Raw genomic sequence first — 57,671 nt, 5'->3', positions numbered from 1 at the left:
GCGGTGCGGTAGAGCCGGAAAGAGGCATCGCAGGCATCCCGAGCTTGCGGTGATCCCACGAACGAGTTCGATCGGGAACGAACCGTACCGCGACGCGCTTGTGGAGCATCGCGTCGACGGCCGGGCGGAGATCGTCGGTGTACGGGCCCGTGTACCGCTCCCAGACGCTGATTCCCACAGCGAAGAGGGCTTCCGGATCTTCGACGATGACCCCGGTACCCTCCATCGAGACTCCTCGGAGCGTGTCGTACGTCTGACCGTCTTCGATCAGGACGGACATTCGGGCGTCCCGGCGAAGATTGACGGCCTTCTGCGACTTGGCTTTGGTCTCGAACCAGATTTCGCCGTCGACTATCGCGAACCACATCGCGATCAGGTGAGGCATTCCGTCGGCGCTCAACGTCGCCATCGTTGCCGTACGGCTCTTTTCGACGAAGCTCGAGATTTCGGCCTCGGTCATCGTGATCTGACTACGCTGCTTTCCTGCCATGGTCGCGTCGTACTCCTACGTGCTCGAGGATCTGAAGGCCTTACTGTGTCACGAATTACAGACGCTTGTGGAGCGCTTCGGCAGCTGCGAGAAGGTCCGCCGCCCAGCGGGCTCCCGGTCGTCTACCCATCCGATCGATGGGGCCGGAGACCGAAATCGCGGCAATGACAGCGCCTGCCGAGTCTCGGACGGGAGCCGCGACGCTGGCGACACCGGGCTCACGTTCGGCCGCGCTCTGTGCCCAGCCGCGCCGGCGAACCTCGAGGAGCACTCGTTCGCCGAACGACGCATCGGCGAGGACGGTCCGTTGGGTTTGTGGATCTGCCCATGCGAGAAGGACCTTGGCGCCGGATCCGGCGTTCATCGGCAGTCGGGCTCCGACGAGCACCGTGTCACGCAGGCCGGTCGGTGGTTCCATCGACGCGACGCAGATGCGTTGTGTGCCTTCGCGACGGTACAGCTGGACGCTTTCGCCGGTGATTTCGCGAAGGCGGGGGAGGATGAGTCCGGCCGCAGCAATGAGTGGATCATTAGCGGTGGCAGCGAGTTCGGCGAGTCCGGGCCCTGGGCACCACTGACCGTCCGAGTCGCGAGTGAGGAGTCGATGGACTTCGAGGCCGACGGCGAGTCTATGGGCGGTCGCGCGCGGCAAACCGGTTCGTGCACAGAGTTCGGTGAGGCTGCACGGTTCCTCAGCTACTGCATGAAGCACGCCCATTGCTTTGTCCAGGACGCCGATGCCGCTATGCTGTCTCATAGGTCGATACCAGTTTCTCGCATAGTGGGATGCTACCGCATTTCCTGGAGGGATAGCGCATTTCCTCGGGACAGTCTGCATCTGCTGTGAAGGCTGGGGACCTACTTCACGCGCGGCGGGCCAGCCCGTAGTCCGCCGACGCGAGGCTACGTACAGAGGTGGAAGACATGGCACAGAAAGCACGCACTCTCGCCGAGAAGGTGTGGGACGACCACGTTGTCGTGAAAGGGGAGGGGCAGGATCCCGACCTCATCTACATCGATCTCCACCTCGTTCACGAAGTGACGAGCCCCCAGGCATTCGACGGACTTCGCCTGGCGGGACGCCAGTTGCGCCGTCCCGACCTGACGATCGCCACCGAGGACCACAACGTTCCGACGATCGACATCGACAAGCCGATCGCAGATCCTGTGTCCAAGACTCAGGTCGACACCTTGCGCCGAAATTGCGAGGAGTTCGGAGTTCGCTTGCACCGCATGGGCGATCTCGACCAAGGCATCGTGCATGTGGTCGGACCGCAGCTCGGCCTGACGCAGCCCGGAACCACCGTGGTGTGCGGCGACAGTCATACGTCGACGCACGGCGCATTCGGTGCGCTCGCAATGGGAATCGGCACCAGCGAGGTCGAGCATGTGATGGCAACGCAGACATTGTCGTTGCGCCCCTTCAAGACCATGGCGATCACGGTCGACGGCGAGCTGCCTCCCGGCGTCACGAGCAAGGACTTGATCCTCGCAGTCATCGCCAAGATCGGCACCGGCGGCGGCCAGGGCTACGTACTGGAGTACCGCGGCGAGGCCATTCGCAAACTGTCGATGGAAGCTCGTATGACCATCTGCAACATGTCGATCGAGGCCGGAGCCCGCGCGGGCATGATCGCACCGGACGAGACCACTTACGAGTTCATCAAGGGCCGTCCGCATGCACCGTCCGGCGCAGAGTGGGACGAAGCCGTCGCCGCGTGGGAGTTGCTCAAGACCGACGAGGGCGCGGAATTCGACAACGAGGTTCACATCGACGCAAGCGCATTGACGCCTTTCGTCACGTGGGGAACCAATCCGGGACAGGGTGCGCCGCTCGGCGACCGTGTGCCTGATCCCGAACTGATCGTCGACGAGAGCGAGCGTCAGGCAGCCGAGAAGGCGCTCACCTACATGGGTCTCGACGCCGGTATGCCGCTTCGGGATGTTTCTGTCGACACCGTGTTCGTCGGTTCGTGCACCAACGGACGCATCGAAGACCTGCGCGCAGTGGCGGAGGTGCTCGAGGGTCGCCATGTGGCAGAGGGCGTTCGGATGCTCATCGTTCCCGGCTCGATGCGGGTGCGGGCTCAAGCCGAGAGCGAAGGTCTCGGTGAAATCTTCACAGCGGCAGGGGCTGAATGGCGCCAGGCCGGTTGCTCGATGTGCTTGGGAATGAACCCTGACCAGCTTGCTCCCGGCGAGCGTTCGGCATCGACGTCCAACCGGAATTTCGAAGGCCGACAGGGTAAAGGCGGCCGGACCCATCTGGTTTCCCCGCTCGTCGCGGCTGCCACGGCGGTCCGCGGAACGCTCTCGGCACCGGCCGATCTGGTCTGACCCACTTACCATCTCGAGGAGAATTTCGATGGAATCCTTTACCACGCACAAGGGTATCGGCGTCCCGCTGCGACGCTCGAATGTCGATACCGACCAGATCATCCCTGCCGTGTACCTGAAACGGGTGACGCGCACCGGATTCGAGGACGGGCTGTTTGCAGGCTGGCGTACCGACCCCAACTTCATTCTCAATCTGGCTCCGTACGACAAGGGAAGTGTCCTCGTGGCCGGTCCCGATTTCGGCACGGGCTCTTCGCGTGAGCATGCCGTGTGGGCTCTCTCCGACTTCGGATTTCGGGTCGTCATTGCTTCCCGGTTCGCCGACATCTTCCGCGGAAACGCCGGAAAAGCCGGTCTCGTAGCGGCACAGGTCGAGCAGAGCGACGTCGAATTGCTCTGGAAGTTGCTCGAAGAGCAGCCCGGATTGGAATTGACAGTAGATCTCGAGAATCGGACCGTCAGCGCCGGAACTACGGTGGTGCCGTTCAATATTGACGACTACACACGGTGGCGTCTGCTGGAGGGTCTCGACGACATCGGACTGACATTGCGGCAGGTAGACGCGATTTCCGAGTTCGAAAAGTCAAGGCCTTCATGGAAACCGACTACCCTTCCAGCCCGAATTTCGCAGGGCTGAACCGAAATCCGCAACTCCGCGCGGGAAGAGAAATAGGTCACCATTTCGCAGTCACGTTGAATGAGAATTGGCGTGGCACATAGACTCTTGCCGTTATCAGGTTTACCGTGGTTCTCAGTCGGTCCGACGGTGGACCACAATTAGCGGAGGAATTTCAATGAACAAGGCAGAGCTCATCGATGTTCTGACTGAAAAGCTGGGTTCGGACAGGCGCACAGCGACCGACGCAGTGGAGCACGTCGTGGACACCATCGTCCGCGCCGTCCACCGTGGCGAGAGCGTGACCATCACCGGCTTCGGAGTCTTCGAGCAGCGTCGTCGTGCAGCACGTGTTGCACGCAACCCGCGTACGGGCGAGACCGTCAAGGTCAAGCCGACGTCGGTTCCGGCTTTCCGTCCGGGTGCGCAGTTCAAGGCTGTTATCGCTGGTGGACAGAAGCTTCCGGCCACCGGCCCGGCAGTCAAGCGTGGCGTAGCAGCACCGGCCACCAAGGCTGCAGCCAAGAAGGCTGCTGCCAAGAAGACCGCAGCCAAGAAGGCTCCGGCCAAGAAGGCTCCGGCCAAGACCGCAGCCAAGAAGACGGTTGCCGCGAAGGCTCCCGCCAAGAAGGCTCCGGCCAAGACCGCAGCCAAGAAGACGGTTGCCACCAAGGCTCCCGCCAAGAAGGCTCCGGCCAAGACCGCAGCCAAGAAGACGGTTGCCACCAAGGCTCCCGCCAAGAAGGCTCCGGCCAAGACCGCAGCCAAGGCTCCGGCCAAGAAGGCTCCGGCCAAGAAGGCCCCCGCCAAGACCGCAGCCAAGAAGGCTCCGGCCAAGAAGGCTCCGGCCAAGCGCGCAAAGTAGTCGCGTTCGGGTGAAAAACCCGATGCCGTAAGACAAAGAGGTGCAGCCGCGGATCAGATCCGCGGCTGCACCTCTTTTTTTGCTGTCTGGGAGAAGTGTGAATTCTCCTGTGTTTCAGTGCTTTGCAAAACTACCGAATCGAGCTGGGTGTCGGTTGGTCCAAATCCCTCAGGAGTTGGCGACTTTGGGGAGCGGGCTGTCGAGGTGATCCGCGGCTACCAGACGGCCGTCGAGGAACGAGAGCACCCAAGTGCTCGCCTTACGGTTGCGCGCCGAGGGCAGTGTTACACCGGCCGTATCAGCCCACCAGCGCATCAAATCGGGGATGACGCCTCCTTGGCTGCAGATTACGGGAGTGCCCTCCAGCGCGGCGATCTGCAGCGCACGCGCCCTGGCGGCGTCGGGATCGGCCTCGTAACCTTCTTCGGTCAGAAGAGGTTCCGTCGAAATCTCTACACCCAATGCCTCCGCCAATGGCATCACAGTGTCGATGCAGCGCGTACGGTCAGCCGCGAAAACCGAATCGGCTCCGAAGATTTTCAGCTGTTCGACCAAGGCGGCGGATTGCTCTTTGCCCTTGGCGTCGAGTGGACGCACATTGTCGTCGCCCTTGTATCGCTTACGGCTTCCAGCTTTTGCGTGGCGGACGAGTAATACCGTTTTCGTGTCAGGCCGAAGGGAAACGAAGCGGCGAAGAATCATTCGATCCATCGGGTAGGAAAGATGATCGGCTACCTCGGTGACCGGAAGCCAATAGAGAACATCCACTTCGCTATTCGGCCCGAAATCTCCGTCCACTGCTTCGGCCGACCAGTATTCGACCCGTTTGAGTTTGCGATGTCCCGGGATCGGGTACGTCACGCCACCGAGGTGCCTTCCGAAACGTCCAGTGATCGAGGTCTCTTCGCGGACCTCGCGAACTGCTGCGGTCAAGAAGGTCTCGCCGGGATCGAGCTTTCCTTTGGGGAATGACCAGTCGTCGTACTTCGGTCGATGTACGACGGCGATCTCGATGGCGGAAGGATCCTGAGGAGCCTTCCGCCACAGAACCGCGCCTGCGGCAAAGATGTTGGCTTTGACCGGCTTGTCGCTCATTGTGTGATCCGAGCCCGTCAAGACCCGCTGGCGGTGCGGCTGCGCATCAACGACTGTTGATGCTCACGTACGTCCTCACCGCGTTCGGGGGCAGCGACCCAACTCCCGTCCGGATGCAGTACCCAGCAGCGAGTTCGGGGATCGAGCGCGGAGTCGAAGATGTCACCGAGTTGCTTCGACAGTTTCGGGTCCTTGACCTGCACCATGACCTCGACGCGGCGATCGAGGTTGCGGTGCATCATGTCTGCGCTGCCGATCCAGAATTCGTCGGCCGAGCGGAAATGGAACATTCGCGAGTGTTCGAGGAAGCGTCCGAGAATGGAACGTACTTCGATGTTTTCGCTGAGGCCGGGAACGCCCGGCTTGAGCGCGCAGATTCCGCGAACCACGATCTCGACGGGGATACCGGCCTTGGACGCGCGGTACAACGCGTCGATGACCTGCTCGTCGACCAATGCGTTGGCCTTCAAGCGGATACCGGCATCGCGGCCTGCGAGCTTGTGCGCGATCTCGTTGTCGATCCGCTCGATGATCCCGCGGCGAACCCCGTACGGCGCTACGAGAAGGTTGCGGTAGCTCGTCTTTCGGGAGTATCCGGTCAGCGAGTTGAAGAGGTCGGTGAGGTCTGCACCGATCTCCGGTGCTGCGGTGAGCAATCCGACGTCCTCGTACATGCGCGCGGTCTTCGGATTGTAGTTGCCCGTGCCGATGTGGCAGTAACGACGAATGGTCGAGCCCTCTCGCCTGACGACGAGGCACGTCTTGCAGTGAGTCTTGAGACCGACGAGACCGTAGACGACGTGAACGCCGGCCTGCTCGAGTTTGCGTGCCCACTTGATGTTGGCCTGCTCGTCGAAGCGGGCCTTGATCTCCACCAGCGCGACAACCTGCTTGCCCGCTTCGGCGGCGTCGATCAGTGCATTGACGATGGGGGAGTCGCCGGAAGTGCGGTACAGGGTCTGCTTGATCGCGAGCACCTGCGGGTCGGCGGCGGCCTGTTCGATGAAGCGTTGAACGCTTGTGGAAAACGAGTCGTATGGGTGGTGGACGAGCACGTCGCCTTCGCGCAGGGTCGAGAACACGCTCTTCGGAGTCTCGCGTTCACCGAACGCAGGATGCGTCGCCGGGACGAACGGAGCGTCTTTGAGAGCGGGGCGGTCGACGGCGTAAACCTGCCAGAGGCAGGACAAGTCGAGGAGACCGGAAACCTCGATCACGTCGGCCGGATCGACGTCGAGTTCACGCAGAAGCAGTTCGAGCATGTGCTCGGTCATGTCGTCGGCAACTTCGAGGCGAACGGGTGAACCGAAACGACGACGCGCCAATTCACGTTCGAGTGCCTGCAGCAGATCCTCGTCCCGATCTTCTTCGACCTCGAAATCGGCGTTGCGTGTGATTCGGAAAGCGTGATGTTCGACGATTTCCATTCCAGGGAACAGCACGTCCAGATGAGCCGAAATCAGTTCTTCCATCGGGAGGAAAGAATCGATGGTGGACGAAGATGTCGTGCTCTTGACTCGCACGAACCGGCCGACGTTGTCGGGAACCTTGACGCGAGCGAAGTGTTCGCCGCGGGTGACGGAGTCCTTCACCGTCACGGCGAGGTTGAGGCTCAGTCCGCTGATGTAGGGAAACGGGTGAGCGTGATCGACTGCCAACGGCGTCAGTACCGGGAAGACCTGCTCGTGGAAATGCGCCGAGAGTCGGCCGTGATCGTCGGCGCTGAGGTCGGCCCATCGAACGATTGAAATGCCTTCTGCCGCCAGGGCAGGGCGGACCGAGTCGAGAAACACGTGCGCGTGCTTGTCGGCGAGTTCCTGGGTGCGACGCGCGATGAGCGCCAATTGTTCGCGTGGGGAGAGGCCGTCGGCGGACCTGACCGACAGTCCCGTCTCGTCGCGGCGCTTGAGTCCGGCGACCCGGACCATGAAAAATTCGTCGAGATTGGAAGCGAAGATGGCGAGGAACTTTGCGCGTTCGAGCAACGGCAGTGACTCGTCGGCGGCCAATGCGAGAACACGGGCATTGAAATCGAGCCAGCTGAGTTCGCGGTTGAGGTAACGATCCTCGGGAAGTCCGACGAGCAATTCGGGTAGCTCTGCCTTGGTAGCTGCAGGGGGAGCGCCCGGGATGTTGGTGGCGACCGCGACGGCCTGAGATCGCGGCGAGGTGGCCGCGCCGTTCTCGTGGCGGCCGGAGCTGTGGTCTCCGTCCGACTGGTCTTCGGAAATACGGTTTTCGAGTGCTTCGCCATTGCTCACTCGTCGATCATCCCCCACAATCGCGCGGTCCGACAATCGATGAAAGAAAATTCATCGACTGTTCGACGGCGTGGCCTTGAGTCTGGTCAACGAAGCCGATGTCGCGGGGCCTACTCCCAGTGCTCTCACAGTGCCGAGATCGGCATGGGTGTCGACGTCGGTGCGCAGTCCCGGCCATTGGCCATTGAGTGGACGAGCACCTGAATTGGCATGTCCAAGTGCGGATTCCGGCCCGAACCGAGGGTCGAGTGCGCTTTCGCCGCACGCAAACAATGCGGAAGTGCCGGTGCCGTGGTGATCGACGACGACTGAACGTCCGCCGCTTCGGGCCGCGGCCACGGCCTCCGTCAGTTCGCTCGGTTGCATGGCGGGCAAGTCGGCTTGCAGCACAACGAGGTCGACCACTCCGCGCTTGGCTCGGATATCGGCGGCCGCTGCACTCAACGCCGCGTTGAGGGTTTCCTCCGTGCGCGGTGTTGCGCCGTTGGTTCGGGCGCCGTCGGGAGCTGGATCGGCGTAGACCGTCACGCCGACGGAATATGCAAGGGCGGCAACGGTGGGGTCTGGGGTGACCACTGTGACGCTGTCGATGGCCGAGACGGCTGCAACTGTGGCGAGGGTGTCGTGAAGCATGGCCAACACGAGGTCTGCACGCGCGTCCGAGTCGAGTTCGCCCGCGAGGCGGGACTTGGCCGATCTCAAGGACTTGACGGCCACTATCGCATGCATGGGGCGTTCGATCTCCGTGCGCGCATGCGGTGTCTCCACGGCGTGTGGGTACGGGGGTTCCGCGCTGTCCATCCCTCGATCTTGCCAGTCATCACGCTCGGTGTCCGCGGCTGCCCACCGCAGTGCACCACAGGCGATACTCTGTGCAGACGATTTTTCTGGCGGCGACCCGCTTCGCCGGGTAGACGGGGTGAGCGTGTGAGTAAGGCAGCTGTATTGGGCGCAGGTTCGTGGGGAACGGCGTTGGCGAAGGTGATGGCCGAGGCCGGAACCGACGTGACGATGTGGGCCAGGCGTGAAGAGGTCGCGAAGCGCATCGACACCACGCACGAGAACAGCGACTATCTGCCAGGCATTGCTTTGCCTTCGTCGATTCGCGCGACCCACCACCACGAGGAGGCGATGGCAGGTGCTGACTTCATCGTGCTGGCGGTTCCCTCGCAGTCGCTACGAGCAAACCTGGAGCAGTGGAAAGGCTCGATCGGACCCGATGCGACTCTGCTGAGTCTGGCCAAGGGAATCGAGACCGGGACGCTCATGCGCATGAGCCAGGTCATCGTGTCGGTGACCGGCGTGGAACCGGGGCGCGTCGCGGTGCTCTCGGGCCCGAACCTTGCACACGAGATCGCCGGCGGGCAGCCCGCGGCGACGGTGATCGCCTGTTCGGATTCCTCGCGTGCCCTCGCTCTCCAGGATGCTTGTGCTACCGGCTATTTCAGGCCGTACACCAACTCCGACGTCATCGGATGCGAGATCGGTGGTGCGTGTAAGAACGTGATCGCGCTGGCCTGCGGCATGGCCGCCGGCAGTGGATTCGGCGACAACACGGTCGCCAGCATCATCACCCGTGGGCTCGCCGAGACGATTCGTCTCGGCGTTGCGCTCGGCGCCAAGGCGTCGACTCTTGCAGGCTTGGCGGGTGTCGGTGACCTGGTAGCGACATGCACGTCCGAGTTGTCGCGAAACCGGACGTTCGGAGAGCGGCTCGGACGAGGCGGGTCGATGGAGTCGGCACAGAAGGCAACCAACGGTCAGGTCGCCGAGGGCGTGAAGTCGTGCACGTCGGTACGCGCACTCGCTGCCGGATACGACGTGGAGATGCCGTTGACCGACGCGGTCCACCGGGTGTGCCACGAAGGCATGGCCGTCAGCGATGCGATCGGTCAGTTGCTCGGACGCCGGACGAAGCCGGAATGAGTGAAATCGGTGTGGGTCGCTTCGAGGATTACGGGGATTCGACGCGCAGCGTGAGCGCCGTCGCGCGCGAACACGCCGCGGGTCAGCCCATGCAACTGGGCCCGATATTCGCTGCGCCGTACCAACTTTCGGCGGACGAAGGTTCCGAGTCCGATACCTATGCACGTGCGTCGAACCCGGGTTGGCGCGGACTCGAATCCGCGCTCGCGGCGCTCGAGAGAGCGGACCACGCCCTCGTCATGGGATCGGGGATGTCCGCGATCACCGCTACCTTGCGCAGCGTCCTCGTCGCGGGGGATACCGTCGTCGTGCCCTCGGACGGGTACTACCAAGTGCGGTTGTACGCGAACGAGCGCCTCGCGCCGTTGGGAATCACCGTTCGCGAGGTTTCGACTCTGCAGATGGGCGACGCGAGCTTCGTAGATCTGCTCGACGCGTCACCGGGCCGCGTGGTCGTCGTCGCCGAGACGCCGTCCAACCCGGTGCTGGACGTGGTCGACCTTCGCGTGCTCGCCGACGTGTGCCACCGTTCGGGTGCGCTGCTGATCGTCGACAACACGACCGCGACACCGCTGGGTCAGCGCCCGCTCGAATTGGGTGCCGACGTCGTGGTGGCCAGCGGTACCAAGGCTCTCAGCGGGCACAGTGACCTCCTGATGGGTTACGTCGCCACCTCCGATGCGGCAGTGAGTCGGCGAATCGAGCGTGAGCGACTTCTCTCGGGAACGGTGCTCGGCCCCTTCGAGACGTGGCTTGCGCACCGGAGCCTCGGCACGGCAGGCCTGCGATTCGGGCGTCAGTGCGACAACGCGCTGGCGCTTGCCGAGATGTTGGTAAATCACAAAGCAGTCCGGTCCGTTCGTTACCCCGGCCTTCGCGGTGACCCGTCCTATGCAACGGCATCCGGTCAGATGAATCGATTCGGCGGATTGGTGAGCGTCGAGTTGGATTCGGCTCAGGCCTTCCACTCGTTCGTCGAAGCGAGCGCTCTCGTCACGGCTGCTACCAGCTTCGGCGGGATCCACACGACGGCGGATCGCCGTGCGCGCTGGGGCGATCCGGTCAGTGCGGGGTTTGTCCGAATCGCTTGTGGCATCGAGGACACCGCCGATCTCCTGGCCGACATCGAGCGCGCACTCGACGCGTAAACGGGCCGGGTCGACGAAATCGGTCCGGCCCGATCGCGTGCCGCAGTCGATTCGGCGGTACGGTTTGACGCGTGAACAGCAGTCGTACCCGCGTGGCCGTGATCTTCGGTGGCCGGAGCAATGAGCATTCAGTGTCCTGTGTTTCCGCCGGAAGCGTCCTGAGCAACCTCGACCCCGATCGGTACGACGTCGTACCGATCGGCATCACCGTCGACGGTTCCTGGGTGCTCGGTTCGAGCGACCCCAGTTCCCTCGCGATCAGCGGGCGCGCGCTGCCGTCGGTCGACAAAGACGGAACGTCGGTGGTCCTCAGCGCGGACCCCACCCGCGAGGGCGAGGTCATCTCCTTCGACGGCTCCGACGCCGGTGCTGTGCTCGCGTCGGTCGACGTCGTGTTCCCCGTTCTTCATGGGGCTTACGGCGAAGACGGCACGATCCAGGGTCTGCTCGAACTTGCCGGGGTTCCGTACGTCGGACCCGGAGTTCTGGCCAGCGCCGCCGGCATGGACAAAGAGTTCACGAAGAAGCTTCTTGCTGCTGAAGGACTTCCCGTTGGACTGCAGGTCGTGCTTCGACCGGGAACCGCAACGCTGACCGAAGAGCAGAAGGCGGAATTGGGCCTTCCGGTTTTCGTCAAGCCCGCTCGTGGAGGCTCGTCCATCGGCATCACTCGGGTGAGCAATTGGGACGGTCTGGACGGGGCGATCGCTCATGCACGCCTGCATGATCCCAAGGTGATCGTCGAAGGCGCGATCATCGGCCGCGAGGTGGAATGCGGTGTCCTCGAATTCCCGAACGGCGACGTCAAGGCGAGTGTGGTCGCCGAGATCCGGATGCCGGATTCCGACGCCGATTCGGACGCGTTCTACGACTTCGACACCAAGTACCTCGACGACGTCTGTGAATTCGACATCCCCGCGAAACTCGACGAGTCGGTGAGCGACCAGATTCGAGAGCTTGCTGTCCGCGCGTTCAAGGCACTCGATTGCCAGGGACTCTCGCGGGTCGATTTCTTCGTCACGGCTGACGGCCCGGTGATCAACGAGATCAACACGATGCCCGGGTTCACTTCCATCTCGATGTACCCGAAGATGTGGAACGCCACCGGAATCGATTACCGCACTTTGATTTCGACTCTGGTCGACACCGCCGTCGCTCGCGGCACCGGCCTTCGCTGATCAGGGAACCGCGACCGGCGCCGGGTCGAGAGGCTTCTGTTCGAGAGTCGCCGTGATGGTGTCGGAGATTTCCTGAATCGGCGTCGGACCGGTCCCGTCGGGGATCGTGATACCGATGTATTCACCGCGGTCTACGGCAAACCAAGTGCTCGCCGCCAAACCGATGTCGGTTCCCGAGACCTGGAACCACTGGACACCGTTCACGACCTGTAGTGCTGCAGCCTGGTCGAACTCGGACGGACGGTCGAGTCCGCAGCGCAAGACGATCGGCTCTCCTTCGCTGCGCTGCCACGCTGCCGCACCGGCCGGAGCAGGTTCTACCAATTCGGCTTTCGTGAAGTCGTCGATCTTGTCGGGGAGCGCGCCGAGAAGGGAAACGCAGGCCGGCGACTCCGCTGCCGGTGCCGGCACGGGTCCCAAAGCAACCGGCGAGAGTTCAGGGTTGTTTCCCGCGACGACGGCCGCGATCACTACTCCGACGATCAGGGCTACCGGGAGTGCGATGGCGGTGGCGATCAGCGCCGGACTGCGGCGCTCTGACGGATCGTCGTCGCCGTCGGGGTCGATGTCGGCGTTGTCTGCGGTGGAGGTGTTTTCTGCCATGCTCAGTTCTTCGCTCGGGTCCTGGTCCAGTCGATCAGCGGTCTTGTCACTTCTGAGAGCATGTCGGTGAATCGGTAGGATTGCCGACACACGCGTGAGCTTGCAGAAGCATTCACGACCACAGCTAGAAGGTACCGCAGGCCGCTTACGAGCGAATTGCGTCGGCATTGGAGAGACTCATCGCATCGTCGGAGTTCACTGCATCATCGGAGTTCGCTGCATCATCGGGGTTCGGGTCGGAGCCCACTGTCGAGCAGGTGGGGGAGTTCGACGTGATCGCGCGATCTCTTCTCGGCCGAATCCAACCGGTCACCACTGAATTGGGGCCGGGTGACGATGCCGCCATCGTGACTTCCGGAGACGGCCGTGTGGTTGTCTCGTCCGACATGTTGGTCGAAGGTCGTCATTTCCGAATGGATTGGTCTTCACCACGCGACATCGGCCGGAAGGCAGTGGCACAGAACGCTGCTGATGTGGTCTCGATGGGAGCGCGGCCGACGGCCTTCACGGTGTCTCTGGGGTGCCCGTCTTCGACACCCGTCGACGTGGTCGACGCAATCTCCGCGGGAATCTGGGACGCGGCAACCGATCTGGGCGCTGGTGTGGTCGGCGGTGACCTGGTCCAGTCACCGGTGATCGTGGTGTCGGTGACCGTGCTCGGCGATCTCGGTGGCCGTGCGGCAGTTCTGCGTTCGGGAGCAAAGATCGGTGACAAGATCGCGGTCGCCGGGTTGTTCGGTTGCTCGGCAGCAGGGTTGGCACTACTGCTCGACGAAGCCGTACTGCTCGACAAGCCCGCAAACTTTCCAGATTTGCTTGCCTCCCATCGCGTTCCGAATCCTCCGTATCAATCGGCATGGGACGCCGCAGAATCAGCACATTCCATGACGGACGTGTCCGACGGATTGATCGCGGATCTTCGACATCTCGCAGAGGCCTCGCACGCGCGGTTCGACATCTTCTCGGCTGCGGTTCCGACCTCACCCGATGTCGCATCGGCGGCCGAGGCGCTCGACGTCGATCCGCTGGACTGGATCCTCTCCGGTGGTGAAGATCACGGATTTGCAGCAACTTTCGGGCCTGAGGTCGAGATTCCGTCGGGTTGGATCGTGATCGGTGAGGTTGCCGCCGGTTCGGGCGTGAGCGTCGACGGTTCGCTTCGCGAGAGCGGCGGGGGCTGGCACAGCTTTTCGACCACCGGTACCACCGCGGTATAGGTTGCTTTCATGGCTGTATACGCACTTGGAGACAGAGTTCCGGACATTCATCCGGACGCATACGTCCACCCGGACGCGGTGGTGATCGGCGCCGTGACTCTCGCAGCGGGTACCTCGATCTGGCCGCAAGCGGTATTGCGTGGTGACTACGGAACCATTTCGGTGGGAATTGGATCGAACATCCAGGACGGAACCGTCATCCATTGCACCGCCGTCGATGCGACTGTCATCGGTTCCGGTTGCGTCGTGGGCCACAACGCGCACATCGAGGGATCGACCATCGAGGACCATTGCCTGATCGCGTCGGGGTCAGTTGTTCTCAACGGAACGGTGATCGGGACGGGGTCGATCGTCGCCGCGGGTGCGGTGGTGGCCAACAAGATGCAGGTTCCCCCGCGCAGCATGGCACTCGGTGTGCCCGCCAAGGTCCGTGCGGGATACGAGGTTCCGCTCGGCCACCTCGACGGAAACGTCAAGATGTACGCAGCCAATGCGGCGTACTACCGCGACGCGTTGCGCAGGCTCGACTGATGGCGCCGCTTGCAGAGATCGTCGATCCAGGGTGGGCGCGGGCACTCGAACCGGTCTCGGAGCAGATCTCCGCGATGGGTAAGTTCTTGCGCGAAGAGATCGCTGCGGGACGGGAGTATCTGCCTGCGGGAGAGAACGTCTTGCGTGCATTCACGAATCCGTTCGACGACGTTCGGGTGCTCATCGTCGGTCAAGACCCCTATCCGACGCCCGGTCATGCTGTCGGGTTGAGCTTTTCGGTTGCCCCGGACGTGCGGCCGGTTCCGCGAAGTCTCGGTAATATCTACAAGGAGTATCACCAGGATCTCGGGTTGCCGATACCGCCGAACGGCGATCTGACGCCGTGGTCGAAACAAGGTGTGCTGCTTCTCAATCGCGTACTCACCGTGCAGCCGGGTCAAGCCGCTTCTCATCGTAAGAAGGGCTGGGAGCCGGTGACCGAGCAGGCTATCCGCGCTTTGGTGGCGCGGTCGTCACCGATGGTGGCGATCTTGTGGGGTCGTGACGCGGCCACTCTCGCGCCGATGCTGGGCGACACACCGATCATCGAATCAGCGCACCCGTCACCGCTTTCGGCTTCGCGCGGGTTCTTCGGTTCGCGCCCGTTCAGTCGTGCGAACGAACTCTTGACCGGACTCGGAGCTGACCCGGTGGACTGGAATCTGGGCTGATCGATCAGCGTCTGCACTTACCCGGCATGCCGAACGTCGTGACACGACATTCGGCATGCCAGCTGACTAGGCCTGCTTTGCGGAAGTGAAATCGGGCCGACGCTTGTCGACGAACGCGTCGACGCCCTCGCGTCCGATCGGGCTGTTCGCTGCGATGGCGATGGACGCGGCTTCGGCGTCGAGTTGCTCGGCGAGCGAGTTCGTCCGCGACGAACGCAGCAGTGCTTTGATTCCCGAGTACGACGTACTCGGTCCGTTGGCCAAAGCGCGGGCGAGGCGAGCTGCCTCTTCCTGGACCTCGTCGTCGCCGACGAGTCGGGTGAGGATCCCCAGGCGGACGGCTTCGTCGCCACCGATCACCGAATCGTTGAGAAGAATCTCGCGAGCGCGTGCCACGCCGACGATGCGTGGAAGCGTCCACGACATTCCGCCGTCCGGGGTGAAACCGATGGAGGGGTACGCGGGGCGAAGCTTGGTGCCGGTGCCGCCGATTGCGACGTCGGCGAGGCAGACCAGGCTCATTCCGGCGCCGGCAGCCCATCCGTGGACCCCGGCCACCACTGGAGCGGTCGCAGCGTCGAGCGCGCGAACGAACACGTGGAAGACGCGGGCAACCTCGGCCACGTACTCGCCGCGGTCAGGGGCTGCGGCGAACGCACGGACGTTGCCGCCGGCACAGAAGTTTGCGCCTTCGCCGACCAGAAGGATGCTCCCGATGTCGTTTCCGACTGTCTCGAGCGCCTGCGCGCCCTGAACCAGTCCTTCGTCGTCGAGGGAGGTGCCGTTGGCGGCGGTGGAAATGGTGATGCGGAGTACGCCCTCGTCGAGGGTCACTTTGCTCAGGTCATCGATGGAAGTCACTCAACGCACATTACGGGTGTCCGACAGCCATACGAAACACGGGGACACATAGATACAGCCACATAGATACAGCTCTGCCCCCGTCACCGAAGTGACGGGGGCAGAGCCTGCAATAGTTTGTGCTCGGGCAATCAGCCCCGAGCGACCTTGCCTGCCTTCAGGCAGGAGGTGCACACGTTGACCTTACGGGTGTTACCCGGGGCAACCTCGGTACGAACAGACTGAATGTTCGGGTTCCAGCGACGATTGGTACGCCGGTGCGAGTGCGAGACCGACTTACCGAAGCCGGGCCCCTTGGCGCATACGTCGCAGACGGCAGCCATAGTCGCGAACTCCTTGTTAGAAATGAATATTGAAGTGGTTACCCTACACGGTAGGGCAGCCAGAATTACAATCCGAATATACTCGACTTCGAACCGATCCTTGACCGCTCACTGTGCAGCCGAACGTGAAAACAGTCAATCAGCAACAAACAAAGTGCAGCATTATTTCGTGTAGCCCGTTCGAGGCAACCGTGTAAGAGTAACCGCATCCGGCCCGAATGGCCAAACCGCCCGGTAATGACGGTTGCGCAGAAGCGTCGGACTACCCTCGACTGCACCGATCACCGATCTCTTTTTCATCGTCAGTCTTTCCATCGTCGAGGGGAACCGTCAGTGGGGGAAGTGCAACGCGTCGCCGAGGAAGCGGAATCCGTCGCGGACGGACATCTGCTGCGGCGCTGGGCCCGCCGGGCGGTCGACAGCCTCCAGAAACGTCGCGGTGAGATCAACAGCCTCAACGTCTTTCCCATCCCTGATTCGGATACCGGCACCAATCTGCTGTTCACGATGCGGGCTGCACTCGATTCCGCCGAGACGATCGAGGACGACGTCCGCAGTGCGGGCCGCGTCGCCAACGCTCTGGCTCGGGGCGCCGTGTCCGGTGCTCGCGGTAATTCCGGAGTGATCCTCTCCCAGGTGATCCGGGGCATCGCCGAGAGCGTTCAAGGTGAGCACATCGACGGCCGTAGCTTCGCGAACTCGCTGACCACGGCGACGACGCTGGCCTCTCGGGCTGTCTCCGATCTGGTGGAAGGCACCATCGTCACGGTATTGCGCGCATCGGGAGAAGCAGCGCAGGAGTGCGTCGACACCAGGACACCGAGCGGCGAGGATCTTGCATCCGTGGTTGCCGCCGCTGCCGACGCCGCTGCGATCGCACTGAACAAGACGCCGGAGCAACTGGACGTTCTCGCGTCCGCCGGGGTGGTCGATGCAGGGGGATTCGGTCTGGTTCTGATCCTCGACGCCTTTGTCGAGGTGCTGACCGGGAAGCCGCAGGTTCGCGAAGATCTGGGGACGCCGGACCCGAGGTCGAGCGCAGTTGTCGACGTCAGCGCATTCGATCACGATTGGGCTCACAAGAGCCCGATCGAATGTGGTGATCACTCGGAACAGGATTTCGAGGTCATGTACCTCGTCGACGACTCCGACGACGATCGCATGACGGCGCTGCGCACGCGGCTGTCCGTCCTCGGAGATTCGACGGTCATCGTCAGCGACGGTTTCGGCGGCTGGTCGGTGCACGTGCATTGCTGCGATGCCGGTGCAGCCGTGGAAGCCGGCCTCGAGGCCGGGAAGGTTCACGGTATTCGCATCAGCAGTTTTCTCGTCGACGAACGCGACCAGTTGGTGGCACGGGCGGAGAGGCGATTCCCCGGGGCCGGCGCGCGCGGCGTACTGGCCGTCGTTGCCGGTGACAGCGCGGCGGCGTTGTTCGAGAGTGAGGGTGCGACGGTTCTTCGGTGCGACGATGCGCCGGTGACACGCGCACAACTGCTCGGCCGCATTCGTCAGATGGAACGCAGCGAAGTTCTGGTGCTTCCGAACGGAGCTTTGACCGCTCAGGAACTCGTCGCAGTCAGTGCCGCTGCACGCGATCCGCTTCACCAGGTTCTGCTGCTGTCGACGTCGTCGATGGTCCAGGGCTTGGCAGCACTTGCCGTTCACGACCCTCAGCGCAACGTCGCCGACGACGGCTTCACGATGTCCGAGGCGGCGGCCGCCACGCGCTGGGGATCGTTGCGGATCGCGGTCGAGCGTTCGCTGACCTACGTCGGGACATGTGATCCGGGTGACGCGATCGGTCTGATGGGGCACGAGGTGGTGCTCATCGGTCCCGACGTCGCGGAGTCGAGTGCGCGACTGGTCGACCTCGCGCTCGGATCCGGTGGCGAACTCGTGACCCTACTCATGGGCGCAGACGCGCCGGACGACCTGGCCGGGCAGCTCGAGGCGCACGTCGTCGCGCACCACCCGGGCGTCGACGTGCTCGTCTATCAGGGTGATCAGCCGGGTGACCTGTTCCAGTTGGGCGTGGAGTGATCGAACCGGGTCTGTCGGTGACTGCTGATATACGAACACATGTGCTTACCGCGACACTGTGCTGGAGGAACTGATGGCGACGCTCGCCGACCCACTCGATCGGCTGCTGGGAAAGAAGACCGCGGACGCACTCGACGAGGCATTCGAGATCCGCACCGTCGAGGACCTGCTGCGTCACTACCCACACCGGTACGCGTCGGCAGGCAAGGAGCTTGCCGAGAAGGAGCCGCCCGAGGGTGAGCACATCACCATCATCGCGCGGGTGGCGTCGGCCGCCGTCGTGAAGATGAAGAACCGTCCGGGGCAGATGTTGCGAGTATCGCTGGCGACTGATTCGCAGACCGTGGACGTCACGTTCTTCAACCCGCAGAAGGTGCGGCACGTCATCAAGCCCGGCGTTCGGGCGATGTTCTCCGGGACGGTGAAGTACTTCCGCGGCAAGTGGTCTCTCACTCATCCGAGCTACCTGATTCTCCCGGAACCTCGTGTCGGCGAAGAGGATTCGGTAGTTCCGCTTGCATCCATCAAGGGAGCCGGTGACCTTGCGGGCCTGGCTCGCGCAAATCAGGATCCCGGCGCCGAACTCGATCTGTCCGTCTTCGACCGCGCATTGATCCCGCTGTACCCGGCGACCCGCGAGGTCGAGAGCTGGACCATCATGCGGTGCGTGCGGCAAGTGCTCGACCAACTCGATCCGATCGAGGAGCCGTTGCCCGCCGAGACTCGGGCCGAGCACGGATTCATCGGTTTGGACGAGGCGCTGCGCACCGTTCACCTGCCAGATACCAAGGAAGACATCGAACGAGCACAGGATCGTCTGCGTTTCGACGAGGCGCTGTCTCTGCAGTTGGTCCTCGCGATGCGTCGTCACGACAATTCCGAGCGTGTGGCTCCGGCCTGCGCTCCGGTCGCCGGCGGGATCGCGGACCAGTTCGAGGAGATGCTCCCGTTCACTCTGACGGAGGGACAGCAAGCAGTCGCGGAGGAGATCTCCACCGACCTTGCCCGCCCACACCCGATGAGCCGCCTTCTTCAGGGCGAGGTCGGGTCAGGCAAGACGATCGTGGCTCTGCGCGCGATGCTGCAGGTCGTCGATGCGGGTTATCAGTGCGCGTTGCTCGCACCCACCGAGGTCCTGGCAAATCAGCACGCGCGATCACTGCGCAAGATGATGGGCTCGCTGGCTGCAGGTGGTGAACTCGGTTCTGCCGAACATTCCACCCGTATCGCCCTTCTTACCGGCTCGCTGCCAGTCGCTGCGAAGCGCGCAGCGCTGCTCGAAGCCGTGACCGGCGACGCCGGGATCGTCATCGGTACCCATGCGCTCATTCAGGACAACGTCGAGTTCTTCAACCTCGGCATGGTTGTCGTCGACGAGCAACACCGCTTCGGCGTCGAGCAACGTGATCAGTTGCGATCACGTGCCCGTGAAGGACTGAGTCCGCATCTGCTGGTGATGACGGCAACGCCGATTCCGCGAACCATCGCCATGACCGTGCTCGGCGACCTCGAGGTCTCGACCCTGCGAGAGCTTCCACGTGGGCGAACCCCGATCAAGAGCAGTGTCGTGCCCGCGAAGCAGAAGCCGCAATGGGTCGATCGCGCATGGGAACGAATCCGTGAGGACGTCGCCGACGGCCGTCAGGCGTATGTCGTGTGCTCGCGGATCGGTGACGGCGAGCAGGGTGCAGGCGAAGATCAGTTCACCGAGGGGAAGCAGCCCGAGACCAAGTCGGCGGTCGACGTCTTCGAAGAGCTGTCGAGTGGTCCGCTGGCCGATCTGCGAGTCGGGTTGCTGCACGGTCGACTGCCTTCCGACGAAAAGGACGTCGTGATGAGCGCGTTCAACGTCGGTGACATCGACGTCCTCGTCTGTACGACCGTTGTCGAAGTCGGTGTCGACGTTCCGAACGCGACGGTGATGGTGATCGTCGACGCCGAGCGGTTCGGCGTCAGTCAGCTCCATCAGTTGCGTGGCCGCGTCGGTCGAGGGAAACACCAGGGACTGTGCATCCTCGTCACCGGAAGCAATCCCGGGGGACCGGCGTACGAGCGGCTCTCGGCGGTGGCAGCGACCAACGACGGGTTCGAACTGGCTCAACTCGACCTCGCGACCAGACGTGAAGGAGACATCCTCGGTGCGGCGCAGTCGGGCACAACCTCGAATCTGCGGCTGCTTTCCCTCATGGCCCATGGAGACATCCTCGAGTCCGCCAGGGAGTTCGCTCAGGGAATCGTCGACTCCGATCCGTCGCTCGACGGTCATCCCGCCCTCGCGTCCATGGTGACCGCTGCCCTGGACTCCGACCGGATCGAGTACCTCGAGAAGTCGTGAAGGGTATGACGACAAGCTGAAATCGAATAGCACGAGGACCGCTGGGTTGGTTTCTCGATTCAGTCCGAAATATGAGACTCCGCATGTAGACGCAAGATGAAATCGGGGTAGTTTTCTCGAATGTTCTCCAAAGTGCTCGTCGCGAACCGCGGCGAAATTGCGATCCGTGCCTTCCGCGCCGCCTACGAACTAGGTGCCGGAACCGTCGCGGTGTTCCCGTACGAGGATCGGAATTCGATCCACCGTCTCAAGGCAGACGAGAGCTACCAGATCGGGGAGAAGGGTCACCCCGTTCGCGCGTATCTCTCGGTCGAGGAAATCGTCGCCGCCGCCAAGAGCGCCGGAGCCGACGCCATCTACCCCGGTTACGGCTTCCTCTCCGAGAACCCGGACTTGTCGGCGGCGTGTGCCGAGGCAGGCATCAAGTTCGTCGGCCCGTCCGCCGAGATCCTCGAGTTGACCGGAAACAAGGCTCGGGCCATCGCAGCGGCAAAGGCCGCCGGTCTCCCGGTGCTCGCGTCTTCGGAGCCGTCAGCGGACATCGACGAGTTGCTCGCAGCCGCCGAGGACATGACCTTCCCGCTCTTCGTCAAGGCTGTCGCAGGCGGCGGTGGGCGCGGAATGCGCCGTGTTGCGGAGCGCTCACAGCTCAAGGAATCGATCGAAGCCGCAGCGCGCGAAGCGGAATCGGCCTTCGGCGATTCGACGGTCTTCCTCGAGCAGGCCGTCATCGACCCCCGGCACATCGAAGTGCAGATCCTCGCCGACGAGCAGGGCAACGTCATCCACCTCTTCGAGCGTGACTGCTCGCTGCAACGTCGCCACCAGAAGGTGATCGAGCTCGCTCCGGCGCCCAATCTCTCCGAAGAGTTGCGCGCCAAGATCTGTGCCGACGCCGTCGCCTTCGCGAAGGAGATCGGATACACGTGCGCGGGCACCGTCGAGTTCCTTCTCGACAAGCGCGGCAACCACGTCTTCATCGAGATGAACCCGCGAATTCAGGTCGAGCACACCGTCACCGAAGAAGTGACGGACGTGGACCTGGTCCAGTCGCAGCTCAAGATCGCGTCCGGTTCGACGCTTGCAGAACTTGGTCTGTCACAGGAGACGATCAAGCTTCGCGGCGCGGCGCTGCAGTGCCGCATCACGACCGAGGATCCGGCAAACGGATTCCGCCCGGACACCGGCCGTATCACCGCATACCGCACCCCGGGCGGAGCCGGTATCCGCTTGGACGGTGGCGCCACACTCGGCGCCGAGGTCGGAGCGTACTTCGATTCCATGCTGGTCAAACTCACTTGTCGCGGTCGCGACCTCGAAGCCGCTGTGGCGAGAGCTCGCCGCGCGGTCACCGAGTTCCGCATTCGTGGTGTCTCGACCAACATTCCGTTCCTGCAGGCGGTTCTCGACGACCCGGACTTCCGGGCGGGACGCGTGACAACCTCCTTCATCGAGGAACGTCCTCAGCTGCTGACTCTGCGTTCTTCGGCAGACCGCGGCACGAAGATCCTGACCTACCTCGCGGATGTGACTGTCAACAAGCCGCACGGGGAGCGTCCCTCGGCGGTGTACCCGCAGGACAAGCTGCCCAAGATCGATCTTTCGACACCCCCTCCTGCCGGTAGCCGTCAGCGCCTCCTCGAACTCGGACCCGAAGGTTTCGCGAAGGCACTGCGTGAGCAGAAGGCAGTCGGCGTCACCGACACCACCTTCCGTGACGCGCACCAGTCGTTGTTGGCCACGCGAGTTCGAACCAGCGGACTGCTCGGAGTAGCGGGGCACGTTGCGCGGTTGACGCCGGAACTGCTCTCGATCGAAGCCTGGGGCGGCGCGACCTACGATGTGGGACTTCGCTTCCTGCACGAGGATCCGTGGTACCGGCTTGCCGCACTGCGCGAGGCGATTCCCAACATCTGCCTCCAGATGCTTCTTCGCGGTCGAAACACGGTGGGCTACACGCCGTATCCCGAAAAGGTCACGCGCGCATTCGTTCAGGAAGCCACCGACACCGGCATCGACATCTTCCGAATCTTCGACGCGCTCAACAACGTCGACCAGATGCGCCCTGCCATCGACGCGGTGCGTGAGACCGGAACGGCTCTCGCCGAGGTGGCGTTGAGCTACACCGGCGATCTGTCGGATCCGAACGAAACGCTGTACACGCTCGACTACTACCTGAAGTTGGCAGAAGAGATCGTCGATGCGGGCGCTCACGTGCTCGCGATCAAGGACATGGCGGGCCTGCTGCGCGCTCCGGCGGCCACCAAGCTCGTGACGGCGCTACGCAGCAACTTCGATCTTCCGGTTCACGTCCACACGCATGACACCCCCGGTGGACAGTTGGCCACGTATTTCGCCGCGTGGCAGGCGGGCGCCGACGCAGTCGACGGTGCTTCGGCGGCACTGGCCGGAACCACCAGTCAGCCTGCGCTCTCGGCCATCGTTGCCGCCGCTGCGCACTCCGAGTTCGACACCGGGCTGAACCTGCAGAACGTGTGCGACCTCGAACCGTACTGGGAGGCGCTGCGAAAGGTGTACGCGCCGTTCGAATCCGGACTGCCGGCGCCGACGGGACGTGTGTACACGCACGAGATTCCGGGCGGCCAGCTCTCCAATCTCCGGACCCAGGCCGTTGCTCTCGGTCTCGGCGACCGGTTCGAAGAGGTCGAAGCCAAGTACGCCGACGCGGACCGCATGCTCGGGCATCTCGTGAAGGTGACGCCGTCGTCGAAGGTCGTCGGCGACCTCGCCCTCCACCTTGTCGGCGCCGGCGTGCCTTCGGAGGAGTTTGCCGCAGATCCGGCGAAGTTCGACATTCCCGACTCCGTGGTGGGCTTCCTGCGCGGTGAACTCGGTACGCCTCCCGGTGGTTGGCCGGAACCGTTCCGCAGCAAGGCACTCGAAGGACGTGGCCAGGCCAAGCCCGAAGCGACGTTGTCCGCTGAGGACGAGGTGCTGCTCGAGGGCTCGTCGAAGGACCGTCAGGCGACGCTGAATCGTCTGCTGTTCCCCGGCCCGACAAAGGAATTCCTCGAACACCGCGAGAAGTACGGTGACACGTCGCGGCTTTCGGCGAACCAGTTCTTCTACGGTTTGCGGCGCGGCGACGAACACCGCGTCGAGTTGGCTCCCGGCGTTGAGCTGATCATCGGTCTCGAAGCGATCTCCGAGCCCGACGAGCGCGGCTACCGCACTGTCATGTGCATCCTGAACGGTCAATTGCGCCCGGTCTCGATCCGCGATCGCTCCATTGCCAGTGACGTACCGGTGGCGGAGAAGGCCGACAAGAACAACCCGGGCCACGTGGCGGCACCGTTCGCGGGCGTCGTGACGCTCGCGGTGAAGGAAGGCCAGAAGATCGAGGCCGGCGACACCGTGGCCACGATCGAAGCAATGAAGATGGAAGCGGCGATCACCTCGCCGCGCGCCGGCGTCGTCTCTCGGATCGCGATCAGCGCCGTCCAACAGGTCGAGGGCGGAGACCTGCTGGTAGTCGTCTCGACGGGGGAGAGCGCCGCAGAGTGACACGCATCATCTCGGGACTTGCGGGCGGTCGACGCCTGCGAGTCCCGCCGAGCGGCACCCGTCCGACGTCGGATCGGGTTCGTGAGGCGCTGTTCAGTGCTCTCGAAGCGCGCATCGATCTCGAAGGGTGCGCGGTTCTCGACCTCTTTGCGGGTTCGGGTGCTCTCGGCCTCGAGGCGCTCTCGCGGGGAGCCGAGCACGTTGTTCTCGTGGAATCGGATGCCAAGGCTGCTGCCGTCATCAAGGCGAACATCGGCACTGTCGCGTTGCCTGGGGCGACGGTTCGCGCCGCTCCGGTTGCGGCCGTGGTCTCGGGTCCGAGCGCGCGTGAATACGACATCGTGATCGCGGACCCACCGTATGCGGTAACCGACGAGGCTGTCGTGTCCATGCTCGCTGATCTGCAGGCCAACAAATGGGTGGGGGAGGGCACGATCGTGGTACTCGAACGATCGTCGCGCTCGCCGGAGACCGTGTGGCCTCAGGGCTACGAGCCGATCAAGGCCAAGAACTACGGTGAAGCCCGCATCGAGCTGGCCACCTGCTACGGTCTGGACTCATGACTGGCGCCGTCTGTCCCGGATCCTTCGACCCTGTGACCAACGGTCACCTCGACGTAATCGGAAGAGTTGCTGCGCAATTCGACGAGGTCGTGGTCACCGTGCTGATCAACAAGAGCAAGCGTGGCATGTTCACGATCGACGAGCGGATCGAGATGCTCGAAGACGCGACGAGTCACCTGCCCAACGTTCGCGTCACGTCGTGGCACGGATTGTTGGTCGACTACGCGAAACAAGAAGGCCTCAGCGCGATCGTCAAGGGTCTGCGCGGCGCGAACGACTTCGATTACGAGCTGCAGATGGCTCAGATGAATCAGAAGCTCACGGGCGTCGACACACTGTTCGTCGCCACGAATCCGACGTACAGCTACCTGTCGAGTTCTCTGGTGAAGGAAGTCGCGACTTTCGGCGGCGACGTCTCCGACATGTTGCCGGCCAAAGTGCATTCTCGGCTACTCGCACGTATCGCCGAGCGAGCAGCCGAAAACAGCTGATCCCCGACACACCGACCACGACGACACCCCGTTGGCCGTTCTTCCGGCAAACTTGGACAGGAACGGGCACAGGTCCGAGTGGACCGGTGACGATGTGGGCCGATTTCGGCCGGTAGAGATTGGGGTTGCTTGTGTACCGCGTATTCGAGGCACTGGACGAACTGGTCGCAATTGTCGAAGAGGCGCGCGGTGTTCCCATGACCGCAGGGTGTGTTGTGCCTCGCGGTGACGTACTCGAGCTACTCGACGACGTCCGGGACGCAATTCCGAGCGAGCTGGACGACGCTCAGGACGTCCTCGATCATCGCGACAAATTGGTCGGTGACGCGCGAGCAAACGCCGAGAAGACGGTCAGCAGCGCCAATGCCGAGGCAACCTCGACTGTGGAGAACGCACGCGACGACGCCGACCGGATTCTGTCCGATGCCAAGGCTCAGGCCGATCGCATGGTTGCCGAAGCGCGTGCGCACGCCGATCAGTTGGTCGAGGACGCCGAAGCAGAAGCGGAACGGACCGTCACCGACGGCCGTCGTGAGTACGAGGCCGTCACCGGACGGGCGCGTGCCGAGGCCGATCGGATGATCGAGTCCGGCCAGGCCTCGTACGAACATTCGGTGGCGGAGGGAACGGCGGAGCAGGCTCGTCTGGTGTCGCAGACCGAGGTTGTCCAGTCCGCTCACGCGGAATCCGCGCGAGTGATCGACGCCGCTCATGCCGAGTCCGACAGGATGCGTTCGGAGTGTGACCTGTACGTGGACACCAAGTTGGCCGAGTTCGAAGAGTTCCTCACCGGAACGGTTCGATCGGTCGGGCGTGGTCGTCAGCAGCTTCGAACGGGTTCGGGGGTTCCCGACTACCAGGACGACGATCGTCGTTCCGAGCGGCGCCGATAGAGCAGACAAGTCAGTCGAGGGTGGGTCGTCCGATATGGGGCGGCCCACTTTTTCGTGGATCGAATTGGGATTTGCCTTGTAGCTGCCGTATTGTGGAGTGGTTGCCCATACCAGTTTCAACAGTTAGGTGAGTTCTCTTTGTCAACGCATCGTCGTAGTTCGTCGCATCAGTCAAGTGATGCGGGATTTTTGCTGGACACGGTCAAGCTCGGTCGTCGTCCAGGGTCGATGCGTACCGTCGAGAGAACAATTCAGTCCCCGAACCGTATCGGTCTCGATCTGATCGCGATCGAAGCGGGCGCGGACATAGATCTCGATCTTCGTCTCGAAGCAGTGTCCGAAGGCGTTCTCGTCACCGGAAACGTGCACGCACCCACCAAGGGTGAATGCTCGCGGTGCCTTGAACCTTTCACCGACACCGTGGACATCTATCTCACGGAGTTGTTCGCTTACCCGGACAGCACCACCGAGGAGACGACGGAAGAGGGAGAGGTCTACGCGGTCGAAGACGACGAAATCGACCTCGAACCGGTCATCGTCGATGCAGTCGGGCTGGCGCTTCCGCTCCAGCCTCTGTGCAGTGACGATTGCCTGGGATTGTGCTCAGAATGTGGCATTCGCCTGGCGATTGCGGAATCTGGGCATGGGCATGACATACTTGATCCTCGCTGGGCTGGTCTCGCGGCCAAATTTGGCGTGGAATCAAACACCAGCGAAAATCTTGTGATCACCGAAGCCGAGGAGAAGTAGAAGTGGCTGTCCCCAAGCGCAAAATGTCGCGATCCAACACGCGGTCGCGTCGTAGCCAGTGGAAGACCACTGTGCCCACCCTCGTTACCTGCCCCAACCGTGGCTGTGGCGAGCAGACCCTTCCCCACATCGCATGCCCGTCATGCGGTACTTACAAGGGCCGCCAGGTAACCGCTGCTGTCTAGTTCTCCCCGGAGAAAGACTATGACGAGCGAAAATACAGTTTCAGCCGCCGGCGGCGAGGGCAATCACGACAAGCTCCTCGCCGCTGTCGGCGTAGATATAGAGCCCGGTCTTCTGACCCTGGCTCTCACGCACCGCTCGTACGCGTACGAGAACGGCGGACTGCCCACGAACGAGCGCCTCGAGTTCCTAGGGGATTCCGTTCTCGGCGTCACGGTGACCGAAAATCTCTACCTGTCCCACCCGGACAAATCCGAAGGTGATCTGGCGAAGATCCGTGCCAGCGTGGTCAACATGCATGCACTCGCCGAGGTTGCCAGGACTCTGGGTGAAGGTGGACTCGGAGCACACCTGCTGCTGGGTAAGGGCGAGGAAATGACGGGCGGCCGTGACAAGCCGTCCATTCTCGCCGACGGTATGGAGTCGATTCTCGGCGCCATCCACCTGCAGCACGGCATCGAGACTGCGCGACGCGTCGTCCTCGATCTGTTCGACGATCTACTCACTCGCGCACCGCTTCTGGGCGCGGGTCTGGATTGGAAGACGAGTCTGCAGGAACTGACCGCAGAACACGGTGCCGGAGTTCCCGTTTACGAGATCACCGCCACCGGACCCGATCACGACAAGGAATTCACGGCCACCGTTCTCATCAGTGGCAAACCCTTGGGTGTCGGTGTCGGTCGTTCCAAGAAGGAAGCCGAGCAGAAGGCAGCAAGTTCGGCATGGAAGACGATGTCGGAGAATGCCGCTGCTACCGCAGTCGCTGCTGACGACACGCCTGATCTTGCCGGCTGAGTTCACTCTTGCCTGAGCTTCCCGAAGTCGAAGTCGTTCGCCGCGGCCTACAGTCTCATGCTGTAGGTGCGGCGATCGAGGCCGTCGAGGTACTCCATCCCCGCGCGATCAGGCGCCACATTCTCGGTTCCGAGGACTTGATCGGCCAACTCACCGGGCAGACCATCGCTTCGGCAGAGCGTCGCGGCAAGTACCTGTGGCTGGTTCTCGAGCCTGCCGGTGTCGGACTGGTGGTTCATCTCGGGATGAGCGGACAGATGCTGGTCCAACCCCCGACAGTCGACTGGGAAAAGCACCTACGCATTCGGTTGGCCCTCGATTCCGGGGCCGATCTTCGATTCGTCGATCAGCGGACCTTCGGTGGCTGGTCGATTTCACCCCTCGTCGAGGTCGACGGAACGATGCTGCCCGAGTCGGTGGCGCACATCGCTCGCGATCCCATGGATGCGGCGTTCGATCTCGAATCCGTCGTGAAAGTCCTGCGGGGCAAGCACACCGAGATCAAGCGCGCGATTCTCGACCAGACGGTGGTCTCCGGAATCGGAAACATCTACGCCGACGAATCATTGTGGCGCGCCAAGATTCACGGCAACCGTATCGCCGAAACGCTTACCAGGCCCAAACTTCGAGAACTGTTGACCGCGGCACACTCGGTGATGGGTGAAGCGCTCGATCAGGGCGGTACGTCCTTCGACGCGCTGTACGTGAACGTCAACGGGGAATCGGGCTACTTCGACCGGTCGCTGTCGGCGTACGGGCAGGAAAATCTCCCGTGCCCGCGATGCGGCGCGCCGATCAAGCGTGAGAAGTTCATGAATCGATCGTCGTTCAGTTGCCCGCGGTGCCAGCCGACCCCGAGGGCACGGCGAATCGCCTAGGTCTCCCGCTCCTTCGGTTCGGCGGAGTGGCAAGATTGCGTCATGGCTGAACAGACTCCCGACACCACTGCAACCGCCCCGGCTCACACGGAGCTTTGGGTCGAACGAACCGGAACCCGCCTCTACACCGGCAAGAGTTCGCGCGGCGCAGAGGTTCTCATCGGCTCCGAATCGGTGCCAGGAGTCTTCACGCCCGGCGAACTCCTCAAAATTGCACTGGCCGCATGCACCGGGATGAGCTCCGACTTCCCGATCTCGCGCCGGCTCGGTGACAACTACGATGCGACGGTCCGAGTGTCCGGAGCCGCCGATCGTGAAAACGAAGTCTACCCGCAGCTCGACGAGGTCCTCGAGCTCGATCTCAGCGAGTTGGATGCCGAGGCACAGCAGCGCCTCATCACTCTCGTCGAGCGTTCCGTGGACAAGGTATGCACGGTCGGGCGCACGCTCAAGGCCGGAACCAAGGTCACTCTGTCGTTCGACACGGAAGCCTGATGTTCCGCGCCGGCAGCGTTGTCGCTGCGATCGCACTGGGTTCCGTTGTGGCGCTGAATGCTCCAGCGCAGGCCTCGGTCCCGGCCGACGGCTCGGCCGGTAGTTGCGGCACATGGACGTCGAGCGTCGTGACGACTGGTGCCGGAATGCTCGAGAACCTCGAATTCGACGGCAACGGATCGATGGTGTTGTCGCAGTCGGCTCTGATCGGGCCGGGTGCACTGCTGAAAGTGGCGCCGGACGGAACACGGACAACTTTGGTCGGTGACGTCACCGGACCTGGCGGTCTGGTCGCGCGTGAGGGATCCGTGTACTTCACCACGGGCAACTCGACTGTCTCGGGACTGTTCGGAATCGCCGACGGCAGCCTCCGCAAGGTCGACGTCGCAGACGGGTCGGTGACAACGATCGCCGACGGTCTGGTGATGCCGAACGGGCTTGTGCAGCTGGACGATAACCGTTTCCTCACTGCCCGCACACTCACCAGGCCGGGGCTCACGGTCGTCAACAGTGACGGAAGCAGTTCGATCGTTCGTGAAGACCTCGGCACCGTCGACGGCCTCGCACGCTCCGGTTCGACGATCTACGTGAGCACGACCTTCGACATGGTCACCGCCGTCCACATCCTCGACGCAAACGATCTGGGCGGGCCGATGCGAACGATCACGCTCCCCGGGTTCGGTCCGGCAAACATGGCGGACGATCTGACCGTCGGACCGGACGGCGCGTTGTACGTCGCATTCAATGCAGGCGGCAAAGTTGTTCGCGTCGATCCGGATTCGGGATCTTCGTGTGAGATCGCCTCGGGTCTGCCGTTCACATCTGCGGTCAAGTTCGGCGCCGGACCGGGCTGGGATCCCAACGCGCTCTACACCACCGGATTCCTGGGTGACGTTCACCGTCTCGAACGTGTGGCGGGCTGAGCGTCATGGCTGAAGCAGCGCCTGTGCGGTTGACGGCGTGGGTTCACGGATACGTTCAAGGCGTCGGGTTCCGGTGGTGGACCAGGGCCCGCGCACTCGAACTCGGATTGATCGGATATGCGTCCAATCAGCGTGACGGTCGAGTGCTCGTCGTGGCGGAGGGCGAACGCACGCAACTCGAGCGATTGGTGGAGCTGCTGCGCTCGGGTACTACCCCAGGCTCGGTGGATCTCGTGGTCGACAGCTGGGACACCGCAAGGGGCGACCTGACAGGGTTCGTCGAACGCTGACCTGTTTGGCGGTAAAGTTTCCCCCCATGCACCTCAAGAGTCTGACACTCAAGGGATTCAAATCCTTTGCGTCGGCAACGACTCTTCGGTTCGAGCCGGGAATTACCTGTGTGGTCGGCCCGAACGGCTCGGGTAAATCCAACGTCGTCGATGCGTTGACCTGGGTGATGGGCGAGCAGGGCGCCAAGGCCCTGCGCGGCGGCAAGATGGAAGATGTCATCTTTGCCGGCACCTCCGGCCGCGCGCCGCTGGGCCGCGCCGAGGTGACCTTGACCATCGACAACGCCGACGGGGCGCTCCCGATCGAGTACTCCGAGGTGTCGATCACGCGCCGCATGTTCCGCGACGGCGCGGGGGAGTACGAGATCAACGGCTCGTCCTGCCGTCTGATGGACGTCCAGGAACTGCTCAGCGACTCCGGCATCGGCCGCGAAATGCATGTCATCGTCGGGCAGGGACGGCTCGCCGCGATCCTCGAATCCCGTCCCGAAGATCGACGCGCCTTCATCGAAGAAGCCGCGGGAGTCCTCAAACATCGCCGCCGCAAGGAAAAAGCGGTGCGCAAACTCGATTCCATGCAGGCCAATCTCGCTCGCCTCAGTGACCTCACCGCGGAACTGCGTCGGCAACTCAAACCGCTGGGACGCCAAGCCGAGGTTGCTCGGCGAGCACAGACGGTCCAGGCTGACCTGCGTGATGCAAAGATGCGTCTGGCCGCTGACGATCTGGTGACCCGTCGAAACCAGTTGAACGACCAGGCGCAGGACGAGAAAGCGGCCCGTGAACAGCACAACCAGGTGGCGGCTGCGCTCGACGAGGCCAACCTCGAACTCGGGCGCCAGGAGCAAGCTCTCGCTCGTCTGACTCCGGGATCGGAAGCGGCTGCACAGAGTTGGTTCCAGCTTTCCGCGCTTGCCGAACGCGTCAACGCCACCGTGCGCATCGCCCGCGAGCGTGCGCGTCATCTCGACTCCGAACCCGTCGGCAACCGCGGCCAGGACCCGGACGAGATGGAGGCGCGCGCCGAACGTCTTGCTGCCGAAGAGGCCGAACTCCTCGAAGGCGTCGAAATCGCGCGAGCGGCGTCGGAAGCTGCTCGGGACCAGCTCGCAGCCACCGAAGATGCTGCAGCAGAAGCGGAACGGGCGCACATGGCAGAAGTTCGTGCCGTCGCCGACCGCCGTGAAGGTCTTGCTCGACTCTCCGGTCAGGTCGACACTCTGCGTACCCGCGTCGAATCCGTCGACGCGGAAGTGTCTCGGCTGACCGAGGCGATCGACGAGGCTCGTCTGCGTGGCGATGCCGCACAGGCCGAGTTCGACACGGTGCAAGAAAGCATCGGGGACCTCGACGCCGGTGAAGTCGGCCTCGATACCAATCACGAACGCGCCATCGAGGCTCTCGAGATGATCGACGCGCGCGTCGAAGAGCTTCGTGAGGAAGAAAAGACGAGCGGGCAACGCATCGCTTCGCTCCGGGCGCGCATCGAGGCACTGTCGATGGGTTTGCAGCGCAAGGACGGTGGCGGCTGGCTGCTCGAACACCGCGGCGACGACGGCATCACCTCGCTGGTCGGATTGATTCACGTCGAACCCGGCTACGAGGCCGCGATCGCTGCCGCGATGGGGCCGGCGGCGGACGCCGTCGTGGCGCAGTCGCTGGACTCTGCTCGCTCCGCTGTCACAGCACTGGCCGATCAGGACGGTGGACGTGCATCACTGATCGTGAGCGGTGAACCGGCGATCAAGCGCGAGGCCGAGATCGCGCCGGGTAGTCGTCCGGCCGTCGACGTCATCGACTGCCCTGACGAGTTGCGTGCCGGATTGACCGCCATCCTCGATGGCGTCGTCCTGGTCGAGACTCTCGATGACGCGATTCGAGTTGTTGCTGACCACAAGGGAATTCGTGCAGTGACGCGTTCTGGCGATCTGCACGGTTCGGGGTGGATGATCGGTGGCTCGGATCGGCAACCGAGCACGCTCGAGGTGCAGGCGGCGATCGACGCGTCAGCAGCGGAACTGGCGGCAACGGAGAGCCGATCCGAGGAACTCGACGCGGCGCTGTCCGGCGCTCTGGCCGAACAAGCCGCTCGACGCGAGACCGCGGAGCAAACTTTGGCAGCGCTCAACGAGTCGGACGCCGCCATGTCCGCCATCTACGAGCAGTTGGGCAGATTGGGGCAGGCAGCACGAGTCGCCCACGCGGAATCCGAGCGGTTGACCGCCCAGCGAGTGCGTGCCGAGGAGGGCCGCGGTGAGTCGCTGACAAAGCTCGCGGATCTGGAGGAACGTCTGCGCGTCGCCGAAACCGACGGCAGTGCACCGGGACACGGTGCGGAATCGACCGCTGCCGATCGCGAAATGGCCGCAGCAGCGCTCGCCGAAGTGCGCATCGTCGAAATGGATGCTCGCCTTGCCGTGCGCACCGCCGAAGAGCGTGCGGAATCCGTACGCGGAAAGGCCGATTCGCTTCGGCGTGCGGCCGCCGCGGAACGAGAAGCGCGGATTCGCGCCGAGCGGGCTCTGCGCGCCAGAGCGCACGCTGCGGAAGTTGCAGCTGCCGTCGCCGAGTCGGGACAGCGTGTGGCGGCCGAACTCGAGACAGTCGTCGCTGCGGCTCTTGCCCACCGTGACGAGTTGGCTCGGGCCCGCGCCGAGTGCACGGCCAAGCTGGATCAGGTCCGCGAGACAGTCCGAGCACTGACCGGACAACTCGCTTCGCTCACCGACGCCGTCCACCGCGACGAGGTAGCGAAGGCACAGGCAGCGCTGCGCATCGAACAACTCGAGGAGTCGATCCTCGATCAGTACGGAATCGGCCTCGACGATCTGATCGCCGAGTACGGGCCCGAGGTCGAACTGCCGCCGACCGCTCTCGAAATCGAGGAGTACGAGCAGGCCAAGGAGCGTGGGGAGCAGGTCACCGCCCCCGCTCCGCTTCCGTACGACCGCGCGACTCAGGAACGGCGCGCCAAGCGGGCCGAGAAGGACCTCGCCACCCTCGGCAAGGTCAATCCGCTGGCGCTCGAGGAATTCGCAGCTCTCGAGGAGCGGTACACCTTCCTCTCCACTCAGCTCGAGGACGTCAAGACCGCACGCAAGGACCTTCTTGCTGTGGTCGCAGACGTCGACGCACGAATTCTGCAGGTGTTCACCGAGGCCTATGCCGACGTCGAGCGTGAGTTCGTGGGAGTGTTCGAGAAATTGTTTCCCGGGGGAGAAGGGCGGCTGGTCCTCACCGATCCCTCGGACATGCTCACCACCGGCATCGAAGTCGAGGCGCGTCCGCCCGGTAAGAAGGTCAAACGGTTGTCGTTGCTGTCGGGCGGCGAGAAGTCGTTGACCGCGGTGGCCATGCTGGTCGCGATCTTCCGGGCACGCCCGTCCCCGTTCTACGTGATGGACGAAGTCGAGGCGGCGTTGGACGACACCAACCTGCGGCGGCTGATCGGACTCTTCGAACAATTGCGGGAGAAGTCGCAGTTGATCGTGATCACTCACCAGAAACCGACGATGGAAATCGCCGATGCGTTGTACGGCGTCAGCATGCGCGGCGACGGCATCACCACCGTGATTTCGCAGCGACTTCGCGGTCAAGACATGGCCTCGACGTAAGCCCTGCTCACTTTCCGGGTCGGAGCCTGAAACAATGGGCCGGTGACTACCCAGGCTTGGATCATCATCGCGGCTGTAGCGGCCGTACTACTCGTCGTTCTCGTTGCCGGATTCCTGCGCTACCGCAAGGGGCAGGTATCGCTGAAGGCACCCGAGACGAAGCCGGAGCTCGGCGCCCCCGAGAAGGACAAGTCAGGCGGCTACAAGGCCGGTGGCGGGTTCAACTTCAGTCAGGGGTCGACGGCAACGGCGCCACCTCCGGTGGTTCCGACACCTCCGGTCGCCGAGAAGCCGCCCGTCGTCGAAGAACCTGTCGTCGAAAAACCGATCGTCGAAGAACCGGTTATCGAGGAACCAACTGTCGCGGAACCGGTTGTCGAAGAACCTGTTGCGGAGAAGCCGGCCGCCGTCGAGGAGCCGGTTGTCGAAGAGCCGGTAGTAGAAGAGGCGCCGGTAGCAGAACCGGTTGTCGAAGAACCTGTTGTCGTTCCCGAGCCCGTCGTCGTTCCCGCGCCAGTCGAGCCTGCACCGCGCGTGCTGGACGAGATCGACCCGACCGAGGGTCGGCTGGACCGACTGCGCGGGCGCCTTTCCCGCTCGCAGTCAGCAGTCGGCAAGAGCTTGCTGGGTCTGCTCGGTGGCGGCGATCTGGACGAGGATTCGTGGGAAGAAGTCGAGGACACCCTCCTCATCGCAGACCTCGGCTCCGCGACCACGGAAAAAGTCGTCACGAAGCTTCGTGAGCAGATGGCGGCCCGCAGCGTCCGGACCGAGGCTGCCGCCCGCGCCCTTCTGCGCGAGGTGTTGATCGCCGAACTGCGTCCCGAACTGGACCGCTCCATCCGCGCATTGCCGCACGATGATCACCCGGCTGTTCTGCTAGTCGTCGGCGTCAACGGGACCGGCAAGACAACCACCACCGGCAAGCTGGCTCGCGTGCTCGTCGCCGACGGTCGTCGCGTCGTGCTCGGTGCCGCGGACACGTTCCGCGCCGCCGCCGCCGATCAGCTCCAGACGTGGGCCGAGCGTGTCGGCGCTGAAGTTGTTCGTGGCAAGGAGGGTGGCGATCCCGCTGCGATTGCCTTCGACGCGGTCTCACGGGGCATCGCGGACGGCGTCGACGTGGTCCTGATCGACACCGCCGGCCGTCTGCACACCAAGACCGGTCTGATGGACGAGCTCGGCAAGGTCAAGCGGGTTATCGAGAAGAAGGCCTCGGTCGACGACGTTCTGCTGGTTCTCGATGCGACGGTCGGCCAGAACGGATTGGCGCAGGCTCGAGTGTTCGCGGAGGTCGTGGACATCACCGGCGTCGTACTGACCAAGCTGGACGGAACCGCCAAGGGCGGAATCGTCTTCCAGGTTCAGCATGAACTGGGTGTGCCGGTGAAGTTGGTCGGCCTCGGTGAAGGTGCCGACGACCTGGCGCCGTTCGAGCCGGGTGCGTTCGTCGACGCCCTGCTGGGCTGACGCCCCCGTGCGCCTTTTTGGTAGCGCGAACTACCAAAAAGGCGCACAGGGTCGGTAGAACTCCCTGGCGAAACCTGTTTGCAACAAAGTTGGGCAATTGGTTCACGTCTGCGAAACGCGACAGCGCCATGGACGAAACACCAGCCCAGCACTCTTCTCCTTAACGACGTGCTGCCCGGCACGTGCGACTAGGAGGTAGTAAGTGAGTACCGACGATTTGTTGGCGAACTCCGGTAACGCCGCATGGATGCTGATGGCTGCATCTCTGGTCTTGCTGATGACACCCGGCCTCGCTTTCTTCTACGGCGGGATGTCTCGGTCCAAGTCCGTCCTGAACATGATGATGATGTCCTTCGGGGCCATGGCCGTCATCGGCGTCATCTACGTTCTGTGGGGATGGTCGATGTCCTACGGCTCTGAGAACATCGGGGGCATTTTTGCCAACCCGTTCGAGTTCTTCGGCCTCAAGAACAGCATCACCGATGCTGACGGCAACTTCATCGCCGGCGCCTGGGGCTACCCCAACGTCATCGACATCGCGTTCCAGGTGACATTCGCGATCATCACCACCGCCCTCATCAGTGGTGCCCTGGCCGAGCGGGTCAAGTTCGGCACCTGGCTCCTGTTCTCGGGTATCTGGGTCACCGTCGTCTACTTCCCGCTCGCACACATGGTGTGGGGCGGCGGACTCCTCTCGGGCTCCGAGGACGGCATCGCGGCAAAGCTCTTCGGCACCACGGTCAACGACGACGGAGTCACCGTCGCCAACGTCGCTCCGATCGACTTCGCCGGTGGCACAGTCGTTCACATCAACGCGGGTATGGCCGGTCTGGTCCTCGCACTCATCGTCGGCAAGCGTCTCGGCTTCGGCAAGACCGCCTTCCGTCCGCACAACCTGCCCTTCGTGATGCTCGGCGCCGCACTCCTCTGGTTCGGTTGGTTCGGCTTCAACGCCGGCTCGGCATTCGCCGCTGACGGTAACGCCGGTCTCGCCTGGGTCAACACGACCACCGCGACGTGTGCCGCAGTCCTGGCCTGGCTCGCTACCGAGCGTATTCGTGACGGCCACGCCACCAGCCTCGGCGCAGCGTCCGGTGCGGTTGCCGGTCTGGTCGCCATCACCCCTGCTGCCGGTGCGCTCAACCCGGTCGGTTCCATCTTCCTCGGCGCAGTAGCCGGCATCCTGTCCGCTCTCGCAGTCGGCCTGAAGTTCCGCTTCGGCTTCGACGACTCGCTCGACGTCGTCGGTGTTCACCTTGTCTCCGGCCTGTGGGGCACGATCGGTATCGGATTCTTCGGCACCGCAACCGGCCTCTTCTACGGCGGCGACTACAAGCAACTGGTGGTTCAGATCGTGATCGCACTCGCAGCACTCGTCTTCACCGGCGTTCTGACGACGATCATCGGCTTCGCACTCAAGCCCCTGGGCTGGCGAATCTCGGCCGAGGACGAGGCACGCGGCATCGATGAGACCGAACACGCAGAGACCGCATACGACCTCGCGTGATCAGCACGTGATTAAAGTGAATTCAGGCACTTCAGAGTTTGGAAAGGGATGAGCACATGAAGCTGATCACAGCAATCGTCAAGCCGTTCACGCTCGAGGACGTCAAGACCGGACTCGAGCAGGCCGGAGTGCTGGGTATGACAGTCAGCGAAGTTCAGGGCTACGGCCGACAGAAGGGCCACACCGAGGTGTACCGAGGCGCGGAGTATTCCGTGGACTTCGTACCCAAGGTCCGGGTCGAGGTCGTCGTCGACGACGCGGCCGTTGACAAGGTGGTCGAGGTGATCGTCGAGGCCGCTCGAACCGGCAAGATCGGTGACGGCAAGGTGTGGGTCTCGCCAGTCGAGTCGGTCATCCGGGTTCGCACCGGGGAACGCGGTGGCGATGCACTCTGACCCGAAAGGGTCCGAGAACTTCGGCCCTGGTTCCGTCGCGAAAGCGACGGGGCCAGGGCCGGTCTCGTCAGGGGGATCCGACGAAGCTGCGGACCTGGCCCGCGCACGCAAGGCCCTACTCACCGGAGGCGTCAAGAACAGGAGGCTCGACGCCCCCTCGCTGCGACATGCACTGGTCGATCTGCACGAATTCTGGTTGACCACCAAGGGGACCGAACTGGGCATCAAACCGGATTGTGGGTTTGCCATCGTCGCCGTGGGTGGTCTCGGCCGACGCGAACTGTTGCCGTATTCCGATCTCGATCTGATTCTGCTGCACGACGACATGGACCCAGCCGTCGTGGCCCAGGTCGCGGACAGCCTGTGGTACCCGCTGTGGGACGCGCACATCAAACTCGACCACAGCGTGCGGACGCTTCCGCAGGCGCTTCAGGTTGCGGCCACCGACATGACGGCAGCACTCGGAATGCTCGAAGCACGCCACATTGCCGGCGACGTGGAGCTGAGCAACCTGTTGATCAGTGGTGTCCGACGACAGTGGCGTATGGACATCCGCAGCCGATTCGACGAATTGATCACCCAGACCCGTACGAGGTGGGAGCGCAGCGGCGAGATCGCCCATCGCGCCGAACCGGATCTCAAGAGCGGCCGTGGCGGGCTGCGAGACGTCCAACTGCTCAACGCCCTGTCCATCGCGCAATTGACCGACGGGATGCCAGGGCTGGGACCCAACTCGCCCGGCGGCGGTCTGGCACTTGCGCACAGGCGGTTGCTCGACGTGCGCACCGAACTTCACCGCGTTGCCGGTCGCGCCCGCGACCAACTGCGAGCACAGGACGCCGACGAGATCGGTGCGGCGCTACGGATCGGTGATCGCTTCGATCTGGCCCGCCTTCTCAGCGAATCGGCGCGCACCATCAGCTATTCGGTCGACGTCGGTATCCGTACCGCCGGAAACTCCTTGCCCCGGCGTGGTTTGTCGCGGCTGCGTCGCGCGCCGGTGCGACGACCACTGGACGAGGGCGTCGTCGAGCATGCCGGCGAAGTAGTTCTGGCGCGCGATGCGAGGCCGAAGAAGGATCCCGGTCTGGTGATGCGGGTCGCGGCAGCGGCGGCCACCAACGGCATGCCGATCTCCGCGTCGACGCTCAATCGCCTGGCCGACAATGCCCCGGAGCTGCGTGAGCCGTGGCCGAAAAATGCGGTCAACGATCTCTTGGTCGTGCTCGGTTCGGGATCGCGTGCCGTTCCGGTGATCGAGGCGATGGACCGGACCGGGCTCTGGGGTCGACTCCTGCCGGAGTGGGGGACCATTCGCGATCTTCCGCCGCGCGACGCCGTCCATACGTGGACGGTGGATCGGCACCTGGTCGAAACCGCCGCGTATGCAAGCGGATTCACCACTCGCGTCGCTCGGCCGGATCTGCTCATGCTCGGTGCGTTGATCCACGACATCGGGAAGGGGCGAGGGGGAGACCACAGCGTCGTCGGTGCCGAATTGGCCACCGCGATCGGAAATCGCTTGGGACTCTGGCCTTCCGACGTCGCGACGTTGACGGCGATGGTGCGATACCACTTGCTGTTGCCGGAAACCGCCACCCGTCGCGACCTCGACGATCCGGCAACCGTGCAGCGAGTGGTCGACGCACTCGAGGGAGACGGGACCCTTCTCGATCTCCTGCATTCGTTGGCGGAAGCGGATTCGCTGGCCACCGGGCCTGGTGTCTGGGGCGACTGGAAGTCGTCGTTGATCGGCGAGCTGGTGCGTCGTTGTCGTTTGCTGATGGCAGGGGAGGAGCTCCCGCAACCCGATCCACTCGCTCCCGAGCAATTGGCCATCGCCGAGGAGGGCGGGGTTCACGTCTCGCTCGTTCCGGCCGAGAATGCGCACACCTACGTCGTGACCGTCATCGCGCCCGACGCACCCGGGCTGCTGTCTCGGGCTGCCGGAGTTCTGGCGCTGCAGTCGTTGCGGGTGCATTCCGCATCGCTGGGGTCGCATGCAGGTTCGGCGGTCAACTCGTTTGTCGTGACGCCGAGGTTCGGCACACCCCCGCAGGCGGTGCTGCTCCGGCAGGAATTGATCCGGGCTTCGGCCGGTGAACTGAATTTGCTCGAACTTCTCGACGCGAAGGACGAGGAGGCACGGGCAGAGCAGTGGGACGACCCGATCCAGACCAACAAGGATTCCGCGGTTCCGGTGCTCTATGCGCAGGCGCCACCGCGGGTCATCTGGTTCGACGCGCCCGGCGACGGTCAGGCGATCCTCGAATTGCGTACCGAGGACCGCGTCGGCCTGCTCTGCCGACTGGCCGCAGCACTCGAACACAGTGGAGCCGACATCCGGTGGGCGAAGGTCGCCACCTTGGGTTCCTCGGTGGTCGACGCGTTCTGCCTCGACTTCGGTGAGGCCGATACCCGCGCGGCGCGAGAGCGCGTCGAGGAGGCGGTGCTGGCGGTGGTTCCGGTGCCACAACCCAAGAAGAAAGAGGATTGACGGACCGGTTTCGGCAGTTACGCCCGCATCGGCTGGGATCGGTGCGGGCGTAGCGGCTAGGCTGGTGCCCGAGAATATCCACGGCTAACTCGCACGACCTTCAGGAGCGCACTCGGTGTTCGAATCCCTTTCCGACAGATTGACCGGATCTCTCAAGGATCTGCGTGGCAAGGGTCGTCTGTCCGGCGCCGACATCGACGCTACGGCCCGCGAGATCCGCCTTGCCCTGCTCGAGGCCGACGTCGCGCTTCCCGTAGTGCGCAGCTTCATCGCCAAGATCAAGGAACGCGCCAAGGGCGCCGAGGTCTCGGGTGCACTGAACCCGGCTCAGCAGGTCGTCAAGATCGTCAACGAAGAACTGGTCGAGGTTCTCGGCGGTGAAACCCGTCGACTGCAGTTCGCCAAGACGCCGCCGACGGTCATCATGTTGGCCGGTCTGCAGGGTTCCGGTAAGACCACGCTGGCCGGAAAGTTGGCCAAGTGGCTCAAGGATCAGGGGCACACGCCCCTCCTCGTCGCCTGTGACCTTCAGCGTCCCGGCGCCGTCACTCAGCTTCAGATCGTCGGTGAGCGTGCAGGCGCCGCAGTCTTCGCGCCGCACCCCGGCACCTCCATCGGCGGCGGCGAGAACGCACTGGGCGTTTCCGCAGCCGACCCCGTCGAGGTCGCCCGCGCCGGCGTCGAAGAAGCACGCAACAAGCATTACGACGTCGTGATCGTCGACACCGCCGGTCGCCTCGGTATCGACTCGGAGCTGATGGCGCAGGCCGCCGGTATCCGTGACGCCGTCAACCCGGACGAGACCATCTTCGTCCTCGACGCCATGATCGGTCAGGACGCGGTCAGCACGGCCGACGCTTTCCGTGAGGGAGTCGGCATCACCGGTGTCGTCCTCACCAAGCTCGACGGCGACGCCCGCGGTGGTGCCGCGCTGAGCGTCCGCGAGGTCACCGGCCAGCCGATCCTCTTCGCCTCCACCGGCGAGAAGCTCGAAGACTTCGACGTCTTCCATCCCGATCGCATGGCCAGCCGGATCCTCGGCATGGGCGACGTCCTGAGCCTCATCGAGCAGGCCGAGCAGGTTTTCGACGCCGATCAGGCCGAAGCCACCGCAGCGAAGATCGGTTCCGGTCAGCTCACCCTCGAAGACTTCCTCGATCAGATGATGGCCGTCCGCAAGATGGGCCCGATCGGCAACCTCCTCGGTATGCTGCCGGGTGCCGGCGGCATGAAGGACGCGCTTGCCAACGTCGACGAGAAGCAACTCGATCGCATTCAGGCCATCATCCGCGGTATGACGCCGGCCGAGCGCGACGATCCGAAGATCATCAACGCCTCACGCCGACTGCGCATCGCGAACGGTTCGGGCGTCAAGGTTTCCGACGTCAACCAGTTGGTGGATCGTTTCTTCGAAGCCCGCAAGATGATGGCTGCCATGGCCGGCCGTATGGGTATGCCCGGCGCGCGTAAGCAGGTTCGCAGCAAGAAGGGCAAGAAGGGCAAGAAGGGCGGCAAGGGCCCGACGCAGCCCAAGATGCGCGGAGGATTCCCCGGCATGGGCGGGTTCCCGGGGATGCCCGGCGGAATGCCGGCCGGTATGCCCGACCTGTCGAACATGCCCAAGGGTCTCGATCAGTTGCCGCCCGGACTGGAAGGCATCGATCTCTCTCAGCTCAAGCTGCCCAAGAAGTAGTCGGTGGCTGCGCTTCATCTTCGGGGGATCGGTCTGCCCGATGCCGAGCCGATCGAATTGTGGATCGTCGACGGGCTGATTTCCTTCGAGCCGGTGTCCGGTGCGGAGACGATCGTCGAATCGGGTTGGATCACACCGGGTCTCGTGGATGCGCACTGTCACGTCGGTATCCGCTACGGCGGTGGCGGCGGCGAAACCGTCGACGGGTTGCTGGGGCAGGCGAAGACCGAACGTGACGCGGGCGTGCTGTTGCTACGCGACGCCGGATCGCCGGTCGACACCAGGTTCATCGACGAGCGCCTCGATCTGCCGCGGATCATTCGCGCAGGTCAGCACATCGCAGCACCGAAGCGGTACATCCCGGGCCTGCCGGTCGACCTGGACGACGAATCTCAGTTGCCGGCCGAGGTGGTGCGTCAGGCAGGCGCCGGTGACGGTTGGGTCAAGCTCGTCGGGGACTGGATCGATCGTTCCATCGGTGACCTCGCCCCGTTGTGGAGCGACGAGATTCTGGTCGAGGCCATCGCTGCCGCCCATGCCGAAGGCACAAGGGTCACCGCTCACGTCTTTGCCGAGGATGCTCTGCCCGGCCTGATCAACGCCGGCATCGACTGCATCGAGCACGGCACCGGATTGACGGACGCGACCATCGAGTTGATGGTCGCTCACGGCACGGCCTTGGTTCCGACGCTGATCAACATCGCAACTTTCCCCGAGATCGCGGACTCTGCCACGCGGTATCCGATCTACGCGGCGCACATGCGGGATCTGCACGCTCGTCGACATCGGACGATCGGTGCCGCTCACGAGGCCGGGATTCCGATCTATGCCGGAACGGATGCCGGCGGATCGATCAGGCACGGGCGGATCGCCGACGAGATCGCCGAACTCGAAGTTGCCGGTTTGACGGCGCATCAGGCGCTGGGCGCAGCCTGCTGGGACGCGCGGAGTTGGTTGGGTGCGCAGGGGATCGAAGAAGGAGCGCCCGCCGACCTGGTGGTTTATTCCGAAGATCCGCGCGGAAACCCCGATGTGCTCGCGAAGCCGATGCGTGTGATCCTCCGCGGAACCCCCGTGAGTGGTTAGGGAGTCCCCGCTCTCTCGAAGCGCGCACAGGGTGGTTTCCGAACGAGCCCACCCATCTGGCACAATGGACCATTGTTCGTCGCAACCGGTTACGTACCGCTGCGACGGTCACAGGATAGAGGCAAAACCGGGCTCACAAATCGTGTGGGTCGCTGAATTGCACGTGACATGCGCAGCACTGTTGTGCGCGCTGAAGGAGAACTGCAGCTGTGGCTGTCAAAATCAAGCTCACCCGCCTCGGCAAGATCCGCAACGCTCAGTACCGCGTTGTCATCGCCGACTCGCGCACCCGTCGTGACGGCCGTGCGATCGAGACCATCGGCAAGTACCACCCCAAGGAAGAGCCCTCGCTGATCGACATCGATTCCGAGCGCGCTCAGTACTGGCTGTCCGTGGGCGCACAGCCCACCGAGCCCGTCGAGGCACTCCTCAAGATCACCGGTGACTGGCAGAAGTTCAAGGGCCTGCCGGGCACCGAAGGCACCCTGCGCGTCAAGGAAGCCAAGCCCACCAAGCTCGAGCTCTTCCAGGCTGCGCTCGCGCAGGCCGAGAACGAGCCGGTTGCAGAAGCAATCACCCCCAAGAAGAAGAAGGCTGCAAAGGCTGACGAGGCCAAGGCAGAAGACACCGCGGCTGACGCCGAGGCTCCCGCTGCAGACGCCGAGGCTGCTGACAAGTGAGTGCCGTCGTCGCTGATGCGGTAGAGCATCTCGTGCGTGGCATCGTCGCCAATCCCGACGATGTGCGCGTCGAGCTGATCACCGGACGTCGGGGACGGACCGTCGAGGTGCACGTGCACCCAGACGATCTCGGCAAGGTCATCGGTCGGGGTGGTCGCACTGCGACCGCTCTGCGGACCTTGGTCTCCGGCATCGGTGGCCGCGGTATCCGTGTTGATGTCGTCGACACCGATCAGTAGACGGCAGTAAACAGGTGGAACTCGTAGTCGGTCGTGTCGCGAAGTCGCATGGCATCAAAGGTGAATTGGTAGTCGAGGTTCGTACAGACGAGCCCGAGGATCGTTTTGCCGTAGGTTCCGTGCTGCGTGGGCGCAAGCCGCGCGAGTCCACACTGAAGTCGTACACAGTGGAAGCCGCCCGGGATCATTCCGGGCGGCTTCTGCTGCGCCTCGAAGGCGTCAGTGACCGTGGCGACGCAGATGCGTTGCGCGGCACACTGTTTGTCATCGACAGTTCCGAACTCGAGCCTTCGGATGATCCGGACGAGTTCTACGATCACGAACTCGAAGGACTGAAGGTCGTCCTCACGGACGGTGCCGAGGTCGGTTCGGTCATCGAGGTATTGCATTCCGCCGCAGGCGAATTGCTTTCGATTCGCCGTACCGGTGAGGCATCCGGCGAATTGCTGATCCCGTTTGTCGCCGCCATCGTCACCTCGGTGTCGATCGCCGACGGTGTCGTGGTGATCGAGCCTCCCGAGGGACTGCTCGACCCGGACTTCGGCGACAAGTCGAACAGCGACAATTCGAACTCAGACAACGACTGATCGTTTGTTATGCGTCTCGACGTCGTCACCATCTTTCCCGAGTATCTCGAACCGCTTCGTGCTGCCTTGCTGGGCAAGGCAATCGAACGTGGCTTGATCTCGGTCGACGTCCACGATCTTCGGTCGTGGACCCATGACGTACACAAAGCCGTCGACGATTCTCCGTACGGCGGCGGACCCGGCATGGTCATGAAACCCACCGTCTGGGGCCCGGCACTGGACGACGTGATCGGGCGCTCCGATTCTTCCGGCCCCGATGATGCCGAGACCATTCTGGTGGTGCCCACTCCCGCCGGCGTTCCGTTCACCCAGGAGACCGCGCACCGCTGGTCCAACGCCAAGCACCTCGTCTTCGCCTGCGGCCGATACGAAGGTATCGATCAACGGGTTTTCGACGACGCCGCCAAGCGGGTCAGAGTCGAAGAAGTCAGCATCGGCGATTATGTCCTGATCGGCGGCGAAGCAGCGGTGCTGGTGATGGTCGAGGCTGTCGTGCGACTGATGCCCGGCGTTCTCGGCAATCAGCTGTCACACCAAGAGGATTCATTCTCCGACGGCCTTCTCGAAGGGCCTAGCTACACTCGCCCGGCTGTGTGGCGCGACCTCGAAGTTCCGCCGGTGCTTCTCTCCGGTGATCACGCGAAGATCAAAGCGTGGCGCCATGAGCAGTCGCTGCAGCGCACGGCCGAGCGTCGACCGGATCTTCTTCCTTAGGTATTTCGCTTCAACCAGGTGATGCTTGCGCCGTCGTCGAGCGATTCGGTTGCAGTCGGTGTGAACAGTGTCGGCTCGAAGTTACCTCTGATCATCGGTATGCCTGCGCCGGCGACTACCGGATACCTCTTGATGATCAACTCGTCGATCTCCGGTAGTAGTTCGCCGGCGAGAGTTCCGCCGCCACACAGCCAGATATCTTGTCCTTCTTCCTCTTTGAGAGATCTGACTACCCCAAGCGGATCGGCGCGAACGATGGTGACGGGGGGATCCTCGGCGTCAGGGATGGTTGTGGAGACGACGAACTGACGCAGGTGCGCGAAGGGGCTTTTCACTCCGGCGGCCAGCCCGGGCTCGTAGGAGCCGCGGCCCATGACGACCGTGTCGAAGGTCCTGTTGGGCGCGTCCTCGATTCCGAGAGCGGGCCGCACATGCGTTGGCACGGTTTCAGGATATCGATCGCATATCCAGGCCGTGATCTGTTCGGAGACCGGGAGGAAATCGAATTCGCCACCAGGCCCCGCGATGTATCCGTCGAGGGACGCTCCCACGTAGTACACAAGCTTTCGCATATAGCGCTCCGTTCGTAGTACTATGTTTGTAGTGGTTTAACCTAGGGCCGTGTCAGGAGTGATGTCAAGTGCGAAAGAACCCGGAACGCCGGCTTGCCCTGATCGACGCGGCAATCGAGGTGTTGGCCCGAGAGGGTGCTCGAGGCTTGACGTTTCGAGCCGTCGACGCCCAGGCAGCAGTGCCGAACGGGACAGCGTCGAACTACTTCTCCAATCGCGACGACCTGCTCACTCAAGCGGGTGGCCGGATCTACGAGCGACTGATTCCGGAGGACCTCGAAGGGATGATCGATCCCGTCAACGGCACCGATCGTGAGCGCCTGGTGACGCTCATGCTCGACGTGGTCGAGCGCGTCACCTCGTTCGGAACGGGTTTCCTCGCGCTCATGGAGTTGCGACTGGAGGCGACGCGTCGACCGGACCTGCGAGCGGTGCTGACCGTCCGCATCCGAGAAGACTTCGATCTGAACGTAGCCAATCATCTGGCGTCGGGCGTGCCGGGTGATGCGATGACCGTTCGCCTGCTCTATTTGTCGCTGAACTGGCTCGCACTGGATCGCCTCACATTGCCGAACCTGTTCGGAGAGGAAGATATTCGGACGATCGTCGAGGCAGCGGTGGATCGAGCGCTACCCCGCGAATCGTAGAAGGTCAGTGCCGTTCGGCAGGTTTGCGGCGGAACGAGAAGTATCGATGACCGAAGAAGCTCACACCCGCAACGATCAACATGACAACCGCCTGGGCGGGAAGCGGCGGGGCATGCAGAATCGACACCGCGATTGTTCCGAGTATCAGATTCAGCACCAGGCCACCGGAATTGACGACGATGAACGCTCCCAGGTCGCGTGCCACATGTCCGCGGACGCGGAAAACCAGAGTCCGATGCAGAACGAAAGCGATGAGCACGCTGATGGAGTACGCGCCGATCACAGCCACTTGATACAGATCCTTGTTGTCGAGGATCAGTGACCAGACCACGAAGAGCACGTATCCGATCGCCGTATTAGCCACTCCGACAATGGCAAATGCGATGGGCTGATGCTTGACCACGCGAAGCAGTGGGCCGGGGTTCTCGGGTGATGCGATGTCTTCGGTCATGAAGACTCGGTTTTCACGGTGTTGATCCCGTCCTTGCGTCGGGTCCGCAGATACATCCACTCGAGCACGCCGAGTCCGAGGACTCCGGCGACCATCGAAGCGCCGCCGACCTTCCATCCCGGGGGACGCCACGTCAGGACAAGTTCCGCGTCTTTCGTACCGGCTGGAACGTCCACGGTGACAAAGGACTTCGCGACGACGTCGATCGGGACAGGCTGACCGTCGATGCTCGCCCGATATCCGGGCCAGCCGAGCCGTGCGAACACAACCTTGCCGCCGGTCTCCGAACTGACACGAAGGGTGCTCGACATGTTCGATTCCGCGATCGACGTAGCCTCGACGCCGTGGGCGTCGGCGATGCGTCCGTTGCGTGTCGAGACGGGGCCGTCGACGCGTTCGAGTACCGAGATGTAGTTCTCGTGTCCGGGGTAGTCGACCCATTTCCATCCGTCGGGAGCCGGGTTCTTGCGTGCATCGGGGTAGAGAGCGTTCTGAAGTACGACGCGGTCCACGTTCATCAGGTCGACGATGGTGCGGCCGGTGGTGGGTTCGACGGTGAATGCGCGCCGAAAGGCGTCGGGGCAGACGCTCATGTCCCAGCGCATGCAGAGCAGATCACCGAAGTAGAAGTGCCCGTTGGGGGTGTAGCCGCTGGTGTAGGTCAGTTCGAGGTCTTTGGGGTAGTTGCCGAAAGCCAGGGAACCGTACGCTCCGTCGAGGGTTTTGTCCCCGGGGGCGATGAGTGCACGGTCGCCCAGTTGCAGTGTCGTGCCTTCGAAGTCGGGGAAGGCCTCTTTCATCTCCGAGCGGGATTCGGGCAGGTTCCAGCTCATCGGGGTTGGTTGCGCGGCCCGAACCTGGGCGTAGGCGATGGGGGAGACCGCGACGATCGCTACGAGGCATGCGAAAGCAGTGCCTTTGGTACGGCCGAGCCAGACCATCGCGGCGCCGAGTGCGGCAACGAGCAGGGCTGAGATCACATGCCATTTCGCGAGCCCGGGAGCTGCCGAGGCTGACCGAATCAGAAGCAGGCCCACGAGGATTCCCGCTGCAACGCAGCGCCCGCGCAACTTTTCGGTCGTGGCGTAACGCCCGAGCAGGATGCACACCAGAAGCAGGAGTCCGATGGCCACCATCGGAAGTACGCGCGCGGGCCACCGCAGTGGGCCGATCGTGCTCGGCCCGGCAGTCCACATGAGGACGGCGACCGTGAAGATCCCGACGGCGGTCAATTCGCGTGCCGCGGCGCGTGCCTTGCCCCAGTCGATGAATGCCAGGGCGGGTATGAGGAACCAGGCGATGTAGACCATGGGCATGGTCTGGATGTATCCCCACCACGAGGTGAACGCGGGCATCGTGCTCGGCAGGCTCGCGTTCAGCGATTCCGACCACGGGACGGCGAGGAATGCATCGTTCTTGACTTCGGATGCACCGCGCCAGGTGACGTCCGCGGTGAGCAGGCTCGGCAGATACGTCGCGAGACCGGCCAGAGCGGCACACGCGGACACCGCCAGAAGCCGCAGTGACGGCAGCCAACGCCGCTGATAGACAACTTCGCCGATTGCGACCGCGCCGATCATCAAGCCGGATTCGACTGCGGGGAAAACATATTGGACCGACATCGCGAGATACAAGAACACGAAGGTCGGGATCGGACCGCTCTTACCTCGGGCGTAGCGGATTGCCGACGCCCACGCCTGAACCATCCAGGCAGTACCGGTGAAGGCAGTCATCCAACTGGCCGAGTCGAAGAACAGCAGGAAACCGGTGAACGGAATCGAGACGCCGGCGACGGCAGCCCACGTGGGCTTCGAGCCGTACTCGAGGCAGATCCGATAGACGCCGAGTGCAAGGATGATCGCGAAGATCAACTTCACGATCGTCGCGTACAACGCCAGGTTGTCGAAGGACGGTGCGATCAGGTCGATCAGGAGTTGCGGTGGATTGAGAAGGCCTGCTTCCTCGATCGCGTAGTTGCCCGCCATCCAGTTCTCGGGGACGAGCACCGGGAGGTGTCCTTCTCGCAGACTGCGGCCGAGCATGACCCACAGCGGCGCGTATTGGGACTCGGTGTCGTCGGTGTAGAAGTGACGAGCATTCGCGAGCACCACGGCCAGATAACCGGCGATGACACCGATCGCCGTGACGGCGCCCCACTTGTACACGTCTGCCCGGGCGAGAGTGCGAGTTTCCACCACGAGTTCCAGACCTTAACAGGGCAGGTGGGGCGTACGGAGACGCGAGCGCGTCACGCGCCGCCGGCATCCGAAGTCAAGACATCTCTGCGTGTTAAAGTTCGCGACGGTGTGGGCCCGATCGTGCCTGTCTCTCGGCGCCAGTCGAGCCCCCTGAAGGGAGTGGAAGCGAGTGCACTCGATTTCCGTCGTAGTGCCCGTTTATCAGGGCGAAAAGACGATCACGGCGCTCGTCGAGGAGTTGGACGGCCTGGGCACACCGAGTGCGACGCCCGGTGGTGCGCAGTTCTCCGTCGACGAGATCGTGCTGGTTCACGACAACGGCCCGGACCGCTCCGACGTCGTGTTACTCGAATTGGAGCGCCGTTTCGAGCAGGTGCGTGTCGTGTGGCTCAGCCGCAACTACGGCCAGGACGCGGCGACCATCGCCGGCATGGCCGCTGCAACTGGACAGTGGATCGTGACGATGGACGAGGACGGCCAGCACGACCCGGTGCACATCGGGGCTTTCCTCGACACCGCGCTGACGGAGCGATCCGATCTCGTGTATTCCAAACCCACGAACACACGCCCGCACGGATTCTTGCGGAACCTGACCTCGCGCGGCGCAAAGATCGTCTTGGCGACGGTATTCGCGTTCCCTGATTCGACGAGATTCGAAAGTTATCGCCTGATCCGCGGTGACATCGGCCGTCAGTTGGCCGGCGTCGCGGCCAACGGCGTGTATCTGGACGTTGCGCTGACGTGGGTTGTCGGTAACACGGCCACGGCGCCGGTGACACTTCGAGCCGAAGGCCGCGAAGAATCCGGGTACAACTACCGCCGTTTGTTCTCGTTGTTCTGGAAGATGGTGTTGTGTAGCGGAACACGCGGTCTGCGGCTGGTCAGCCTGCTCGGAGTCACCCTGGCGTCGGCCGGTGTGATCATGGCCGCGGTGATCTTCATCGGGGCCATGACCGGCGACAACAACGATCCCGAAGGATGGGCGTCGATCATCATGGCGCTGTTGGTCTGTTCGGGTGCGATCCTGTTCTCGCTCGGACTCATTGCCGAATATCTCGGTGTGGCACTGCACGTCCTTGTCGGAAAGCCGCTGTATCTGACTGTCGACTCCCCGCGGCCCGGAACCTCGATCGATCGGCGTAGTCGTGAGCACTGATCGCATCATCTTCTCCCGCCCCTATCGGGCATCGAACGAATTGTCGAATCTGGCAACGGTTCTGGAGTCCGACCACATTCACGGTGACGGACGTTTCACCAAGTCCGCGACTGCAGCGCTCAAGGCGATCACCGGATCCACGCATGCTCTGCTGACCACCTCGTGCACGCATGCACTCGAATTGGGTGCGCTGCTGCTCGAATTGGGCCCGGGCGACGAGGTAATAGTTCCGAGCTTCGCGTTCAGTTCGGCGGCAACCGCCGTCGCGTTGCGCGGGGCCACTGTTGTTTTCGTCGACATCGATCCGAGTACCGGCAACATCGACCCGGCGTGCGTCGCGGCGGCGATCACCGAACGCACCAAAGCTGTACTGGTCATGCATTACGGCGGAGTCGCCGCGGACATGGAACCTCTCCTCGACCTCGCGGAACTCCACGGCGTTGCGTTGATCGAAGACAACGCTCACGGACTCGGCGGAAAGTGGCGCGGGCGCTCGCTCGGCACCATCGGAACAATCGGAACGCAGAGTTTTCACGACACCAAGAACGTTCACTGCGGTGAGGGCGGCGCGCTGTTGCTCTCCGACGATCAGTTGATGACTCGCGCCGAAATCATCCGTGAGAAGGGGACCGACCGTGCGCGTTTCCTGCGCGGGCAGGTCGACAAGTATTCGTGGCAGGACATCGGGTCGAGTTATCTGCCCAGTGAACTCAATGCCGCCGTCCTCGACGCACAACTCTCCGAGTTCGACGCGATTCAGGCGGCCAGGCATCGCGTCTGGGATGCCTACAGCGTGAGTCTGGGCGAGTGGGCGGCCGCGAACGGTGTCGTGCCCATGGCGGTGCCCGATGATCGCGAGCACACTGCGCACCTGTTCTATCTCAAGATGCCGACCGAAGAGAGCCGTGACGGCTTGATTCGGCACCTTGCCGGTGACGGAATCGTGGCGCCGTTCCACTACGTTCCGCTCGATACGAGTGCGGCCGGTGTGCGCTACGGACGAACACCGCAGCCGTGCGTGCGTAGTGCCGAGTTCTCCGCGTCGATCCTTCGACTGCCGCTGTGGCCCATGCTCACGTTCGAACAACAGGACCGTGTCATCGGTTCGGTGCTCGAGTACAAGCAGGCTTGAGGACGAACACGACCGCGTTGGATCGACTCAGGGCCCGGAAGCTTCGGGCATCGCCGAATCCGCGGTCGTGGATGCCGCTGCCCAGTCGTCGATGCTTCCGCTCGGGAAGAGAATCTGCGTGACGCCGGTGACCGTGTCGCGAGCGTGCAATGCACTTTCGTCGTCGACGGCATCGGTGAACGAGGTGTCGGGATAGAAGCTGTCCTCATCCGTGTACTGGACGTCTTCTCGCGAACCGATCGCGATGATGTATCGGTTGTCGTCACCGACGATGCCGGTGGACAGATGGATCCACTTGTCCTCGACACAGCACATCCAGCCCTGTTTGACTCCTATGACGGGCTCGCCGAACAAGGCCTCGGGCAGGCCGAATCTCTGGTCGTAACCGTCGGTTCCTTCGGGAGTGGATTGCCGCAGGTACTCGACGAACTGCTCGACCCGTTCAGGTCCGAGTTGATCGGAGTCGTCGAGGACACCGCTGTAGAAGGTGACCAGGTCACGTGTCGTGGTCTCGGTGTTCCACCACATTCCGTCCCAGGGCGGCGTCGTCGCGGTCAGTGCATAACGCTCGGCGACGCGGGTGATCACCTCTTGGCCGCCGACCTCGTCCCACAGGAGGTTGGCTGCGGTGTCGTCGGAGGATTCGAGCATCGCCGCCATGAGGGTGCGATCGTCGTCCGTGATGGGTCGCTCACCGCGCGCATCCTGATGAAGTAGATCCTCGGCGATGAAAAGTTTTGCCACCGAGGCTGTTTCGATCTGCTGGTCACCGGCGACGTCGAGGTACTTGTCCGAGGAGCGGTCGAGGATGGCGATGGAGACGTCCGCACCACGCCCGAGCGCAGCTACCTGAGCCTGTCCCAGACGGCCGTCGAGGGTCTCGGCTACCGGAACATTGGTGTCGGGAAAGGCGGGGGTCTGCATCGGATCATCCGGGTTCTGTCCACCGCTGCACGAAGCCGCAAAAGTAACTGCGGCCACCATTGCGGCAATCCGGACGTACCGCGTACTCATTTGTTTCCCCCGGTAGCCCTGACACGGCACTGTTGCCGATCTTCTTGTCTCAGGATAGCGGTAGGGTCGGATCTCGTGATTCTCAAGACCGTGAACCAGCGCATTGCCGAGGAACTCGACGTCCGCGAAGGCCAGGTTGCAGCAGCAGTCGACCTTCTCGACGGCGGAGCCACGGTGCCCTTCATCGCCCGGTACCGCAAGGAAGTCACCGGCACGCTCGACGACGCCCAGCTGCGACTCCTGGACGAGCGGCTGCGGTATCTCCGCGAGCTCGACGACCGTCGTGACGCCGTGCTCACGGAGATCGACTCTCAGGGCAAACTCGACGATCAACTGCGCGGTCAGATCATGCTGGCCGAGACGAAAGCGCGGCTGGAGGACATCTACCTCCCCTTCAAGCCGAAGCGGCGCACCAAGGCGCAGATCGCCCGCGAGGCCGGCCACGAGCCCGTCGCCGATGCTCTCATCGGAGATCCCACCACCGATCCCGCGAAGTATTCGGACGAGCAGCTCGACGGTGCCCGGTCGATCCTCGTCGAGCGCTTCGCCGAGGACGCCGATCTGGTCGGTGAATTGCGTGAGCTGATGTGGAATCGCGGCCAGGTCGTCTCCTCGGTCCGCAAGGGCAAGGAAACCGATGGCTCGAAGTTTGCTGACTACTTCGAGTTCTCGGAACCGTTCTCCAAATTGCCCTCGCACCGCATCCTCGCCGTCCTGCGCGGCGAGAAGGAAGAAGTGCTGTCGCTCAACATGGCGGCAGACACCGAAGAACTCGCGCCGGGGGAGCGCACGGTCTACGAAGGCCGCATCGCGTCGCGGTTCGAGATCGCCGACCGCGGTCGGGCCGCCGACGGGTGGCTTCTCGACACCGTCAAGTGGGCGTGGAAGACGAAGTTCGCCGTCACGCTCGGTATCGACACTCGGATGCGTCTGCGGCAGTCGGCCGAAAAGGACGCCGTCGACGTCTTCGCCACCAACCTCAAGGATCTACTCCTCGCAGCTCCCGCCGGCGCCCGACCCACCATGGGACTCGACCCCGGATTCCGCACCGGAACGAAGGTTGCCGTCGTCGATGGAACCGGCAAAGTTGTTGCCTACGAGACGATTTACCCGCACCAGCCGCAGAACAAGTGGGACGCGGCTCTCGCGACGCTTGCCCGACTGGTCGCCGAACACGGCGTCGAACTGATCGCCATCGGCAACGGCACGGCCTCACGCGAGACCGACACGCTCGCTACCGAACTGATCAAGAAGACCGGCGCGCCCAACCTGACCAAGATCGTCGTCTCCGAGGCAGGCGCATCGGTGTACTCGGCTTCGGCCTACGCGTCGCAGGAACTTCCCGACCTCGACGTCTCGATTCGCGGTGCGGTGTCCATTGCGCGTCGCCTGCAGGATCCGTTGGCGGAGTTGGTCAAGATCGATCCCAAGTCCATCGGCGTCGGTCAGTACCAGCACGACATCACCGAATCGCTGCTCTCGCGTTCCCTCGACGCCGTCGTCGAGGATGCCGTCAACTCGGTCGGCGTCGACGTCAACACCGCGTCCGTGCCGCTGCTTGCTCGGGTGTCCGGAATTGCAGGATCCCTTGCAGAGAGCATCGTCGCGCATCGGGACCAGAACGGTCCGTTCAAATCCCGCAAGGGTCTCAAGGATGTCTCCCGCCTGGGACCCAAGGCATTCGAGCAGTGCGCAGGCTTCCTGCGGATCACCGACGGCGACGACCCTCTCGACGCGTCGAGCGTCCACCCGGAGGCATATCCGGTGGTTCGCAAGATCGTTGCGAGTGCAGGCGGGGACGTGCGCACCGTGATCGGAAACTCGCAGGCACTTCGATCGGTCAAGGCGTCCGACTACGTCGACGAGCGATTCGGTCTACCGACCGTCACCGACATCATCTCCGAGTTGGAGAAGCCGGGACGAGATCCACGACCCGAATTCAAGACCGCAACCTTTGCCGCAGGTATCGAGAAGGTCGCGCATCTCAAGCCAGGCATGACCCTCGAAGGCGTGGTCACCAACGTCGCAGCCTTCGGTGCCTTCGTCGACATCGGAGTTCATCAGGACGGTCTGGTTCACGTCTCGGCGATGTCACACAACTTCGTCAAGGACCCACGCGAGGTCGTCAAGTCAGGTGACGTCGTCAAGGTGAAGGTCCTCGAAGTGGACGAGGCACGCCAACGCATCGGGCTGACGCTTCGTCTCGACGACGAGGTGGGAGCGCCCCGCAAGTCCGAAGGCCAGCGAGGTGGGCAACCTCAGCGGCAGGGCCAGCCGCAGGGCCAGCGTCAGGGGCAGGGTCAGCAACGAGGAAATGGCGGACGCCAGGGCGGACGCGAGCAGCGACCGGACAACCGCGCGCCTGCTGCCGGGTCGATGGCCGACGCTCTGCGCAAGGCGGGCTTCGGCAAGTAAATCCGTCCGCCGGGTTTTCGAAGTCCGTATCGTCACAATCGAGTCGGTTGGGGGTATGAATCCGATCAGGGTCGGATCATGAATTCGGTGAAGGGAGGACAGTGATGCGGGAGTGGCTCGAGCGCGAGATCATCGCCCATGGCCGATTGCCGTTGCTGTTCTTCCTGCTCGGGTTCCTGTCCGCCTTCCTTTTCATCCGCCTCAGCGTCCGGATGATTCGCGCGCAAGTGAAATGGTGGCCGGGCAACATCGCGCCCGGAGGCCAGCATGTGCATCACGTCGTGTTCGGTGTGATCGCCATGATGATCTCCGGTGGTGCGTTGATCGCGGTCTACGTCGATGGTTCGCAGACCACCGGTGCCGTCCTGGCGGCGATCTTCGGTATGGGTGCGGCGTTGGTGCTCGACGAGTTCGCACTGATCTTCTATCTGAAGGATGTGTACTGGTCCGAACAAGGTCGGACCTCGGTGGATGCGGTCTTCGTCGCGATCGCCGTGACCGGTCTGGTGCTGCTGGGTTTCCGCCCGCTCGAACTTCTCGACGTCGCCGGATTCCGTGAAGAACGCGATCCGTGGATCAAATTGGTCTTCGTTTTCGTCGCGTTGATCAACTTCGCCTTGGCCGCCATCGTGATTCTCAAGGGGAAGATCTGGACGGGGCTCGTCGGTCTGTTCGTTTTCCCGTTGCTGGTAATCGGAGCGGTTCGCCTGAGCCGGCCGGGTGCACCGTGGGCTCGCTGGCGGTACACGCGCAAGCCGAAACGGATGAACCGCGCGCTCGAACGTGAACGGAAATGGCGTCGGCCCGTCATCCGGGCCAAGATCTACGTTCAGGATCTGATAGCCGGATCGCCGAGCGTCGAACATGCGATGACCGCGGCCGAGCAGGAACTGGACCACACCGTCCACGCAGCGCCGCCGCCACCGATTTCCCCGCTGGTATCCGCGTCTGGCACAATGGACGGGTTGCCTGGACCAGGCAGCAGCACTTGATCTGGGCACGAACCAGACGAGCGCCGTTTCGGGAGACCGAAACGCGTGCCGCTCGGTTCCTCTGCTCCTGCGAAATACAAGGATGACATATGAACACCCTGGACTTCCTGGACAAAAAGTCGCTCCGCGACGACATCCCCGAGTTCCGTCCCGGCGACACGCTCAACGTGAACGTCAAGGTTATCGAAGGCTCCAAGGAGCGCGTGCAGGTCTTCAAGGGCGTCGTTATTCGTCGCCAGGGCGGCGGCGTTCGCGAGACCTTCACCGTCCGTAAGGTCTCCTTCGGCGTCGGCGTCGAGCGCACCTTCCCGGTTCACAGCCCCACGCTGGCCTCCATCGAGGTTCTGACCCGCGGTGACGTCCGTCGCGCCAAGCTGTACTACCTCCGTGAGCTTCGTGGCAAGAAGGCGAAGATCAAGGAAAAGCGCTGATCTTTCCGATGAGCCCGGCACCGCGTACGCGCGGTGTCGGGCTAATCTGGTTTCTGTGGCAGATTCTTCGAAGGAGCAGGCATTGTCGTCCGGACCCGAGAATCACGAGGGATCAAGCGGTTCCGCGGAACCGACCTCACATCGGCCGCAGAAGAAACAGCGATCGTTTCTGCGAGAACTCCCTGTTCTGATCGGCGTAGCGCTGGTACTCAGCATCGTCCTTCAGGCATTTGTCTTCAGAGTTTTTCTCATCCCATCCGAGTCGATGGAACCGACACTGCACGGCTGTGCGGGATGTACCGGTGACCGCATCGTGGTGGAGAAGATCGGATACCGCTTCGGCGATCCGGAACCCGGCGACGTCGTCGTCTTCAAGGGACCCGATTCGTGGAACACGAAATATGTGTCCAATCGGTCCGACAACGTTGTCGTCCGCGGCATTCAAGAGGTCGGTTCGTGGGTCGGCCTCGTTCCGCCGGACGAGAACGACTTGGTCAAGCGAGTGATCGCTACCGGCGGCCAGACCGTCGAATGCTGTGACGATCAGGGCCGAGTCCTGGTCGATGGCAAGCCGCTCGACGAGCCGTACATCAAGATGGATTTCCCGTTCACCCCGGGAACACAGACGTGTGACACCGAACTGAAGTCGGGCCGCTGCTTCGGGCCGATCACCGTTCCCGAGGGCCACGTGTGGGTCATGGGTGACAACCGCAGCAATTCCGCCGACTCGCGCTACCACGTCGACGACGAGTTCCAGGGAACCGTCCCGATCGACAACATCATCGGTCAAGCGCGATTCATCGTCCTTCCCCCGTCGCGAATGGGCGGCATCGATGCGCCTGATATTCAGGGCAACTGAGTTGTCGGACCGCACACATGGATTCGCGTAGTTCCGAGTAGGCAGAGACAGTGAGTAGTTGGCCCCCTCGCGTTGTCATTCGCAGATCGGCAGGTCTGCGGACGATGGAGTCTGCGTTGGCGCGAACCGGACTCGGTCCGGTGGCCGGCGTCGACGAAGCCGGGCGCGGAGCGTGCGCTGGTCCACTTGTCATTGCAGCGTGTGTCCTGGCGCCGAAACCGCAAGCAGCCCTCGCGCGGCTCGACGATTCGAAGAAGCTGACCGAACGTGCGCGCGAGGAGCTTTTCCCGGCGATCAAGCGCTTGGCTTTGGCGTGGAGTGTCATCTCTGTTCCCGCTGCGGAAGTCGATCAGATCGGCATCCACGTCGCCAACATCGAGGGGATGCGGCGAGCAGTTGCGGGCCTCGACCTCGAACCGGGCTACGTTCTCACCGACGGATTCCGGGTTCCGGGTCTGACGGCTCCGTCGCTACCGGTCATCGGCGGTGACGGCGCCGCTGCATGTATCGCTGCGGCAAGCGTTCTCGCGAAGGTGACCCGAGATCGTGTGATGACCGAGATGGACGACACTCATCCGGGATACGGCTTCGCGATTCACAAGGGATACAGCACGCCACTGCACATGGACGCACTCGACGCGCTGGGGCCGTGCCCCGAGCACCGCATGACCTATGCCAACGTGGTGGCTGCGGGAGTCCGGTTGGAACAACGCGCGGGCCGTACGGGATGATGGACGTTCAGACGAACTGGGAGGACTGGCTAAACCGATGAGTGCCGAGGATCTCGAGAAGTACGAAACCGAGATGGAGCTGTCGCTCTACCGTGAATACCGGGACATCGTCGGACAGTTCTCCTACGTCGTGGAGACCGAACGACGTTTCTACCTGGCCAACACGGTCGAGTTGCTGCCCCACAATTCAGACGGGGAGATCTACTTCGAGCTGCGGATGTCCGACGCCTGGGTGTGGGACATGTACCGCCCGGCGCGATTCGTGAAATACGTACGCGTCGTGACCTTCAAGGACGTCAACATCG

The 57,671-nt window shown here is 63.2% G+C and carries 54 protein-coding genes (1 of these 54 running past the window's edge); 42 read left to right on the top strand and 12 right to left on the bottom strand.

Features of this window, described 5'->3' with window-relative positions:
- Window positions 1–490, bottom strand: the 5' portion of a protein-coding gene (locus ACYP01_RS25035; RefSeq protein ID WP_003944740.1) for a pyridoxamine 5'-phosphate oxidase family protein. It extends 14 nt beyond the left edge of the window; only the first 490 of its 504 coding nucleotides appear in the window; the start codon lies at window positions 488–490; its stop codon lies beyond the left edge, outside the window.
- Between the two features lie 55 nt (window positions 491–545).
- On the bottom strand, window positions 546–1,247 hold the full coding sequence (locus ACYP01_RS25030; protein ID WP_007729342.1) for an IclR family transcriptional regulator: 702 nt from the start codon (window positions 1,245–1,247) through the stop codon (window positions 546–548).
- A gap of 158 nt (window positions 1,248–1,405) precedes the next feature.
- Between ACYP01_RS25030 and leuC the strand changes: the two genes are divergently transcribed.
- From leuC to ACYP01_RS25015, 3 genes are all read left to right on the top strand, one after another.
- Complete coding sequence (leuC, locus tag ACYP01_RS25025) at window positions 1,406–2,827, top strand: 3-isopropylmalate dehydratase large subunit (RefSeq protein ID WP_003944727.1); 1,422 nt, start codon at window positions 1,406–1,408, stop codon at window positions 2,825–2,827.
- Between the two features lie 28 nt (window positions 2,828–2,855).
- Window positions 2,856–3,464 carry a 3-isopropylmalate dehydratase small subunit gene (gene leuD, locus ACYP01_RS25020; protein ID WP_003944724.1) on the top strand — a complete coding sequence of 203 codons (609 nt, stop codon included), beginning with the start codon at window positions 2,856–2,858 and terminating at the stop codon, window positions 3,462–3,464.
- Between the two features lie 157 nt (window positions 3,465–3,621).
- Complete coding sequence (locus ACYP01_RS25015; RefSeq protein ID WP_047271271.1) at window positions 3,622–4,308, top strand: HU family DNA-binding protein; 687 nt, start codon at window positions 3,622–3,624, stop codon at window positions 4,306–4,308.
- 168 nt (window positions 4,309–4,476) lie between these two features.
- On the opposite strand, the gene ACYP01_RS25010 is transcribed toward ACYP01_RS25015, so the two are convergent.
- From ACYP01_RS25010 to cofC, 3 genes are read right to left on the bottom strand one after another with little or no spacing between them, the layout of a single operon-like run.
- Window positions 4,477–5,403: a bifunctional NUDIX hydrolase/histidine phosphatase family protein gene (locus ACYP01_RS25010; protein ID WP_007729338.1), complete on the bottom strand. Its 927-nt coding sequence runs from the start codon at window positions 5,401–5,403 to the stop codon at window positions 4,477–4,479.
- Between the two features lie 17 nt (window positions 5,404–5,420).
- Complete coding sequence (locus ACYP01_RS25005; RefSeq protein ID WP_003942685.1) at window positions 5,421–7,664, bottom strand: RNA degradosome polyphosphate kinase; 2,244 nt, start codon at window positions 7,662–7,664, stop codon at window positions 5,421–5,423.
- Window positions 7,665–7,715: 51 nt separating this feature from the next.
- Entirely contained in the window at window positions 7,716–8,465 is a 750-nt protein-coding gene (cofC, locus tag ACYP01_RS25000) for a 2-phospho-L-lactate guanylyltransferase (protein WP_080552786.1), read from the bottom strand.
- A gap of 126 nt (window positions 8,466–8,591) precedes the next feature.
- Between cofC and ACYP01_RS24995 the strand changes: the two genes are divergently transcribed.
- The 3 genes from ACYP01_RS24995 to ACYP01_RS24985 all read left to right on the top strand — a co-directional run bounded on the left by ACYP01_RS24995 (window position 8,592) and on the right by ACYP01_RS24985 (window position 11,916).
- Complete coding sequence (locus tag ACYP01_RS24995) at window positions 8,592–9,590, top strand: NAD(P)H-dependent glycerol-3-phosphate dehydrogenase (RefSeq protein WP_030535420.1); 999 nt, start codon at window positions 8,592–8,594, stop codon at window positions 9,588–9,590.
- Entirely contained in the window at window positions 9,587–10,738 is a 1,152-nt protein-coding gene (locus tag ACYP01_RS24990) for a cystathionine gamma-lyase (protein ID WP_003942728.1), read from the top strand. Before ACYP01_RS24995 ends, ACYP01_RS24990 begins: the two co-directional genes overlap by 4 nt.
- 71 nt (window positions 10,739–10,809) lie before the next feature.
- Window positions 10,810–11,916 carry a D-alanine--D-alanine ligase family protein gene (locus ACYP01_RS24985; RefSeq protein ID WP_459682961.1) on the top strand — a complete coding sequence of 369 codons (1,107 nt, stop codon included), beginning with the start codon at window positions 10,810–10,812 and terminating at the stop codon, window positions 11,914–11,916.
- Here ACYP01_RS24985 and ACYP01_RS24980 read toward each other — a convergent pair whose 3' ends face one another.
- On the bottom strand, window positions 11,917–12,609 hold the full coding sequence (locus ACYP01_RS24980; protein ID WP_003942765.1) for a DUF3515 domain-containing protein: 693 nt from the start codon (window positions 12,607–12,609) through the stop codon (window positions 11,917–11,919). It abuts the gene before it with no gap.
- Between the two features lie 77 nt (window positions 12,610–12,686).
- On the opposite strand from ACYP01_RS24980, the gene ACYP01_RS24975 reads away from it, so the two are divergent.
- From ACYP01_RS24975 to ACYP01_RS24965, 3 genes are read left to right on the top strand one after another with little or no spacing between them, the layout of a single operon-like run.
- Window positions 12,687–13,736 carry a thiamine-phosphate kinase gene (locus tag ACYP01_RS24975; protein ID WP_459682958.1) on the top strand — a complete coding sequence of 350 codons (1,050 nt, stop codon included), beginning with the start codon at window positions 12,687–12,689 and terminating at the stop codon, window positions 13,734–13,736.
- A 9-nt stretch (window positions 13,737–13,745) separates the two neighbouring features.
- On the top strand, window positions 13,746–14,267 hold the full coding sequence (locus ACYP01_RS24970) for a gamma carbonic anhydrase family protein (protein WP_003942761.1): 522 nt from the start codon (window positions 13,746–13,748) through the stop codon (window positions 14,265–14,267).
- The gene (locus ACYP01_RS24965) at window positions 14,267–14,938 is read left to right on the top strand and encodes a uracil-DNA glycosylase (protein WP_020907272.1); all 672 of its coding nucleotides are present in this window, start codon (window positions 14,267–14,269) and stop codon (window positions 14,936–14,938) included. Before ACYP01_RS24970 ends, ACYP01_RS24965 begins: the two co-directional genes overlap by 1 nt.
- A gap of 66 nt (window positions 14,939–15,004) precedes the next feature.
- Here ACYP01_RS24965 and ACYP01_RS24960 read toward each other — a convergent pair whose 3' ends face one another.
- Both ACYP01_RS24960 and rpmB read right to left on the bottom strand, forming a co-directional pair.
- Window positions 15,005–15,799: an enoyl-CoA hydratase-related protein gene (locus ACYP01_RS24960; RefSeq protein ID WP_003942812.1), complete on the bottom strand. Its 795-nt coding sequence runs from the start codon at window positions 15,797–15,799 to the stop codon at window positions 15,005–15,007.
- 131 nt (window positions 15,800–15,930) lie between these two features.
- A complete protein-coding gene (rpmB, locus tag ACYP01_RS24955; protein ID WP_003942669.1) occupies window positions 15,931–16,122 on the bottom strand; it encodes a 50S ribosomal protein L28 in 192 nt (63 codons plus the stop codon).
- Between the two features lie 333 nt (window positions 16,123–16,455).
- On the opposite strand from rpmB, the gene ACYP01_RS24950 reads away from it, so the two are divergent.
- From ACYP01_RS24950 to trmD, 24 genes are all read left to right on the top strand, one after another.
- Window positions 16,456–18,165 carry a DAK2 domain-containing protein gene (locus ACYP01_RS24950; protein WP_065352373.1) on the top strand — a complete coding sequence of 570 codons (1,710 nt, stop codon included), beginning with the start codon at window positions 16,456–16,458 and terminating at the stop codon, window positions 18,163–18,165.
- A 73-nt stretch (window positions 18,166–18,238) separates the two neighbouring features.
- Complete coding sequence (recG, locus tag ACYP01_RS24945) at window positions 18,239–20,500, top strand: ATP-dependent DNA helicase RecG (protein WP_459682954.1); 2,262 nt, start codon at window positions 18,239–18,241, stop codon at window positions 20,498–20,500.
- A 120-nt stretch (window positions 20,501–20,620) separates the two neighbouring features.
- On the top strand, window positions 20,621–24,025 hold the full coding sequence (locus ACYP01_RS24940) for a pyruvate carboxylase (protein ID WP_003942675.1): 3,405 nt from the start codon (window positions 20,621–20,623) through the stop codon (window positions 24,023–24,025).
- Window positions 24,022–24,588: a 16S rRNA (guanine(966)-N(2))-methyltransferase RsmD gene (gene rsmD, locus ACYP01_RS24935; protein ID WP_003942746.1), complete on the top strand. Its 567-nt coding sequence runs from the start codon at window positions 24,022–24,024 to the stop codon at window positions 24,586–24,588. Before ACYP01_RS24940 ends, rsmD begins: the two co-directional genes overlap by 4 nt.
- The gene (coaD, locus tag ACYP01_RS24930; protein WP_003942776.1) at window positions 24,585–25,079 is read left to right on the top strand and encodes a pantetheine-phosphate adenylyltransferase; all 495 of its coding nucleotides are present in this window, start codon (window positions 24,585–24,587) and stop codon (window positions 25,077–25,079) included. The genes rsmD and coaD overlap by 4 nt, the downstream gene beginning before the upstream one ends.
- Window positions 25,080–25,210: 131 nt before the next feature.
- Entirely contained in the window at window positions 25,211–25,972 is a 762-nt protein-coding gene (locus tag ACYP01_RS24925; RefSeq protein ID WP_003942696.1) for a DivIVA domain-containing protein, read from the top strand.
- Between the two features lie 189 nt (window positions 25,973–26,161).
- Complete coding sequence (locus ACYP01_RS24920) at window positions 26,162–26,722, top strand: YceD family protein (RefSeq protein ID WP_007729319.1); 561 nt, start codon at window positions 26,162–26,164, stop codon at window positions 26,720–26,722.
- A gap of 2 nt (window positions 26,723–26,724) precedes the next feature.
- A complete protein-coding gene (rpmF, locus tag ACYP01_RS24915; RefSeq protein WP_007729318.1) occupies window positions 26,725–26,907 on the top strand; it encodes a 50S ribosomal protein L32 in 183 nt (60 codons plus the stop codon).
- Between the two features lie 19 nt (window positions 26,908–26,926).
- Window positions 26,927–27,700 carry a ribonuclease III gene (rnc, locus tag ACYP01_RS24910; RefSeq protein WP_003942759.1) on the top strand — a complete coding sequence of 258 codons (774 nt, stop codon included), beginning with the start codon at window positions 26,927–26,929 and terminating at the stop codon, window positions 27,698–27,700.
- An 8-nt stretch (window positions 27,701–27,708) separates the two neighbouring features.
- Entirely contained in the window at window positions 27,709–28,578 is an 870-nt protein-coding gene (gene mutM, locus ACYP01_RS24905) for a bifunctional DNA-formamidopyrimidine glycosylase/DNA-(apurinic or apyrimidinic site) lyase (RefSeq protein WP_003942752.1), read from the top strand.
- 42 nt (window positions 28,579–28,620) lie between these two features.
- Window positions 28,621–29,073: an OsmC family protein gene (locus ACYP01_RS24900; RefSeq protein WP_003942740.1), complete on the top strand. Its 453-nt coding sequence runs from the start codon at window positions 28,621–28,623 to the stop codon at window positions 29,071–29,073.
- Window positions 29,073–29,996, top strand: a complete 924-nt coding sequence (locus tag ACYP01_RS24895) for an SMP-30/gluconolactonase/LRE family protein (RefSeq protein WP_459682949.1) — start codon at window positions 29,073–29,075, stop codon at window positions 29,994–29,996. Before ACYP01_RS24900 ends, ACYP01_RS24895 begins: the two co-directional genes overlap by 1 nt.
- Window positions 29,997–30,001: 5 nt before the next feature.
- A complete protein-coding gene (locus ACYP01_RS24890; protein ID WP_037130369.1) occupies window positions 30,002–30,286 on the top strand; it encodes an acylphosphatase in 285 nt (94 codons plus the stop codon).
- A 26-nt stretch (window positions 30,287–30,312) separates the two neighbouring features.
- Entirely contained in the window at window positions 30,313–33,900 is a 3,588-nt protein-coding gene (gene smc / locus ACYP01_RS24885) for a chromosome segregation protein SMC (protein ID WP_341514216.1), read from the top strand.
- A gap of 42 nt (window positions 33,901–33,942) precedes the next feature.
- A complete protein-coding gene (gene ftsY, locus ACYP01_RS24880; protein ID WP_459682946.1) occupies window positions 33,943–35,370 on the top strand; it encodes a signal recognition particle-docking protein FtsY in 1,428 nt (475 codons plus the stop codon).
- Between the two features lie 247 nt (window positions 35,371–35,617).
- Window positions 35,618–36,877: an ammonium transporter gene (locus ACYP01_RS24875; RefSeq protein WP_051649690.1), complete on the top strand. Its 1,260-nt coding sequence runs from the start codon at window positions 35,618–35,620 to the stop codon at window positions 36,875–36,877.
- A gap of 56 nt (window positions 36,878–36,933) precedes the next feature.
- Window positions 36,934–37,272, top strand: a complete 339-nt coding sequence (locus ACYP01_RS24870; protein ID WP_003942772.1) for a P-II family nitrogen regulator — start codon at window positions 36,934–36,936, stop codon at window positions 37,270–37,272.
- Window positions 37,262–39,769 carry a [protein-PII] uridylyltransferase gene (locus tag ACYP01_RS24865; RefSeq protein WP_459682943.1) on the top strand — a complete coding sequence of 836 codons (2,508 nt, stop codon included), beginning with the start codon at window positions 37,262–37,264 and terminating at the stop codon, window positions 39,767–39,769. Before ACYP01_RS24870 ends, ACYP01_RS24865 begins: the two co-directional genes overlap by 11 nt.
- A gap of 115 nt (window positions 39,770–39,884) precedes the next feature.
- Window positions 39,885–41,462, top strand: coding sequence for a signal recognition particle protein (ffh, locus tag ACYP01_RS24860; RefSeq protein WP_003942713.1), 1,578 nt, complete (start codon window positions 39,885–39,887; stop codon window positions 41,460–41,462).
- 3 nt (window positions 41,463–41,465) lie between these two features.
- Window positions 41,466–42,548 (top strand): amidohydrolase family protein, encoded by a 1,083-nt coding sequence (locus tag ACYP01_RS24855; RefSeq protein WP_459682940.1) that lies wholly within the window; start codon window positions 41,466–41,468, stop codon window positions 42,546–42,548.
- A gap of 209 nt (window positions 42,549–42,757) precedes the next feature.
- The gene (gene rpsP, locus ACYP01_RS24850; RefSeq protein WP_003942818.1) at window positions 42,758–43,228 is read left to right on the top strand and encodes a 30S ribosomal protein S16; all 471 of its coding nucleotides are present in this window, start codon (window positions 42,758–42,760) and stop codon (window positions 43,226–43,228) included.
- A complete protein-coding gene (locus tag ACYP01_RS24845) occupies window positions 43,225–43,467 on the top strand; it encodes an RNA-binding protein (protein ID WP_003939023.1) in 243 nt (80 codons plus the stop codon). Before rpsP ends, ACYP01_RS24845 begins: the two co-directional genes overlap by 4 nt.
- 14 nt (window positions 43,468–43,481) lie before the next feature.
- A complete protein-coding gene (rimM, locus tag ACYP01_RS24840; RefSeq protein ID WP_064688991.1) occupies window positions 43,482–44,054 on the top strand; it encodes a ribosome maturation factor RimM in 573 nt (190 codons plus the stop codon).
- A gap of 9 nt (window positions 44,055–44,063) precedes the next feature.
- Window positions 44,064–44,768 carry a tRNA (guanosine(37)-N1)-methyltransferase TrmD gene (gene trmD, locus ACYP01_RS24835; RefSeq protein ID WP_003942745.1) on the top strand — a complete coding sequence of 235 codons (705 nt, stop codon included), beginning with the start codon at window positions 44,064–44,066 and terminating at the stop codon, window positions 44,766–44,768.
- Here trmD and ACYP01_RS24830 read toward each other — a convergent pair.
- Window positions 44,765–45,340, bottom strand: coding sequence for a dihydrofolate reductase family protein (locus tag ACYP01_RS24830; RefSeq protein ID WP_070162251.1), 576 nt, complete (start codon window positions 45,338–45,340; stop codon window positions 44,765–44,767). The genes trmD and ACYP01_RS24830 overlap by 4 nt on opposite strands.
- 68 nt (window positions 45,341–45,408) lie before the next feature.
- Here ACYP01_RS24830 and ACYP01_RS24825 point away from each other — a divergent pair, with 68 nt between their 5' ends.
- The gene (locus ACYP01_RS24825) at window positions 45,409–45,987 is read left to right on the top strand and encodes a TetR/AcrR family transcriptional regulator (RefSeq protein WP_003942695.1); all 579 of its coding nucleotides are present in this window, start codon (window positions 45,409–45,411) and stop codon (window positions 45,985–45,987) included.
- A gap of 4 nt (window positions 45,988–45,991) precedes the next feature.
- Here the strand turns inward: ACYP01_RS24825 and ACYP01_RS24820 are convergent, their stop codons facing one another.
- Window positions 45,992–46,438: a GtrA family protein gene (locus ACYP01_RS24820; protein ID WP_003942705.1), complete on the bottom strand. Its 447-nt coding sequence runs from the start codon at window positions 46,436–46,438 to the stop codon at window positions 45,992–45,994.
- Window positions 46,435–48,633 carry a hypothetical protein gene (locus ACYP01_RS24815; RefSeq protein WP_459682935.1) on the bottom strand — a complete coding sequence of 733 codons (2,199 nt, stop codon included), beginning with the start codon at window positions 48,631–48,633 and terminating at the stop codon, window positions 46,435–46,437. Before ACYP01_RS24815 ends, ACYP01_RS24820 begins: the two co-directional genes overlap by 4 nt.
- Before the next feature lie 172 nt (window positions 48,634–48,805).
- Between ACYP01_RS24815 and ACYP01_RS24810 the strand changes: the two genes are divergently transcribed.
- Window positions 48,806–49,792, top strand: coding sequence for a glycosyltransferase (locus ACYP01_RS24810; protein ID WP_003942691.1), 987 nt, complete (start codon window positions 48,806–48,808; stop codon window positions 49,790–49,792).
- Window positions 49,782–50,924 carry a dTDP-4-amino-4,6-dideoxygalactose transaminase gene (gene rffA / locus ACYP01_RS24805; RefSeq protein ID WP_003942806.1) on the top strand — a complete coding sequence of 381 codons (1,143 nt, stop codon included), beginning with the start codon at window positions 49,782–49,784 and terminating at the stop codon, window positions 50,922–50,924. The genes ACYP01_RS24810 and rffA overlap by 11 nt, the downstream gene beginning before the upstream one ends.
- 27 nt (window positions 50,925–50,951) lie before the next feature.
- On the opposite strand, the gene ACYP01_RS24800 is transcribed toward rffA, so the two are convergent.
- Window positions 50,952–51,938, bottom strand: coding sequence for a serine hydrolase (locus ACYP01_RS24800; protein WP_007729299.1), 987 nt, complete (start codon window positions 51,936–51,938; stop codon window positions 50,952–50,954).
- Window positions 51,939–52,013: 75 nt separating this feature from the next.
- Here ACYP01_RS24800 and ACYP01_RS24795 point away from each other — a divergent pair, with 75 nt between their 5' ends.
- The 6 genes from ACYP01_RS24795 to ACYP01_RS24770 all read left to right on the top strand — a co-directional run.
- On the top strand, window positions 52,014–54,353 hold the full coding sequence (locus ACYP01_RS24795) for a Tex family protein (RefSeq protein ID WP_047271289.1): 2,340 nt from the start codon (window positions 52,014–52,016) through the stop codon (window positions 54,351–54,353).
- A gap of 104 nt (window positions 54,354–54,457) precedes the next feature.
- Window positions 54,458–55,345 (top strand): hypothetical protein, encoded by an 888-nt coding sequence (locus tag ACYP01_RS24790; RefSeq protein ID WP_317555119.1) that lies wholly within the window; start codon window positions 54,458–54,460, stop codon window positions 55,343–55,345.
- 89 nt (window positions 55,346–55,434) lie between these two features.
- Entirely contained in the window at window positions 55,435–55,776 is a 342-nt protein-coding gene (gene rplS / locus ACYP01_RS24785) for a 50S ribosomal protein L19 (RefSeq protein WP_003942791.1), read from the top strand.
- 55 nt (window positions 55,777–55,831) lie between these two features.
- On the top strand, window positions 55,832–56,635 hold the full coding sequence (lepB, locus tag ACYP01_RS24780) for a signal peptidase I (protein ID WP_003942787.1): 804 nt from the start codon (window positions 55,832–55,834) through the stop codon (window positions 56,633–56,635).
- Between the two features lie 50 nt (window positions 56,636–56,685).
- Entirely contained in the window at window positions 56,686–57,366 is a 681-nt protein-coding gene (locus ACYP01_RS24775; RefSeq protein WP_076948478.1) for a ribonuclease HII, read from the top strand.
- Between the two features lie 37 nt (window positions 57,367–57,403).
- Window positions 57,404–57,671 (top strand): DUF2469 domain-containing protein (locus tag ACYP01_RS24770; protein ID WP_459682931.1); only part of this gene is annotated, 268 nt, incomplete at its 3' end.

Source organism: Rhodococcus sp. no. 34 (assembly GCF_054589475.1).
This window is presented reverse-complemented; position numbering and strand designations above follow the sequence as displayed.

Bases quoted from the DNA above. Each gene is read 5' to 3' on its own strand.
- ACYP01_RS25030 (WP_007729342.1), bottom strand. From the start codon at position 1,247: ATGAGACAGCATAGCGGCATCGGCGTCCTGGACAAAGCAATGGGCGTG.
- leuD (WP_003944724.1), top strand. From the start codon at position 2,856: ATGGAATCCTTTACCACGCACAAGGGTATCGGCGTCCCGCTGCGACGC.
- ACYP01_RS25015 (WP_047271271.1), top strand. From the start codon at position 3,622: ATGAACAAGGCAGAGCTCATCGATGTTCTGACTGAAAAGCTGGGTTCG.
- ACYP01_RS25010 (WP_007729338.1), bottom strand. From the start codon at position 5,403: ATGAGCGACAAGCCGGTCAAAGCCAACATCTTTGCCGCAGGCGCGGTT.
- cofC (WP_080552786.1), bottom strand. From the start codon at position 8,465: ATGGACAGCGCGGAACCCCCGTACCCACACGCCGTGGAGACACCGCAT.
- ACYP01_RS24990 (WP_003942728.1), top strand. From the start codon at position 9,587: ATGAGTGAAATCGGTGTGGGTCGCTTCGAGGATTACGGGGATTCGACG.
- ACYP01_RS24970 (WP_003942761.1), top strand. From the start codon at position 13,746: ATGGCTGTATACGCACTTGGAGACAGAGTTCCGGACATTCATCCGGAC.
- ACYP01_RS24965 (WP_020907272.1), top strand. From the start codon at position 14,267: ATGGCGCCGCTTGCAGAGATCGTCGATCCAGGGTGGGCGCGGGCACTC.
- rpmB (WP_003942669.1), bottom strand. From the start codon at position 16,122: ATGGCTGCCGTCTGCGACGTATGCGCCAAGGGGCCCGGCTTCGGTAAG.
- recG (WP_459682954.1), top strand. From the start codon at position 18,239: ATGGCGACGCTCGCCGACCCACTCGATCGGCTGCTGGGAAAGAAGACC.
- ACYP01_RS24940 (WP_003942675.1), top strand. From the start codon at position 20,621: ATGTTCTCCAAAGTGCTCGTCGCGAACCGCGGCGAAATTGCGATCCGT.
- coaD (WP_003942776.1), top strand. From the start codon at position 24,585: ATGACTGGCGCCGTCTGTCCCGGATCCTTCGACCCTGTGACCAACGGT.
- rnc (WP_003942759.1), top strand. From the start codon at position 26,927: ATGACGAGCGAAAATACAGTTTCAGCCGCCGGCGGCGAGGGCAATCAC.
- ACYP01_RS24900 (WP_003942740.1), top strand. From the start codon at position 28,621: ATGGCTGAACAGACTCCCGACACCACTGCAACCGCCCCGGCTCACACG.
- ACYP01_RS24895 (WP_459682949.1), top strand. From the start codon at position 29,073: ATGTTCCGCGCCGGCAGCGTTGTCGCTGCGATCGCACTGGGTTCCGTT.
- ACYP01_RS24890 (WP_037130369.1), top strand. From the start codon at position 30,002: ATGGCTGAAGCAGCGCCTGTGCGGTTGACGGCGTGGGTTCACGGATAC.
- smc (WP_341514216.1), top strand. From the start codon at position 30,313: ATGCACCTCAAGAGTCTGACACTCAAGGGATTCAAATCCTTTGCGTCG.
- ACYP01_RS24875 (WP_051649690.1), top strand. From the start codon at position 35,618: ATGCTGATGGCTGCATCTCTGGTCTTGCTGATGACACCCGGCCTCGCT.
- ACYP01_RS24870 (WP_003942772.1), top strand. From the start codon at position 36,934: ATGAAGCTGATCACAGCAATCGTCAAGCCGTTCACGCTCGAGGACGTC.
- ACYP01_RS24865 (WP_459682943.1), top strand. From the start codon at position 37,262: ATGCACTCTGACCCGAAAGGGTCCGAGAACTTCGGCCCTGGTTCCGTC.
- trmD (WP_003942745.1), top strand. From the start codon at position 44,064: ATGCGTCTCGACGTCGTCACCATCTTTCCCGAGTATCTCGAACCGCTT.
- ACYP01_RS24830 (WP_070162251.1), bottom strand. From the start codon at position 45,340: ATGCGAAAGCTTGTGTACTACGTGGGAGCGTCCCTCGACGGATACATC.
- ACYP01_RS24820 (WP_003942705.1), bottom strand. From the start codon at position 46,438: ATGACCGAAGACATCGCATCACCCGAGAACCCCGGCCCACTGCTTCGC.
- ACYP01_RS24800 (WP_007729299.1), bottom strand. From the start codon at position 51,938: ATGAGTACGCGGTACGTCCGGATTGCCGCAATGGTGGCCGCAGTTACT.
- ACYP01_RS24790 (WP_317555119.1), top strand. From the start codon at position 54,458: ATGCGGGAGTGGCTCGAGCGCGAGATCATCGCCCATGGCCGATTGCCG.
- rplS (WP_003942791.1), top strand. From the start codon at position 55,435: ATGAACACCCTGGACTTCCTGGACAAAAAGTCGCTCCGCGACGACATC.